At 42.7% G+C, this 57,671-nt stretch carries 49 protein-coding genes (1 of these 49 running past the window's edge); 41 read left to right on the top strand and 8 right to left on the bottom strand.

Annotation, left to right across the window (positions count from 1 at the left end; translation table 11 throughout):
• A protein-coding gene (locus JFC06_RS10260; RefSeq protein ID WP_198334981.1) for a LysE/ArgO family amino acid transporter crosses the window boundary here: on the bottom strand, nt 1–467 show its 5' portion. The gene continues 136 nt to the left of window position 1, outside the view; 467 of the gene's 603 nt are visible here — the first part of the coding sequence; the start codon lies at nt 465–467; its stop codon lies beyond the left edge, outside the window.
• Between the two features lie 153 nt (nt 468–620).
• On the opposite strand from JFC06_RS10260, the gene JFC06_RS10255 reads away from it, so the two are divergent.
• The 3 genes from JFC06_RS10255 (at nt 621) to JFC06_RS10245 (ending at nt 2,745) form a co-directional block, all read left to right on the top strand.
• A complete protein-coding gene (locus JFC06_RS10255; protein WP_227670128.1) occupies nt 621–1,373 on the top strand; it encodes a hypothetical protein in 753 nt (250 codons plus the stop codon).
• Between the two features lie 108 nt (nt 1,374–1,481).
• Nucleotides 1,482–2,126: a hypothetical protein gene (locus JFC06_RS10250; protein WP_227670127.1), complete on the top strand. Its 645-nt coding sequence runs from the start codon at nt 1,482–1,484 to the stop codon at nt 2,124–2,126.
• Between the two features lie 61 nt (nt 2,127–2,187).
• Nucleotides 2,188–2,745, top strand: coding sequence for a hypothetical protein (locus JFC06_RS10245; protein WP_198334980.1), 558 nt, complete (start codon nt 2,188–2,190; stop codon nt 2,743–2,745).
• A 230-nt stretch (nt 2,746–2,975) separates the two neighbouring features.
• Here JFC06_RS10245 and rluB read toward each other — a convergent pair whose 3' ends face one another.
• The gene (gene rluB, locus JFC06_RS10240) at nt 2,976–3,902 is read right to left on the bottom strand and encodes a 23S rRNA pseudouridine(2605) synthase RluB (RefSeq protein ID WP_193006577.1); all 927 of its coding nucleotides are present in this window, start codon (nt 3,900–3,902) and stop codon (nt 2,976–2,978) included.
• 552 nt (nt 3,903–4,454) lie between these two features.
• Between rluB and JFC06_RS10235 the strand changes: the two genes are divergently transcribed.
• The 23 genes from JFC06_RS10235 to JFC06_RS10125 all read left to right on the top strand — a co-directional run bounded on the left by JFC06_RS10235 (nt 4,455) and on the right by JFC06_RS10125 (nt 29,618).
• Nucleotides 4,455–5,540 (top strand): polysaccharide biosynthesis/export family protein, encoded by a 1,086-nt coding sequence (locus tag JFC06_RS10235; protein WP_198334979.1) that lies wholly within the window; start codon nt 4,455–4,457, stop codon nt 5,538–5,540.
• A 12-nt stretch (nt 5,541–5,552) separates the two neighbouring features.
• The gene (locus JFC06_RS10230; RefSeq protein ID WP_198334978.1) at nt 5,553–5,984 is read left to right on the top strand and encodes a low molecular weight protein-tyrosine-phosphatase; all 432 of its coding nucleotides are present in this window, start codon (nt 5,553–5,555) and stop codon (nt 5,982–5,984) included.
• Between the two features lie 45 nt (nt 5,985–6,029).
• Nucleotides 6,030–8,309: a GNVR domain-containing protein gene (locus JFC06_RS10225; protein ID WP_198334977.1), complete on the top strand. Its 2,280-nt coding sequence runs from the start codon at nt 6,030–6,032 to the stop codon at nt 8,307–8,309.
• Between the two features lie 53 nt (nt 8,310–8,362).
• The gene (locus JFC06_RS10220) at nt 8,363–10,315 is read left to right on the top strand and encodes a polysaccharide biosynthesis protein (protein WP_198334976.1); all 1,953 of its coding nucleotides are present in this window, start codon (nt 8,363–8,365) and stop codon (nt 10,313–10,315) included.
• Between the two features lie 122 nt (nt 10,316–10,437).
• Complete coding sequence (rfbB, locus tag JFC06_RS10215) at nt 10,438–11,496, top strand: dTDP-glucose 4,6-dehydratase (protein ID WP_198334975.1); 1,059 nt, start codon at nt 10,438–10,440, stop codon at nt 11,494–11,496.
• Nucleotides 11,497–12,369 carry a glucose-1-phosphate thymidylyltransferase RfbA gene (gene rfbA / locus JFC06_RS10210; protein WP_198334974.1) on the top strand — a complete coding sequence of 291 codons (873 nt, stop codon included), beginning with the start codon at nt 11,497–11,499 and terminating at the stop codon, nt 12,367–12,369. It begins immediately after the preceding gene.
• A 4-nt stretch (nt 12,370–12,373) separates the two neighbouring features.
• A complete protein-coding gene (locus JFC06_RS12405) occupies nt 12,374–12,775 on the top strand; it encodes a sugar 3,4-ketoisomerase (protein WP_198334973.1) in 402 nt (133 codons plus the stop codon).
• Entirely contained in the window at nt 12,772–13,233 is a 462-nt protein-coding gene (locus JFC06_RS12400) for an acyltransferase (protein WP_198334972.1), read from the top strand. Before JFC06_RS12405 ends, JFC06_RS12400 begins: the two co-directional genes overlap by 4 nt.
• On the top strand, nt 13,230–14,330 hold the full coding sequence (locus JFC06_RS10195; protein ID WP_198334971.1) for a DegT/DnrJ/EryC1/StrS family aminotransferase: 1,101 nt from the start codon (nt 13,230–13,232) through the stop codon (nt 14,328–14,330). The genes JFC06_RS12400 and JFC06_RS10195 overlap by 4 nt, the downstream gene beginning before the upstream one ends.
• A 1-nt stretch (nt 14,331) precedes the next feature.
• Nucleotides 14,332–15,588, top strand: coding sequence for an O-antigen translocase (locus JFC06_RS10190; protein WP_198334970.1), 1,257 nt, complete (start codon nt 14,332–14,334; stop codon nt 15,586–15,588).
• Nucleotides 15,589–15,786: 198 nt separating this feature from the next.
• The gene (locus JFC06_RS10185) at nt 15,787–16,878 is read left to right on the top strand and encodes a glycosyltransferase family protein (RefSeq protein ID WP_198334969.1); all 1,092 of its coding nucleotides are present in this window, start codon (nt 15,787–15,789) and stop codon (nt 16,876–16,878) included.
• 212 nt (nt 16,879–17,090) lie between these two features.
• Nucleotides 17,091–17,900, top strand: coding sequence for an ATP-grasp fold amidoligase family protein (locus tag JFC06_RS10180; RefSeq protein ID WP_320158783.1), 810 nt, complete (start codon nt 17,091–17,093; stop codon nt 17,898–17,900).
• Between the two features lie 70 nt (nt 17,901–17,970).
• A complete protein-coding gene (locus JFC06_RS10175; protein ID WP_198334967.1) occupies nt 17,971–19,140 on the top strand; it encodes a nucleotide sugar dehydrogenase in 1,170 nt (389 codons plus the stop codon).
• Nucleotides 19,137–20,159, top strand: coding sequence for an NAD-dependent epimerase (locus tag JFC06_RS10170; protein WP_198334966.1), 1,023 nt, complete (start codon nt 19,137–19,139; stop codon nt 20,157–20,159). Before JFC06_RS10175 ends, JFC06_RS10170 begins: the two co-directional genes overlap by 4 nt.
• A 33-nt stretch (nt 20,160–20,192) precedes the next feature.
• A complete protein-coding gene (locus tag JFC06_RS10165; RefSeq protein WP_198334965.1) occupies nt 20,193–21,332 on the top strand; it encodes a glycosyltransferase family 4 protein in 1,140 nt (379 codons plus the stop codon).
• A gap of 114 nt (nt 21,333–21,446) precedes the next feature.
• Nucleotides 21,447–22,535: an LTA synthase family protein gene (locus JFC06_RS10160; protein WP_198334964.1), complete on the top strand. Its 1,089-nt coding sequence runs from the start codon at nt 21,447–21,449 to the stop codon at nt 22,533–22,535.
• Nucleotides 22,532–23,656: a glycosyltransferase family 4 protein gene (locus JFC06_RS10155; RefSeq protein ID WP_198334963.1), complete on the top strand. Its 1,125-nt coding sequence runs from the start codon at nt 22,532–22,534 to the stop codon at nt 23,654–23,656. The genes JFC06_RS10160 and JFC06_RS10155 overlap by 4 nt, the downstream gene beginning before the upstream one ends.
• Nucleotides 23,657–24,280, top strand: a complete 624-nt coding sequence (locus tag JFC06_RS10150) for a sugar transferase (protein ID WP_198334962.1) — start codon at nt 23,657–23,659, stop codon at nt 24,278–24,280. It begins immediately after the preceding gene.
• Nucleotides 24,273–24,929, top strand: coding sequence for a NeuD/PglB/VioB family sugar acetyltransferase (locus JFC06_RS10145; RefSeq protein WP_198334961.1), 657 nt, complete (start codon nt 24,273–24,275; stop codon nt 24,927–24,929). The genes JFC06_RS10150 and JFC06_RS10145 overlap by 8 nt, the downstream gene beginning before the upstream one ends.
• A gap of 50 nt (nt 24,930–24,979) precedes the next feature.
• On the top strand, nt 24,980–26,191 hold the full coding sequence (locus JFC06_RS10140) for a DegT/DnrJ/EryC1/StrS family aminotransferase (protein WP_198334960.1): 1,212 nt from the start codon (nt 24,980–24,982) through the stop codon (nt 26,189–26,191).
• Nucleotides 26,192–26,294: 103 nt separating this feature from the next.
• Entirely contained in the window at nt 26,295–27,743 is a 1,449-nt protein-coding gene (locus tag JFC06_RS10135) for a capsule assembly Wzi family protein (protein WP_198334959.1), read from the top strand.
• A 373-nt stretch (nt 27,744–28,116) separates the two neighbouring features.
• Complete coding sequence (gene folD, locus JFC06_RS10130; RefSeq protein ID WP_198334958.1) at nt 28,117–28,995, top strand: bifunctional methylenetetrahydrofolate dehydrogenase/methenyltetrahydrofolate cyclohydrolase FolD; 879 nt, start codon at nt 28,117–28,119, stop codon at nt 28,993–28,995.
• Nucleotides 28,996–29,096: 101 nt separating this feature from the next.
• Complete coding sequence (locus JFC06_RS10125; RefSeq protein ID WP_198334957.1) at nt 29,097–29,618, top strand: phosphate-starvation-inducible protein PsiE; 522 nt, start codon at nt 29,097–29,099, stop codon at nt 29,616–29,618.
• Nucleotides 29,619–29,701: 83 nt separating this feature from the next.
• On the opposite strand, the gene JFC06_RS10120 is transcribed toward JFC06_RS10125, so the two are convergent.
• The 4 genes from JFC06_RS10120 to JFC06_RS10105 form a co-directional block, all read right to left on the bottom strand.
• Entirely contained in the window at nt 29,702–31,180 is a 1,479-nt protein-coding gene (locus tag JFC06_RS10120; RefSeq protein WP_198334956.1) for a di-heme oxidoredictase family protein, read from the bottom strand.
• A gap of 162 nt (nt 31,181–31,342) precedes the next feature.
• Entirely contained in the window at nt 31,343–33,040 is a 1,698-nt protein-coding gene (locus JFC06_RS10115; RefSeq protein WP_198334955.1) for an RCC1 domain-containing protein, read from the bottom strand.
• 278 nt (nt 33,041–33,318) lie between these two features.
• A complete protein-coding gene (gene corA, locus JFC06_RS10110; RefSeq protein WP_198334954.1) occupies nt 33,319–34,533 on the bottom strand; it encodes a magnesium/cobalt transporter CorA in 1,215 nt (404 codons plus the stop codon).
• A 70-nt stretch (nt 34,534–34,603) separates the two neighbouring features.
• Nucleotides 34,604–34,993, bottom strand: a complete 390-nt coding sequence (locus tag JFC06_RS10105; RefSeq protein WP_193006604.1) for a DUF2237 family protein — start codon at nt 34,991–34,993, stop codon at nt 34,604–34,606.
• 452 nt (nt 34,994–35,445) lie between these two features.
• Here JFC06_RS10105 and JFC06_RS10100 point away from each other — a divergent pair, with 452 nt between their 5' ends.
• The 12 genes from JFC06_RS10100 to JFC06_RS10045 all read left to right on the top strand — a co-directional run bounded on the left by JFC06_RS10100 (nt 35,446) and on the right by JFC06_RS10045 (nt 51,184).
• Nucleotides 35,446–36,753 (top strand): ATP phosphoribosyltransferase regulatory subunit, encoded by a 1,308-nt coding sequence (locus JFC06_RS10100; protein WP_198334953.1) that lies wholly within the window; start codon nt 35,446–35,448, stop codon nt 36,751–36,753.
• A gap of 116 nt (nt 36,754–36,869) precedes the next feature.
• A complete protein-coding gene (locus JFC06_RS10095; protein ID WP_198334952.1) occupies nt 36,870–38,159 on the top strand; it encodes an adenylosuccinate synthase in 1,290 nt (429 codons plus the stop codon).
• Between the two features lie 345 nt (nt 38,160–38,504).
• Nucleotides 38,505–38,936 carry a nucleoside-diphosphate kinase gene (ndk, locus tag JFC06_RS10090; RefSeq protein ID WP_198334951.1) on the top strand — a complete coding sequence of 144 codons (432 nt, stop codon included), beginning with the start codon at nt 38,505–38,507 and terminating at the stop codon, nt 38,934–38,936.
• Nucleotides 38,937–39,303: 367 nt separating this feature from the next.
• Complete coding sequence (gene rlmN / locus JFC06_RS10085; RefSeq protein ID WP_198334950.1) at nt 39,304–40,533, top strand: 23S rRNA (adenine(2503)-C(2))-methyltransferase RlmN; 1,230 nt, start codon at nt 39,304–39,306, stop codon at nt 40,531–40,533.
• 212 nt (nt 40,534–40,745) lie between these two features.
• Nucleotides 40,746–41,681 carry a type IV pilus biogenesis/stability protein PilW gene (gene pilW / locus JFC06_RS10080; protein ID WP_227670125.1) on the top strand — a complete coding sequence of 312 codons (936 nt, stop codon included), beginning with the start codon at nt 40,746–40,748 and terminating at the stop codon, nt 41,679–41,681.
• A complete protein-coding gene (locus JFC06_RS10075; protein ID WP_227685594.1) occupies nt 41,672–42,493 on the top strand; it encodes a helix-turn-helix domain-containing protein in 822 nt (273 codons plus the stop codon). Before pilW ends, JFC06_RS10075 begins: the two co-directional genes overlap by 10 nt.
• 63 nt (nt 42,494–42,556) lie before the next feature.
• Complete coding sequence (gene ispG / locus JFC06_RS10070) at nt 42,557–43,672, top strand: flavodoxin-dependent (E)-4-hydroxy-3-methylbut-2-enyl-diphosphate synthase (protein WP_198334948.1); 1,116 nt, start codon at nt 42,557–42,559, stop codon at nt 43,670–43,672.
• Nucleotides 43,673–43,812: 140 nt separating this feature from the next.
• Nucleotides 43,813–45,102: a histidine--tRNA ligase gene (hisS, locus tag JFC06_RS10065; protein ID WP_198334947.1), complete on the top strand. Its 1,290-nt coding sequence runs from the start codon at nt 43,813–43,815 to the stop codon at nt 45,100–45,102.
• 96 nt (nt 45,103–45,198) lie between these two features.
• The gene (locus JFC06_RS10060) at nt 45,199–45,996 is read left to right on the top strand and encodes a YfgM family protein (RefSeq protein WP_198334946.1); all 798 of its coding nucleotides are present in this window, start codon (nt 45,199–45,201) and stop codon (nt 45,994–45,996) included.
• Nucleotides 45,997–46,081: 85 nt separating this feature from the next.
• The gene (gene bamB, locus JFC06_RS10055; protein ID WP_198334945.1) at nt 46,082–47,290 is read left to right on the top strand and encodes an outer membrane protein assembly factor BamB; all 1,209 of its coding nucleotides are present in this window, start codon (nt 46,082–46,084) and stop codon (nt 47,288–47,290) included.
• A 339-nt stretch (nt 47,291–47,629) separates the two neighbouring features.
• Nucleotides 47,630–49,063 carry a ribosome biogenesis GTPase Der gene (der, locus tag JFC06_RS10050; protein ID WP_198334944.1) on the top strand — a complete coding sequence of 478 codons (1,434 nt, stop codon included), beginning with the start codon at nt 47,630–47,632 and terminating at the stop codon, nt 49,061–49,063.
• A gap of 183 nt (nt 49,064–49,246) precedes the next feature.
• Complete coding sequence (locus tag JFC06_RS10045; protein ID WP_198334943.1) at nt 49,247–51,184, top strand: sensor histidine kinase; 1,938 nt, start codon at nt 49,247–49,249, stop codon at nt 51,182–51,184.
• A gap of 246 nt (nt 51,185–51,430) precedes the next feature.
• Here JFC06_RS10045 and JFC06_RS10040 read toward each other — a convergent pair whose 3' ends face one another.
• Together JFC06_RS10040 and JFC06_RS10035 are read right to left on the bottom strand one after the other, a co-directional pair.
• Complete coding sequence (locus tag JFC06_RS10040; protein WP_198334942.1) at nt 51,431–52,597, bottom strand: D-alanyl-D-alanine carboxypeptidase family protein; 1,167 nt, start codon at nt 52,595–52,597, stop codon at nt 51,431–51,433.
• Nucleotides 52,598–53,099: 502 nt separating this feature from the next.
• A complete protein-coding gene (locus JFC06_RS10035) occupies nt 53,100–53,462 on the bottom strand; it encodes an MCR_0457 family protein (RefSeq protein WP_226949549.1) in 363 nt (120 codons plus the stop codon).
• Nucleotides 53,463–54,023: 561 nt separating this feature from the next.
• Here JFC06_RS10035 and surE point away from each other — a divergent pair.
• The 3 genes from surE (at nt 54,024) to JFC06_RS10020 (ending at nt 57,236) form a co-directional block, all read left to right on the top strand.
• Nucleotides 54,024–54,902, top strand: a complete 879-nt coding sequence (surE, locus tag JFC06_RS10030) for a 5'/3'-nucleotidase SurE (RefSeq protein ID WP_198334941.1) — start codon at nt 54,024–54,026, stop codon at nt 54,900–54,902.
• 172 nt (nt 54,903–55,074) lie between these two features.
• The gene (locus tag JFC06_RS10025; RefSeq protein WP_198334940.1) at nt 55,075–55,881 is read left to right on the top strand and encodes a M23 family metallopeptidase; all 807 of its coding nucleotides are present in this window, start codon (nt 55,075–55,077) and stop codon (nt 55,879–55,881) included.
• A gap of 50 nt (nt 55,882–55,931) precedes the next feature.
• Nucleotides 55,932–57,236 carry a lytic murein transglycosylase gene (locus JFC06_RS10020; RefSeq protein WP_198334939.1) on the top strand — a complete coding sequence of 435 codons (1,305 nt, stop codon included), beginning with the start codon at nt 55,932–55,934 and terminating at the stop codon, nt 57,234–57,236.
• Nucleotides 57,237–57,671 lie beyond the last annotated feature (435 nt).

Raw genomic sequence — 57,671 nt, 5'->3', positions numbered from 1 at the left:
AACGAGGCGCTAATCGCGCCAACTGCAAAAGTCAGTTTACTACTTGCGCCTGTTGAAACCATGCCGACGAGTACCAATGTATCTAAGTAGACATGAGGGTTTAACCACGTAAAGCCAAAGCAAAGTAATAGGGCTTTTTTTAAGCTGGTGACAACTTGACCCTCGACAGTGAGCGCGTGTGACACGCTTACACTTGCGTACAGACTTTGCAATCCGTAGCCTAGCAAAAACACAACACCAGCGAACTTTGCGATGTCCACAACTTGCGGATAGCGTGCCGTGACTGCGCCAAAACCGCCGACGCCAGCTGTGATCAAAAATGCGTCACTCACGGCGCAAAACAAGCACACAAAAAATATGTGTTCGCGCTTGAGCCCTTGTTTGAGTACAAAAGCGTTTTGTGAGCCAATCGCGATGATAAGCGACAGCCCAAGTAAGAATCCAGACAGATAATCGGACGCGTTCATAATTGGGTGTTTGGCGTTTTGAAGGCTAGAGGAGTTGACATTTTGCTTACTGGCACAGTCGTAAAAAGCTGTTAAGATACGCTATTGAACGAATGTGTGCAATACAAGCGTGATGTGAGAGTGTGAATACATTGGACGAGAGTAAGGTAGGTTATGGTGGTCAGTCTGACAAGAATACTACAGTCATTTGGGCAAGCTCAAGATGACCTGCCAACGTTAGCCGCTAAAAAGGCTCAGGCAGTGAGTGTCAGTCATGACGCAGATGTTGATGACGTTAGTAATAATAGCCATCAAGCAAATAGTGGTCATTCTGCGCTTACGCCGCCTGAGCGTGCAGACCGTATTTGTGATGCTTTAGCGCAAGTAAATGATATTCGCTCACCTACGCCCTTGACGGATCGCTATTTGGTCAATCGTGCCGACAGGCGCCCGAGCAATAGACCTCCTTTTGACCCAGATACCTTATGGTATCTCAAACATGGACGCTGTCCGATTATGACTGAGCTTGTTGATGTGGTTGATGCCGCCACCCTAAACGCCATGCCGATTGAGGCTGTTGCGATACTTGACCGCATTAATGGTAAGTTAAAGCGCTACCGTGAGTGGAGTCATGAGCTGAATGAGCAGCAACAACAGCAGCACAATGAGCGCCAATTTGTGATCGATAAGCTTGTAGGCGAGAGTATACCTGAAGCCCTATATCATTATGAGCAACTGCAACGCTTTAGTCCGCACCGTACCAAAAATAGTATGGTGCAGGGCAAAATGACCGCAGGGGATATGCTGACCGATTTGTTTTTAGAGATTGATTACGAGCTTGATGAACTTTTAGATGAGTTGCATCAAACGGTCATGAACCGTTTGGCTTCGACACATCGTTATGTCAAAAGCCGTACGCAAAGCTAATGTCTCTACACTTAACTAAATACAAGCGATTAAAAATGGTTTATCAAAAACGCTTCCTTTAATACAAAGATGTTGAAGAGATATTGATAATAATAAGAGGACAATCTGATGACCCAAGTCACTGCGATGTTCGTGATGTTTATTTTATACGGGGTGCTACCAGCAGCGGGATTGTACCTCGGGTATCGTGGCATTAAAAAAGTCACTGCGCCTAAGATGCTTGAATATGAAGCAATGCCGCAGTTGGGCTACATTCCTGAAAAAAGCTTACCGGCGGAAGTCAAAGAAGCGCTTGCCCAAATCAACCAAAAGGGCGAAAAACTGCGGGTCATTTATGGGGATACCAATAATGATGGAAAAATTGATGATAAGGACACTGTTAATGAGACTTATATCATGATCCAAAACTTAATGGATACCCACATACCTCAGGCAGTAGCGGATTATCGTCGCTTGCATGACCTAGAGGGTGCTCGTGCTGATACGACCAAAATTAAGCACTCTGATGTTACGGGCAAAGAAGCGCTACTCGAAGTACTGAGGACGATTAATGCTCAGTTCGATGACTTGCTTAGTGCCTCCTACCATCAAGACGGGCAAAAACTGCTGGTGACTAATAGGTACCTACAAAAGCGTTTTGACAATCCAGAAACCGATGTGGCTGTTCCATCCCTAAATCATAGTAGAGAAACAAGTGAGGGTTCAGAAGACGCTCGCGATAAAAATTCTGCAACTGAGAATATTAAACTGTGAACGATAGATGATGTGTATTAAATGATAGGGCACACGTTTGAACAAGTCATAGTGAGCGTATATGAGTATATTGATAGGTATTGGCGTCGCGACGATGGTTACCACTGTTTATTTGGGTAGAAAGGGCTGGCAAGCGTTGCACAAAGCGGTTGGCATCACCCCAGGTGTACTCACGTATCAAGATGATAATGCGCCATTGACGTTATCTACTGTCAGCTGGCAACAGCTACATTTGAATAAAAAACACCTGAAAAATTTGCCCGAGCAGCAACTGCGTCAACTACAATGTATTGATAAAAAAGTACATAGCTATCAAACGTATCAAAAAGAATTAGAAGCGCAGCATAAAAAATCTGTCGTCACTGAGCAACAGTTTATATTGCATAAGATGTTGCACACTCGGTTGCCTGAAATGCTGGCCAGTTATCACCAATTAGCCAATATCCATACAAGCGCTCAACATGTGAGTAATGAAAAAAAAGCGGAAGCCAGTGAGTTATTACAGCCAATCTTAGATAACATTGAGCAGCGTCTGGATTGTCTACTAGAGCAAATAGAGACGCAGCAGTTACAAGCGTTACGAGTCATGAATCATTATATTGATAGCCACGATGACTAAAACATGCCAAGACCAAAAATTTTGATGGGCTCGGCGATGTAAAAATATCTCCCTTTAGATGAGGGTCAATCTCCATTTACTTTATTGGTTACTCAACCTGCTGATGATACTATGGTTACATTGCTCCTAACTCAACAGTTCAGCACAAAAAAGCTGCCAATGACTATTGATCAATGGCAGCTTTTTTATGGCTTACCTTAAATCTATAAGAGACTTAAGGCAAGGGTCAATTAACGCTTGTCGTTGCGGTCACGCGTATTGCGTGTGCCGCGGCTGGCAGGGCTCGCACTACTTTTAGGCTTTGCACTGTTACTACGGCTATCGCTACGATTGTCAGTGCGACGCGCTTTGAGTGGTTTGTTTTTGATACGTTCTTGTTTCTCTTTTGCCGCCCCGTGTAGGCCAGTACCATAACGTGGGCGTAGGCTCACTAAGTCCGTTAACGTATTGATGTCTTTTTTATCCAGCTCTAAGAAGCGGCCAGTACGTAACTCTTTTGGTAGGGCAATCGTCCCATAGCGCGTACGCAGTAGACGGCTGACTTTTAGTCCTTGCGACTCAAACAAACGGCGTACTTCACGATTACGACCTTCTTTTAGTTTGACGTGATACCATTTGTTGACGCCTTCACCGCCGCCTTCTTTGATGTCTTCAAACTGTGCCATGCCGTCTTCTAACATCACACCAGCAGTCAGCGCACGAGCGATATCGGGAGTGACTTCACCCAATACGCGTACGGCATATTCGCGGGTCACTTCGCTTGATGGATGCATCAAACGATGCGCCATTTCACCGTCATTGGTAAACAGTAACAGGCCAGTTGAGTTAATATCTAGACGTCCGACCATGACCCAGCGATCATGCGTCAGTTTTGGTAAGCGTTCAAAGACCGTTGGACGGCCTTCTGGATCCTTGGCAGAGCAAACTTCACCTTCCGGTTTATAGTAAGCGATCACACGGCGACGCTTCTCATTTTCAGCGGTGTATTTAATCTGACGACCATCAACGCGAATTTCATCACCTTGCTCAACGCGATCACCAATGGTTGCTGGACCGTTATTAACTGTTACGCGGCCTGCTTTAATGACTTCTTCCATTTGGCGGCGTGAACCAAGACCCATACGGGCGAGTGCTTTTTGGAGTTTTTCGTCTTTCATTACGATATCCTTGAATCGGGTTGGTTTTTACATTTCTCAATGTAGGAATATGCGCGATGTGTATACATTACCTTATGATATACAAGAGATGTAATTTTTCATCGCACGCTGCATTATACTAGTAAACGACATGCGATATGAGATTTTTTGACTTCTTTATCTGACCAGTACATTCCTATCTTTTACTTGTACCATCTTAAAAGACTAAGAAGCAAAAACTAAAAATTAGGAATTTATACTTAGCAGGACGAATTTTAAGTCATGAATTAATGATGGACTTGCAGAGGTATACGGTTATGCAGCTTTTCGTGTAGTATTAACGTTTTTTTAGCATACCTAACATTGTTAGTAGCAAACAAGAATTATATTAAATTTGGATTGTTATGTATAAGAATGTCTTTTTGTATCAAACAAGACCAACTCCACTGCATAGTAGAAAACTTATGTTATTATGCCGTTTATTTATGTTAAAAAAGTAAAGTTAGAGTGATTTTCTAGTGAAGTTGCTTTCAAAATTTTGCGTGATTGCGATGATTGATGAGGCCCTTTTATATGAGACAGGCAACTAAGCTGTTAAGTACAGCGTGTTTATTACTTAGCAGTATGCTTTATGGGTGTGCTACGACAACTATTAATTCGGGACTTCAAGCTGGTGAGTTGCCACCAAGTGGTTCTTTTACTGCAGAGAACGGTATTAATTTCAATGTGCAGCCGCTTACGCTTGCTACCTTACCTCCTAAGCAAGTGGCTCGTTCGCAACCTGGCAGTAATCTAGCGGCTTTATTACAGTCCTCTAGTCGAGAAAATTATCGCATCGCACCATCAGACATACTAAGTATCACTTTGGTAAGTTATCCTGATATAACGGCCGCTGGTAGTACTGGGTACCCAGTTGATCAGCAGGGATATATTCAATTTCCTCTGATTGGACGTATCAAAGCCAGTGGCCTGAGCGTACCTCAGTTTACTAGTAATTTGCGCGCGCGCCTACAGCGTTATTTAAGATATCCAGATCCACAGGTAAAAATTGCCGAATATCGTGGCAACAAATTTTTTATTGATGGTGAAGTTAATACGCCTGGCGAATTTAAAATTACTGATGCGCCGGTTTCATTATATAGCGCAATATCGATGGCAGGCGGGGCAACCGATCTTGGTGACTCAAATAAAATTGTACTAAGGCGCAATGGCACAGACTATCGTATAGGTCTACAGTCACTGCAACAAATGGGTGTGTCAGCCAATCAAATCTATATCCAAGACGGTGACGCTATTCGCGTTAGTAGTGAAGATATCAATAAAGTGTATGTCTTGGGTGAGTTTGGCAAAGTTGCTCCTGTTCCTATTCTTGATCAAGGATTAAACTTGGCGCAAGTACTGGGAGAATCAGCAGGTTTGAACTCGAATACAGCCAATGCTGCTAAAATCTACGTGGTACGTGACCAACCAGAGTATCAGCGTACGAATATCTACTATGTTGATATGCAGGCACTCACCAGCTTTCCACTTGCTAGTCGTTTTGAGATGCAGCCTAACGATATCGTCTATGTGGATCCAACAGGGCTAACTCGTTGGAACCGTGTTATCAGCTCACTACTACCATCAACCTCAGCGATCAGAAGCTTTTCAAGTTTATAGGGAGTCATCAGCATGGCGTTTGATAATATTTTAGTGGTATGCGTGGGTAATATTTGTCGTAGCCCCATGGCAGAAGCATTATTAAAACAACGTTATCCTTATAAAAACATCGACTCTGCAGGTGTTGGCGCTTTAGTTGGTCATCCTGCAGATCCCGCTGCCCTAGAGATCATGACTAAGCAACAGCTTGATATCACCAAACATGCGGCAAAACAGATTGATGAGCATTTGGCAAAAAAAGCTGATCTGATTTTTACCATGTCAGACAGTCAGACCAAGTGGATTGAGGAGCGTTGGCCGTTTTGCCGTGGCAAAACTTTTAAGCTTGGACATTGGCAAGACAAAGATATTGCTGACCCTTATAAACATGATATGAGTGCTTTTGAAACAGCATACCAAGATATTGTTAATAGTCTCGCGCAATGGGATGATAAAGTTAGCTAAACAGCGGCCATTAAAAGACTAACCTTAAGTGATGAACATACAGTTATGAATACAGATTCAAAGAATTTATCAAACTCTGCCTCTAAAGAAGACAATGACGACATTGATCTTATGGCGCTGCTGTTTGCTATTTTGCGTGGCTGGAAAACCATACTCTTTTTTGCATTAATAGGTTTGCTAATAGGGGTGCTTTATGGTCGTTATGTAAACCCTACATTCAAATCCGATGCGTTGATACAAATAGAAGAAAACTCTCAAGGTATATCAGCGTTGGGTGCCAGTGCTTCAGAGCTCATCGCACCACAGGCTAGCAAAGCGCAAACGGAGGCTGAGCTGATACGATCTCGTATGATACTAGAACCTGTAGTAGATAAGTTGAATTTACGTATAAAACTTATGGACCCTTCTATCGGATATCTTGATAAGATCAAAAGTGATCGTGTTGCTACCCAAATCAACACTCCTGATGGCGTGTCATTAAGAACTGAAGACGGTGACGCCCAGGTTAGTCAATTTAATGTATCGCAGGGCTATTTAAACCAAACATTCACTTTGACCAGGTCGGACACAGGTTTTGTACTTAGTAATGGATTTGATGACTTTAACGGTCAGTTTAACAAGTCGCATTTATTTAAGGGTACAGACGGTCAGGTTCAAATAAATGTCACTGATTTACCTCTTAATTCTCACCCTATTAATATAAATAAACAATCATTACAAATTTCGACTGATATTATAAATAGTAAGTTATCCGTAGTCGAACAGGGTCAGCAGACAGGTATCGTTGAACTGTCTATGACAGGATCGAACCAACAGCAAGCCAGCTTGATTTTGAAAGAAATTATTCTTTCTTACATAGATCAGAATCAGACCCGTGGATCTGAAGAAACGACTAAAACAATTAAATTTATGGAAACACAGATTCCAACCCTAAAGAAAAAGCTAGAGGCCTCTGAAGCAAAATTTAATGAATTTCGTGCAAAGAATGGCACTATTGACGTTAGTCAGGAAGCGGAAATATTATTGGCAGAGAATGCACAGATTGATTCGCAATTGAGTGAGCTTAAGCTGAAAAAAGCGGAGCTAACGACTTATTATACAGAAGATCATCCATTGGTCATCCAAATAAATGACCAGCTTACAGTGTTGAATAGTAGAAAGCAGAGAATAAACGACACTATTGCAGGTTTACCTGAGGTACAAAGAGAGTTTTTACAACTGTCTGAAGATACAGCAATCAATAGAGAGATTTATTTGACGCTACTCAAGAACTATGAGCAGCTGAAGGTAGTTAGAGCTGGACAAATTGGCTACGCTCGTATCATTGATTTACCTATTAATACTTTCAATGCTATTGCACCAAATAAGCCACAAATTTGGGTGTTAGCAACGTTATTGGGTGCTATGTTAGGTGCAGTGCTAGTACTACTGAAGAGCTTACTTAGAAACGTGGTTAAAGACCCTGAGCGTATTGAAGCCAAGACAGGTGTGCCTGTAGTAGCAACAGTCCCACGCTCTCCACTGCTGACAAGACTGCGTAAGAATAAGAAAGCGCCTAATCGTTTATTGGCCTATATCGATCACAATAGCTTAAGCTACGAAGCCATCAAAAGCTTAAGAACGAATCTGATGTTTGGCATGCCAGTGCAAGGGAGAGCAGGACAGCGAGCGAAAGTTATCCTGATCACGGGCGAAAGCCCTGGTGTCGGTAAATCCTTTATCTCTGCTAACTTAACAGAAGTGTTTGCTCAGTTAGATAAAAAAGTTCTAATTATGGATGCTGACATGCGTTTGGGTGAACTGCATAAAATGTTTAGTATGAGTCAAGAGAACGGCTTAGCTGACTATTTATCGCAAGATGTGTTATCACAACACACGACTCATTTTTCGCAAAACAACTCTCAAGTCCCAGAAGCTATTAACACTCAAGCGGTTAGCAATCTAGCAAGCTTTATCCATCCGACTGGTATAGATAATATTGACTTTATGCCACGAGGTCAGCATCCACGTAACCCTGCCTCACTATTGGCGAATGGTAAATTTAACCATTTAATGACGGAACTAAATCTGCACTATGATTATATTGTGATCGACTCGCCGCCAGTATTAGCAGCTTCTGACGCTATGATATTAGCACAGCACGCTGATAAGGTACTGATGGTCACCAGATATGATGATTCGATAGAAGGGCAGTTGGTTTATGCTGTTAATCAGATGAATAAAGCCAATATACAAGTTGACGGTATCATTCTTAACGATGTACAACAAGGACTTACGAGTAAATATAGTTATCACTACAGTTACGCTTATGGTGATAACCAGTGACTAGATTTTTAGTAGCTTTACCTACATTAATATCCTTTGAGTAGTTGAGTGTTATGTCCTTAAAGTCAGAAACTAAAAGTGCGTACCAGTCACTGAATGCTAAAATTGGCTGGCTACAACGTATAGCCGAATACTTGTTGTCATTACCTCGTAGCGTTAAGCGCGCAATTTTGCTTAGTACAGACTTGATATCGTCATTAACTTGTCTATTCTTAGCCTTATCTTTACGCTACGGTTATCTGGGCAATCATATTGGATTAGTGGCATTATTTTTTTACGCCGTTATCCCTATCGTGGGCTTGTACGCGATAGGGTTTTATAGAGGTGTGGCTAGAGGTTTCTTTGATGCCGTCATGGCAAACGTCTCGCAGTTATTTTTTTTGCTGATTGTCTTTTATGAAGTCGTTATTTCGTTTGATGTCTTTCCTTACATGCCGCGTTCAGCTCCTATCATATTTTTATTTCTATTCTTTATTTGGCTATGGAATAGTAGGCTAACTATCCGTGAGTTCTTAACGCGCTTACAAGGAAAAAACCAACAAGGTGCTAGAGTCGAAGGTGGTTACGATAATGTCATTATTTATGGCGGAGGAGAGGCAGGTCGTGACTTATTAGAAGGCTTAAGAAACTCACATAAGTATAATGTTGTGGCTTATATCGATGATGACCCACAGCTTACAGGTGCTTACTTACTTGGCAAAAAGATTTATCCGGCTCATGACTTAATAAGCTTGGTAGAGAAGCTTGATATTGCACAGGTTTTCTTGGCTATTCCGTCTATCAGTCGTGCCCAAAAAAGAGACATTATAGATAAGCTTTCAAGTATTGCTGTAAAAATAAAAGAGTTACCAAGTCTAGAAGAAATCGCCGATGAAAAAGTAACGGTCAGTAGCATGCGCAAGGTGGACATCTTAGATGTACTAGATCGTCAAACTGTTGAGCCGGACGCGCGCCTACTACAAAAAAACATCAGCGGTAAATGCGTACTGGTCACGGGCGCTGGTGGCTCTATCGGTAGTGAGCTGTGCCGTCAAGTGATTAAGAACCAGCCCAAATGTCTTGTGCTCTATGAGCTGTCTGAATTTGCCCTTTATAGTATCCATCAAGAGTTAACTGTAAAACAAGCCAACACCCCTGCTTATCAAAACATTGAAATAGTCGCCGTCATCGGTAACGTCACTAATGAATCGAACCTGCTTAGAATACTGAATCTCCATAATATACAGACGGTTTATCATGCTGCCGCCTATAAACATGTGCCTATGGTAGAGCATAACCCCTTTGAAGGCGTTATTAATAACACCAAAGGCACTTATCACTGTGCGCGAGCAGCTATCGAAGCCAATGTCGAAACCTTCGTGCTTATCTCTACTGATAAAGCAGTAAGACCGACTAATGTGATGGGCGCTTCTAAACGTTTAGCAGAGTTGGTTTGCCAAGCGCTAAGTCAGACAGATAGTCAGACCTGTATTAGTATGGTGCGCTTTGGTAATGTCCTAGGCTCTTCAGGCTCTGTGGTACCGCTATTTACTAAGCAGATCGAACAAGGCAAGCCGATCACAGTTACCCATCCTGATGTAACTCGTTACTTTATGACGATTCCAGAGGCAGCGAACTTAGTCATCCAAGCTGGTGCCATGGCATCAGGTGGTGAGGTGTTTGTCCTCGATATGGGAGAGCCAGTCAAAATCGTTGATTTGGCACACCGAATGATTCATTTAAGTGGTTTTGATGTTAAAGATGCCGCGCATCCTGAGGGTGATGTTGAAGTCATCTTTACGGGTCTTAGAGCCGGAGAAAAACTCTATGAAGAGCTGATTATCGGTGAAGATAATATTGAAACCACTTATCATCCATTGATTATGCAAGCGATAGAGCACAGTTTCCCATTAGATGAGATTGAATCGGTGTTGTTTGAGCTTATCGAAAAACAAAAACAGTTTGATGTCACTTGGCTTAAGCAGCAGTTTCAGCAGTTTGTAGCGGGCTATCAAGAAACGCCATAGCCATAGTAGGTATAGTAAAGTTATTTAGAGAAATTACTTTAAGTGTAAACCACGAATACCAAATAATGAACATATAAAAAGTAATTGCTTTATTTTTAAATGCGAAACTAAATAGGTTGTTTATGAAAATATTAATTACGGGTGGGGCGGGTTTTATCGGCTCTGCTGTTATACGTCACGTTATTAACAATACTGACGATAAAGTTTTGAATGTTGATAAATTAACCTATGCGGGTAATTTAGAATCACTCAAAGAAATTGATCAGAGTCCGAGATATGAATTTCAACAGATTGATATCTGTGATAAAGAGGCATTAGAGAAAGCATTTGACAATTATCAGCCGAATCTTGTCATGCATCTAGCTGCAGAGTCGCATGTAGATCGCTCAATTGATGGACCTGCCGAATTTATCAATACTAATATCGTGGGTACTTATACGTTACTAGAAGTTGCGCGTGCATACTGGCAAAAACTTAATGATGTAGAAAAGTCTGAATTTAGATTTCATCATATTTCTACCGATGAGGTTTATGGTGACCTAGAAGGTACGACTGATTTATTTATTGAAACTACACCTTATGCACCAAGCTCACCTTATTCTGCGTCTAAAGCAAGTTCTGATCACTTAGTACGCGCATGGCATCGTACTTATGGTTTCCCTATTTTAGTCACTAATTGCTCTAATAATTATGGACCATACCATTTTCCTGAAAAGCTTATTCCGTTAGTTATCTTAAATGCTTTAGACGGTAAGGCTTTGCCTATTTATGGCAAAGGTAATCAAATACGTGATTGGTTGTTTGTAGAAGACCATGCCCGTGCTCTATATAAAGTAGTAACTGAAGGTGAAGTAGGTGAAACTTATAATATTGGCGGACACAATGAGAAGCAGAATATTGAAGTAGTGAAAACGATTTGTCAAATTTTAGATGAATTACAGCCTCGTGCCGAGGGGAATCAATATGAGTCGTTAATCACGTTTGTAAAAGACCGTCCAGGACATGATTTGCGCTATGCCATCGATGCTAGCAAAATTGCGAATGAGTTAAATTGGACGCCGACAGAGACGTTTGATAGTGGTATTAGAAAAACAGTGGAATGGTATTTAAATAGTATGGAATGGTGTAGTCGCGTACAAGATGGCAGCTACCAACGTGAAAGATTAGGAGCAGGTGAATAAATGAACACAAAAGGTATTATCTTAGCAGGCGGTTCAGGAACGCGGTTATACCCGATTACTAAGGGTGTGTCTAAACAGTTGCTACCCATCTACGACAAACCAATGATCTACTATCCGTTATCTGTACTTATGCTAGCTGGTATTCGTGAGGTACTTGTTATTAGTACTCCTGACGACATTGATGGATTTAAACGTTTATTGGGTGATGGTAGTGAATTAGGTATTGATATCAGCTATACGGTGCAGCCCAGCCCAGATGGGTTAGCGCAGGCTTTTATCCTCGGTGAAAAATTCATCGGTGATAGTAACGTCTGTTTAGTACTTGGCGATAATATTTTTTATGGTCAGGGATTTACTCCGCTATTGCGTCAAGCCATCAATCGCCAAAAAGGAGCGACTGTCTTTGGCTATCAAGTAAAAGACCCTGAACGTTTTGGGGTTGTTGAGTTTAATGATAATAAACGGGCTATCTCAATTGAGGAGAAGCCTGCTAAGCCTAAGTCCAACTATGCTGTGACCGGCTTATATTTCTATGACAACGATGTGATAGAGATTGCCAAACAGGTTAAACCTTCAGATCGAGGTGAACTTGAGATTACTACAGTCAATCAGATGTATATGGAACGTGGTGACTTAAATGTTGAGCTATTAGGCCGTGGTTTTGCTTGGCTAGATACTGGTACTCATGAAAGCTTACTTGAAGCAGGCATGTTTGTAGAGACGATTGAGAAGCGTCAAGGCTATAAAATAGCTTGCTTAGAAGAAATTGCTTACCATAACGGTTGGTTAACTAAGCAAGATTTACAAAAAACAGGTGAACAACTTAGCAAAAATAGCTATGGACAATATTTGCTAGATTTAATAAAAGGCTAATAGTATGAGCTTATTTAAATGGATCGATTTTCCTGCTTTGGGGGATGAACGTGGCTTCTTAGTTGCTTTGGAAGCAGAGGAGTCTGTTCCTTTTGCGATTAAGCGCGTCTATTATATCTTTGGCACACGTGAAGGCGAGGCTAGAGGTTTTCATGCGCATAAAAAGCTTCAGCAGGTTGCTATATGCATTACAGGTAAATGCCGTATGATATTAGATGATGGTGAGGAACGTAGCGAAGCACGGCTAGACTCACCTACTAAAGGCTTAGTGATTGGAGATTTGGTCTGGCGTGAAATGCATGACTTTAGTGAGGACTGTGTTCTTTTAGTACTTGCTAGTGAGCATTATGATGAAAGCGATTATATTCGCGATTATGATGAATTTAAAAATCAGGTTAAACTATGAGTTTTATTCACTCCCTTGCTGATGTTCAAAGTCAAAATATTGGCGAAGATACAAAAATTTGGCAGTTCTGTGTAGTTTTAGAACATGCCGTAATTGGTAATAACTGTAATATTAACGCGCAAGTTCTAATAGAAAATGATGTCATAATTGGTGACAACGTTACTGTAAAGCCCGGTGTCCAAATATGGGACGGTACCAAAATAGAAAATAATGTGTTCATTGGACCAAATGCTACCTTTACCAATGACCTATTACCACGTTCTAAAGAGTATCCTGAAGCTTTCTCGGGAATAACCTTAAAGCAAGGGTCAAGTATAGGCGCGAACGCCACCATACTTCCAGGAATTACAGTAGGTGAAAGAGCTATGGTAGGCGCTGGGGCTGTAGTAACTAAAAATGTCCCAGATTACGCAGTAGTCGTTGGCAACCCCGCTAAAGTGATTAGGTATATCAAATGATTCCCTTTTTAGATCTAAAAAATATAAATGCACAATACCGAGATCAACTCATTGAAGCCTGTACTCGAGTCATCGATTCAGGTTGGTATATTACTGGCAATGAATTAAGTAGTTTCGAGCAAAACTTTGCCGCTTATTGTGGCACTAAACATGCAATTGGTGTTGCCAATGGTTTAGAGGCCCTTATCCTTACTCTGCGAGCTTGGAAAGAGCTGGGTAAACTTAAAGCTGGTGACGAAATTATTGTTCCTGCTAATACCTATATTGCGAGCATCTTAGCCATTAGTGCAAACGATCTGACTCCTATCTTAGTAGAGCCTGACTTAATAACATACAACTTATCTCCTAAGAACACTCAAGCAGCGATTACCGATAAGACCCGAGCCATTTTGCCTGTGCATCTGTACGGTCAGTTAGCTGACATGCTTACGTTAATGAAGATTGCCAAAGAGCATGATTTATTGGTGTTAGAAGACTCAGCTCAAGCGCATGGTGCCAGTATTGATGGCAAAAAAGCAGGCAATTGGGGTAATGCTAGTGCATTCAGCTTCTATCCAGGTAAGAATTTAGGGGCACTAGGTGATGCAGGGGCGGTAACGACTAATGATGACGAATTAGCTAAGACGTTACGTGCCCTACGCAATTATGGCTCACATGAAAAATATAAAAACCTGTTTCAAGGAGTCAATAGCCGCTTAGATGAAATTCAAGCCGCTGTGCTTAATGTAAAGCTGCCTTATTTAGATAAAGAAATCGCTCACCGCCGTCAAGTAGCACAGACTTATTTAGAGGGCATTGATAGTCCTTATATTACTTTGCCTAATCAAGCAGGCGAAGCGCACGTTTGGCATGTCTTCGTAGTCCGCTGTGAACAGCGCGATGCACTGCAAGAACACTTAGCAGAGCAAGGTGTTCAGACCTTAATTCATTACCCTGTTCCTCCGCACAAACAGCAGGCTTACCAAGAGTGGAATAATTTGAGCTATCCAGTCTCAGAGCAGATTCATAGCCAAGTGTTGAGTCTCCCTATAGGCCCTATATTAGCTATGCAAGATGTAGACAAAATTATTAGTGCTGTAAATAAGTTTAAGCCTTAATATGAATCTTCTTAAAACCAGCGCCTTAAATGGGATCGCCGTCTTAATTAAGACGGCGACTATGTTTATTCTCAATAAAATCCTAGCCATTTATGTCGGCCCTTCAGGCTACGCTGCTATTGGACAGTTTCAGAACTTTATTCAAATAGTTACGACATTTGCTGGAGGCGCAATTAATACTGCTGTCGTCAAATATACTGCAGAATATTATGATAGCGAACAGAAACAAAAACTAGTATGGAAAACAGCTGGTAGTATCGTTCTTATATTTAGCATGATCGTCGCTTTTCTGATTTTGATTTTTCAAAAGCAGCTGGCTATTTATATATTTAAGTCTACTGAATATCAATCCATCTTTATCTGGTTTGCGATATTTCTAATATTTTTTAATTTCAATGCATTGTTTTTAGCGATACTTAATGGCAAAAAAGAAATATTACGACTGGTTATTGCCAATATTGCAGGGAGTGTATTTGCTTTAATAACTACAGGATTATTGGCTTTCAAATTAGGATTGTATGGTGCACTAGTTGCATTATCAATTAACCAATCTATTGTCTTTCTAGTCACCTTATTCCTATGTTACAAAGCAAGCTGGTTTAAGCTATCCTATTTATTTGGAAAGATAGACAAAGCATTGTCAAGGAAGTTTGGCAGCTATGTACTGATGGCATTAACTAGTGCACTATGTATGCCTATTTCGCAAATTCTCATCAGAAGTCATATGGTAGATGAGTTTGGGGTGCAGTATGCAGGATATTGGGAGGCTATGATTCGCCTGAGTGGAGCCTATTTAATGTTGGTTACTACTACATTAAGTGTCTATTACTTACCACGCTTATCAGAGCTTAAAGACCTTGAAAGTATTAAAAAAGAAGTTTATACAGGATATAAGTTTATTTTTCCTGTTGCATTGACGGGTGCTCTAGTAGTATATGTGTTAAGAGACTGGATTATTAGTTTATTGTTCACTCCTTCTTTTCTACCTATGAAGGATTTATTTCTTTGGCAGATGATAGGTGACTCACTTAAAATTGGAAGCTGGATTATTGCTTATTTGATGCTTGGCCAAGCTATGACTAAGTTATTTATCTTATCTGAAATTCTAGCTTCTATCAGTCTGGTAGGCCTTACCTATATATGCACAAATTTTTTCGGATTTGAAGGCGTATCAATAGCCTATTTAATTAATTATGCATTATATTGGGTAATGCTCTCCTTTTCTGTATTTAATCAGCTTAGAGCAAAAGAGAGATAAAAATTAAAGATAGGAATGTCCAATACTATAGAATTAAATAACTTTAAAACTAGAACCAAATTGATGGAAATTTATCGTGAAAAATTTAAAACATTCGTTCTTTTAATGCTATCAGAAACTAATGTGAAATAAATAATAAAAACTTAACAGAATCTATTATAAAGAAACTAGTGTGCTATTATTTTGAAAGGATTTACAATGAAAATATTGTTATTAGGTGAATTTAGCGGGCTTCATAAGAATCTTAAGGAGGGGTTAGAAGAGGTGGGCCATGAAGTCGATATAGCCTCTTCTGGCGATGGGTGGAAAAGTATAGTGTCTAATATTGATTTAGGTAGTAACTATTCTAATAGATATATTAATAGAGCTCATCAATTACTTAAATTACTTAAAAATATCAATAAGTTCAGAGGTTATGATATAGTCCAATTAATAGCACCAGTTGTTTTCCCTCAAAAATTAGGTCTGAATAAATTCATAATTAAATATATTTTAAGAAATAACAGCAAAGTATTTCTAGTCGGTGCAGGTGCAACTGATACAAACTCAATTATTGCAGACTTTCTACAGCAAGAGTTTAAATATTCTGAGCTTTATTTTAAACCTCTAGGCCACCGTAGAAAATTTTGGAGTCAAACTCAGGAAGGTAGGAAATATAACTCTTGGCTCCTAGATAAAATTGATGGGTATATTCCAATTATGTATGAATATGCACAACCCTATAGAAGTGCTGGTCATCCCAAACTTTGTTCTACAATTCCAATACCAATGAATTTGAAGAAGATAATCTATAAAGAAAATGTTATTAAAGATAAGTTAGTATTCTTTCATGGCTTAAATAGGCCTGAGGTAAAGGGAACTGCTCTAATTCGAGAAGCTTTTGAGCGTCTTGAAAGAAACTATCCAAATGAGGTTGAATGTGTAATAGATGGACGAATGCCTTTAGCAGATTATCTAAAAGTACTCGAACGAGCTAATGTCATTGTAGATCAAGTGTATTCAGTTTCTACCGGAGTTAATGGAGTTTACGGGCTAGCTTTAGGGAAAGTGGTAGTCGGCGGAGGTGAGCCAGAATTTTTGAGTGAATTTAATTTAGACACATCACCCCTTATAGCAATCCAGCCAAATGTTGACAGTATTTATGAACAACTAGAAGCATTAGTTCAAAAGCGAAAAGAAATTAGTTTGATAGGCTACAAGTCAAGATTATTAGCAGAGAATCTTCATGACTATAGAAAAGTTGCTGAACAATATATTTCAGTATGGAGCGGTAGTTATGAGGAGAGATAAATTTAAAATGTGTCATTTGTATCTGAAAAATACATCATATATTTATAAATAACACCAAATAATTGTGAGACATCGTTATGTATAGATTAATTAAGAATAAACTACGAACACAAAGTTACAAGTACGCATCTATAAAAAGTTTATATTCACACTTAAACTCAATGAAAATACTAGTCTTAAGTGCAACAAGTGATAGTTTTTTTTCTAGGATTGTGTACAAAGCAGCTACTGGTGAAAAATTAAATCTAGATAACCCAATCACTTTTAATGAAAAGCTATGGTGGCTTAAAATTAACTATAGACACCCCTTGATGACACAATGTAGTGACAAGGTAAAGGTTAGAGATTATATAGAAGACATTGGGCTTGGGCATATCCTAAATGATATAGAAGGGGTATACTCAAAAGTTGATGACATACCTTTTGACAATCTAGAAGGTAAGTTTTTTATTAAATGTAATCATGTATCAGGTACTAATGTTGTTTATGACTCTAATAAAAAACATAATTTTGATCATATTGACTTTAAAAAAAGGTTTAATCTTGCTTTGAGTAAAAACTACTATCAACAATCTAGAGAATGGAACTACAAGAATATTAAACCTAAAATCATAGTTGAGAAATTTATAGAAACTGAGTCTGAATTATTGGACTATCGTTTTTTTTGTTTTCATGGTGAAGCCAAATTAATTTTTGTAGATATCAACACAGCTGCTGATAATGGAAGTCATAATCCGTATGCAAAAAGAAATATTTACGATAAATATTTTAAGTTACAAAATTTTACTGTTGGTAGAGAAAATTTTGATGAAAGTCTAGTTACTAAACCTAAAAATCTTGAAAAGATGATTGAATATGCTGAGTTGATAGCACAGCCCTTTATTTTTTGTAGAGTTGATTTATATAATATTAAAAACGAAATAAAATTTGGTGAAATCACTTTCTATCCAGGGGGGGGGACCCAGCAGTTTAGCTCAGAAGAAGCAGACTTAATGGTGTCAAGTTGGTTGGAAGTACTTTGATGTAAATTCACTAAGCAATTAAAAAATATTACACTCTATGTAAAATATTTATGACTAATTGAGATCAATTATGAAAATAGCAGTAGCGGGCACTGGCTATGTTGGGTTATCAAACGCAATTATTTTTGCCCAGAAAAATGAAGTTATTGCTCTAGATATCGTTCCTGAAAAAGTAAAGCTCTTGAATAATAAAGTATCTCCTATAGTAGATAAGGAAATTTCTGAGTTTCTTACTAAGCCTTCTTTAAATTTTAGAGCGACCACTGAAGCTGTTGAAGCTTTTAGTAGTGCAGACTATGTTATTATTGCAACACCTACAAATTACGATGTTAAAACCAACTACTTTAACACTGATAGCGTTGAGTCAGTTATCAATCAAGTTAAAACAATTAACCCACTAGCTATAATGATCATCAAATCAACAGTTCCAGTTGGCTTTACTGAAAATATCAAGAAGAAGTTCGGAACAAATAATGTAATTTTCTCTCCAGAATTTTTGCGTGAGGGTAAGGCGCTTCATGATAATCTATATCCTTCAAGGATTGTTGTAGGAGAAAGGTCTGATAGGGCTCAGTTGTTTGCGAGGATGTTAGTAGAAGGAGCAATTAAAAAAGATAGCCCTATATTATTTACTGATTCTACAGAGGCAGAAGCGATTAAGCTTTTTTCTAATACTTACTTAGCTATGCGTGTTGCTTATTTCAATGAGCTCGATACTTATGCTCAATCTTTTGGATTGGATACTCGTCAAATAATTGAAGGTGTTTGTTTAGATGATCGTATTGGCAGCCATTATAATAATCCCTCATTAGGTTATGGCGGTTATTGTTTGCCTAAAGATACAAAGCAACTGTTAGCCAATTATGATGAAGTACCTAATAACATTATAAAAGCTATTGTAGACTCGAATCGTACACGAAAAGATTTCATCGCGGATTCAATTTTGGCTATGAGTCCGAAGGTAGTCGGTATATATAGACTAGTAATGAAAGAAGGTTCAGATAATTTCAGAGCTTCCGCTATTCAGGGAATAATGAAACGTATAAAAGCGAAGGGTATAGACGTCATAGTGTATGAGCCTGTATTAGATGAATTAGAGTTTTTTAATTCGAGAGTTTTTAAAGACGTAGAGGAATTTAAAAATCTAAGCGATGTTATTGTCACTAATAGATTATCCAGTGATTTAGATGATGTCATGAATAAAGTTTATACTAGAGATATCTTTGGAGGTGATGAATGAAAATACTGGTTACAGGTGCAGCAGGATTTATTGGTTTTCATCTAATCAAAGCTCTTTTGGAAGCCAGCTCATTAGAAGACAAAAAAACTATTGTTGGTATTGATAATATTAATGACTATTATGATATAGGTTTGAAACACGAACGCTTAACAGTACTTGGCAACCATTCTCGAGCTGAGCTCTTTAAATTTATTAAGCTTGACCTTGCTGATCGTGAAGCGATGTCTACTTTATTTGCTGATTATGAGTTTGATATCGTTATTAATCTTGGGGCACAAGCTGGTGTACGCTATTCAATTGAAAACCCGAATGCTTACATGGATTCTAATATGGTAGGGTTTTTGAATGTTCTTGAAGGTTGTAGAAAAATCAAGGTTAAACATTTATTATATGCCAGCTCAAGCTCTGTATATGGTATGAATATTAAGCAACCTTTTAGCATTAATGATCGGGTCGACTATCCTATCAGTTTGTATGCTGCTACTAAAAAATCCAATGAGCTAATGGCACATACCTACAGTCATTTGTATGATATCCCCACCACTGGTTTACGGTTCTTTACGGTTTATGGACCTTATGGTCGGCCTGATATGGCTTATTTTTCTTTTACCAAAAAGATTTTGGCTGGTGAAACTATTGATGTCTTTAACAATGGTGAAATGAAACGAGACTTTACTTATATTGATGATATCGTTGAAGGTATAATTCGTCTAATAGATAAAGTACCTACTTCTCAGTCATCATTGACATCGGCTGCCACTGCGTCCTACAAAGTCTATAATATCGGTAATAATCAGCCGATTACGCTACGCCGCTTTATAACAGCTATTGAAAGTGCCTGTAAGAAAAAAGCTCAAGAGAATTTACTACCTATGCAAGCTGGCGATGTACCTATTACCTATGCTGATGTAGATGAACTTATAAACGATATTGATTTTAAGCCTAACACAAGTATCGAGAATGGTATCTCAAAGTTTGTTGGATGGTATAGAGACTATTACTTAAATAATGCAGAATAATATATTCTCTAATAAATCTAAGAGACTTAAAATATGAAAATCGTACACATAATAACGGGTTTGAATAACGGTGGTGCAGAAGGTGTTCTCTATCGTCTAGTCACTCATGATCAGGCAAATGAGCATATTGTTATATCAATGATGGATGCTGGTAAGTATGGCCCATTATTATTGGAAAAAGGTTTAGATTTATACTGCCTAAATATGAGTGCAGGAAAAATATCTCCTAAATCTATCTTGAAGTTATACAAGCTCATAAAAATAACTAATCCGGATGTAGTACAAACTTGGATGTATCATGCAGACTTTATTGGTGGACTTGCTGCAAAAGCGGCAGGAGTGAAAAAGATATTCTGGAATCTAAGACATAGTAACTTTGATAGTAACCATACTAAATCTAGCACTATAAAAATTGCAAAATTAAATGCAAAGTTAAGTACAATTATTCCCAAAAAAATAATTTCTTGCGCACAAGGTGCTGTAAAAGCACATGCTGACTTAGGATATGATGAAAAAAAGATTGTCGTTATAGGAAACGGCTATGATCTAAGTACGTTTAAGATTGACGATGACTCTCGCGACTTAATTAGAAATGAGTTAAACCTTGGACAGAAACCCGTTATAGGCATGGTTGGCAGATATGATCCACAGAAAGATCATAAAGGTTTGATACAGGCTTTAAAAGTTGTTAAAGAAAAAGGTTATGCTTTTGACCTAGTTTTGATAGGTCGTGATTTAAATGATAAAAATGAAATTCTTTTAGAACAAATTAAGAAAGCAAGCTTATATAACGAGACTTATTTGTTGGGTCAAAGAAATGACATTCCAAGCATAATGAATGCTTTAGACATACATGTATTGAGCTCGTCTTATGGCGAAGGGTTTCCAAACGTTATTGCTGAAGCTATGGCTTGCGGTACTCCTTGTATCGCAACTGATGTAGGTGATTCTAGAGTAATAGTGAGTGATTATGGCACGATAGTAGAACCAGATAGTACTGAAAAGCTGTCATTAGCTATAATGGAAAACTTAGATTTAATGAATAATAGTCAACGTTGGAGAAAGCTAAGATTAGAAGGTTCTGAGCATATAAAAGGCAATTTTAGTATCGAATCCATGGTAATGAAATATCATGATATATGGCATACTAGCTTAGAAGGTGTGCATGAATAGTCTTGATCTAGCATACTATGACTTCTATTAGTTAATGATCACTTTATTCATATTTCTACTATCGGCTTGTATCTGTATAATTATGGCTACTAGAGAAATGGACTATTTTATATCATGAATAGTAAAATTTTTGAAAGAATTCCTAACTCCTTTTTATTCATATCGCTAATTAGTGTGTTTTTTATTAAAATTATTTTATATATTTTAATAAAGAGTAATTTTTTAAATAGCCCACTTAGTGGGGCTAGTGACGCTAATTACTATCACGCTTATGTTATAGGTTTTTTCAATGTTGCGGTAAACATTTGGCCAGTAATATTGAGGCGTCTTAATGATTTTGGGTTATACTCGCGTGAGATTGTTGCATTTTTTTTATTCTCGCTAAATTTAGTATTTATTCCAGCCATGACTGCTAAGCTTGCAGGAGTTAGTCTTAAACGAAATCAAAAGCTTTATTTTTATATAATTTTGTTATGTCTAGTCTATCCAACCTTATACTTCTTTACATTTGATATCTATCGTGATGTTTTTATGGTATTCAGTTTTTTAATTGGTTGTTTGACAGTTAAAAAGTGTTTACATAGCTCTAATTTTTTATTTTTTATTTTTTATTTAAGTGTTTCTATTGTAATAGGTATATTCTTACTCGGTCTACGTCCTTATCTAGGTTATGCTTTTTTATTGTCTCTTTTCCTATGGGGTATTAAATTTACTAAAAAAAGATTGGTCTTTTTTGGTTTCTTATATTTTTTAGCTTTATTTATTATAAATTATGCAGGTTTTTTAGAGCTTCTTACTGAATATCGTGCTGGATTCGAAGAGGGTGCTAATGGTTCAACTCTAGGTTTGGATTTTTCCAACCCTATTATGTTTATACCTAATTTTATACTTAGTACGTTAGGGCAATTATTTGGCTTATATGTCACCAATCCATTAGCTATTGTTTTGCTAGTAGTTGAGACCATACCGTTTTTCTTTATGTTAATCTATGTCATTAAGAACATTAAATTAGCGGATAGCTTTGTGAGGTTTCTAATTATATTCTTTGTGCTATATGCTAGTGTTTGGCTGATTGGTAATGATAACTTAGGTACAGCTATACGTTTGAGGCTATATAACTACTTTGCAGTCTATATTAGTTTTTTCTATATTCTAAGGCTGAAAATCTTATCTTCAAAAAATATACAGGTTGAGAATAGATGAAAATAGCTATTATTGGTACTGTTGCTTCTAGTTTTTATGGCTTCCGTGCCGAACTAATTAAATCTTTACGACAGCATACTGTCTATGCTTTTACTTCTGAATATAGTGTGGATGATCTCAAGAAAATAGAGTCACTAGGTGCCATACCAGTAACTTATGAGTTAAGTCGTGGAGGGATGAACCCATTAGCTGATGCTAAAGCAACTTATGCACTATCTAAAAAGATTAAAGAGATAGCACCAGATTTGGTTTTTTCCTATTTTTCTAAACCAGTTATTTTTGGAACTTTGGCAGCAAAGCTGGCTAAAGTGCCGCGAGTAATTGGCATGTTAGAAGGGCTTGGTTATGCGTTTACCAATCAACCAGAAGGACTGAGTAAAAAAGCCAAGGTGATTAAAAAAATTCAAGTTTTTCTTTATAAGATAGCGTTGCCACAACTAGATAAAATTATTTTTCTAAATCCAGATGATTTAAACGACTTATTAGCGTTTTACAATATAAAAGTAAAAAAGGTAGAGGTATTGGGTGGTATAGGTCTAGATTTAGATGATTATGGTTTTCAGGAGATAAAATCTATTGAGTCGCCTATTAAGTTCTTGTTTATTGGTAGAATGCTAAAAGAAAAAGGCATACACGACTTTATAGCGGCAGCGAAAATAGTAAAGAAAAGTTACCCTGATGTTCAATTTACCGTACTGGGAGCGATGGACTCCTCCAACCCCGGTGCTCTACAGCAATCAGAACTAGATAGGCTTACCTCTTTAAATATTATCAACTATCCCGGTCAAGTTACCAATGTACAAGATTGGATTGCAAACAGTCATGTATTTGTCTTACCTTCATATCGAGAAGGCGTACCTCGTAGTACTCAAGAAGCGATGGCAATAGGGCGACCAGTTATTACCACTGATGTACCGGGCTGCCGAGAGACTGTCATAGATGGAGTCAATGGATTTCTAGTAGAAAAATGGAACCCTGAAGCGCTAGCGGATAAGATGATTTATTTCATAGAAAATCCTGAACAGATTGCAATAATGGGGCATGAAAGCTATAGAATAGCGCAAGATAAATTTGATGCTCATGTAGTGAATAAACGACTCATAAATATGTTGGGCTTATAAATGATAAAACGACTGTTTGACATCACTGCTGCAACAACTGCTCTAGTAGTGTTATCACCTATATATGCTATTACTGCATATAAGGTAAATAAAAATCTTGGCTCACCAGTACTATTTCGTCAGACGCGTCCTGGCCTTCACGGGAAGCCGTTTGAGATGATTAAGTTTCGTACCATGAAAGATGCCACTGATAAAGAGGGCAACCTCCTACCTGACAGCGAACGCCTAACCCCCTTTGGACAAGCATTACGCAATAGCAGTCTTGATGAATTACCTGAACTGTGGAATGTGGTAAAGGGTGATATGAGCCTTGTGGGCCCCCGTCCGTTATTGATGGAATATCTGTCACTGTATAATGAGGAGCAAGCTCGTCGTCATAATGTGCGACCAGGTATTACCGGTTATGCGCAAGTGAATGGGCGTAATGCCATCGGTTGGGATCAAAAGTTTGAGTTAGATACGTGGTATGTGGATAATCAATCATTGTGGCTAGATGTCAAGATATTGCTTAAAACAGTAAAAAAAGTGGTTATCAAAGATGGTATTAGTGCTGACGGCGAAGCGACAATGAGTAAGTTTACAGGCTCTCAAAACAAGCCAGCTTTAGAAAATAGCTATGAGTGATATTTTTGCCGTCTATGGTGCCTCAGGCTGTGGTCGTAGCTTGATGCCAGTGGCTAGTGAGTATTTGCGGCGATCAAATAATGGTAGCCAAATCGTATTTATTGACGATGCATTAGATTCAGATACTCATATCAATGGTTATGTTGGTATGAATTATGATAGATTTAAAAATCTAGATAATGATAGTAAATGGGTTCTTATAGCCATTGCTAATAGTAGTATTCGTCAAAAAATAGCAGATAAGTTGGTTCAAGATGATGTCTCACTGTGGACAGTACAGGGAGCAAATACCTTAATTATGGACGGAGTCACTGTCGGTGTTGGTGCTGCACTTAGTCCATTTGTTACTATTGCGGCCAATGTCACTATCGGTAAATGCTTTCATGCTAATTTATACAGCTATGTCGAACACGATTGTGTGATTGGCGACTATGTCACCTTTGCCCCGCGCGTTAGTTGTAATGGTAATATTCACATCCATGACCATGCTTATATTGGTGCAGGAGCCATTATCAAGCAAGGCACCCCTGATAAACCTTTGATTATTGGTAAAGGGGCAATTGTGGGTATGGGCGCAGTCGTGACTAAAGATGTACCTGCAGGAGCAGTGGTGGTGGGTAACCCTGCTCGCCCACTACATAAAGCGTAAATATCTAATTATTTATCAGTTAGCAATCATTTATCACTATTGAGGCACGTATGCTAAACACACCATTTTCACCGTGGCCAAGCTTTACTCAAATCGAGGCTGATGCCGTCAGCCAAGTATTATTGTCCAATAAAGTCAACTATTGGACAGGACAAGAAGGCCGTGAGTTTGAAAGAGAGTTTGCTCATTGGGCAGACAGTCGTTACGCGGTTGCTATGGGTAATGGTACGCTTGCTTTAGATGTAGCCTTACAAGCACTAGATATTGGCGCAGGCGATGAAGTGGTTGTGACGCCGCGTACCTTTATCGCTAGTATCTCATCGGTGGTCAATACTGGAGCAACGCCTGTTTTTGCTGATGTTGATGCGGCTACAGGTAACATTACGCCTGAGTCAATCGCTGCGGTCTTGACGGATAAAACCAAGGGTATCGTCTGTGTGCATTTAGCAGGTTGGCCTTGTGATATGGATGGCATCATGGCGTTAGCAGAGCAGCATAGTCTCTATGTCATTGAGGACTGCGCTCAAGCACATGGTGCGCGTTATAAAGGTCGCAGCGTTGGTAGTATTGGGCATATCGGTGCATGGAGCTTTTGCCAAGATAAAATTATGACCACAGGCGGTGAGGGCGGAATGGTTACCACCAATAACGAGCAGTTATGGCGTAAGATGTGGGCGTATAAAGACCACGGCAAGAGTTATGCTGCCGTATATGAGACGGAACATCCACCAGGCTATCGTTGGCTGCACGAAAGCTTTGGTACCAACTGGCGTATGACCGAAATGCAAGCGGTCATCGGTCGTATTCAACTTGAGCGTATGAGCGATTGGACAGCGGCTCGTACCGCCAATGCTCACGCTATATTAGATGCGTGTGCTAAGTGGGAAGCAAAAGGCTACCTTTCTGTGCCAAGATTAGAAGAGTCGCTTCAGTTTGCAGATGCGACCCACGCCTATTATAAGCTCTACGTCTATGTGCGGTCAGAGAGCCTACCTGAAGATTGGTCGCGAGATCGTATTATTCAAGAGATTAATGAGCAAGGCGTGCCTTGTTTTTCTGGATCAGCCTCTGAGGTATACCTGGAAAAAGCGTTTGATGATACGGGTTTGCGTCCAAAAAGCAGATTGCCAGTCGCCAAGCAGCTTGGCGAGACCAGCTTGATGTTTCTCGTGCATCCCACGCTGACACAAGCAGAGATTGCACAAACCGTTAAGGCGTTGAATAGTGTGTTGGCAAATATTGATAAGGCCAGTCAAGCCTAATTTGCTTATAACGTGTGCGTTGATATGTATGCTTTAAAAGTGTATTTATTACTTAATTGCTTATCTGGCATAGATAAGTCCCATTTATAAAAAGGTGGTAACCATGTATAAGCAACCAAAATATAAGCAATTCAGTTTGTTAGTAGGCCTTGGGATGATGTCGATGTGGGCCTCCGCACAAAACCTGTATATGAATGATTTGAAGCTAAAGGCAGATTTGGATTGGCTGGATACTCAAGGGGTGGTGCACATTAGCACCAGCACTTGGCCACTGACGGCTAACGAGATCAAACGCGCTTTAAATACGGCTAATGCCCAGACGCCAGCACAGCAGCAGATACTACAGTCGGTACAGGCCAGGCTCAATCAAGATCGTGATTCATTGGTTAAAGGCTTTGCAGGATTATACGTTCAGACTGATCGAGATTCGCTCCCACAAACGTTTGCAGATGATCAGCTTGCTGGTCAGCAGGCAACAGTAGGCGTATCGCTGAGTGAAGCGAATTGGGAGTTTAATTTACAAGCCAACCTAAAGAACGATGAGCTTATCGATGATGATAGTGATGTCAGTTTTGAAGGATCATATATCGCCGGTACAGCAGCCAATCAATGGTTAATAGCGGGTAAAGTACCAGCATGGTGGGGGCCAGGTCATGATGGTAGTCTCATTCGAGGTGATGCGAGCTTACCGGTGGCAGGTTTTACCATGCAGCGTGATACGCAAACCGCTCCGACTAATCAGTATTTATCGTGGGTAGGGCCTTGGCAGTATCAGCTGTTCGCGGGTCAGCTAGAAGATTATGAAGCCATTCCAGATGCTAAACTATTTGGTGCGCGCCTTACTGCGAGTCCTTGGCCATGGTTAGAGGTTGGGGCATCTCGTAGCTTTATGTGGGGCGGAGAGGGCCGACCAGAAAGTCTTAGCTCTTTTGGTGATGCTCTGTTAGGTACCAAAGATAATGGTGGTAATGATGAAGGAGATCCTGCTAATCAACTTGGTGGGTTCGATGCGCGCTTAAATTTAGCACCATTGGTGAATGTACCTGCTGGCGTTTATGCTCAGTATGTCGGTGAGGATGAAGCAGGGGGACTACCTGCCAAAAATATGTATCTAGCGGGCGCAGACTATGCTTCTAGTGCTTACGGTAAGCCTTATCAGCTTTATGCGGAGTACACAGATACACGCACTAGTGAGGACGTTCGGGGTGTCTCTTATGACCATGGTACTTATACAGATGGGTATTATCAGCAAGGCTATCCATTGGGGTATGCGCTAGGCGGTGATGCGGAGAGCATCGCGCTTGGTGGTCGACTATGGCTTGATAATCGTAATTTTATCAATGCTAAAGTGCAATATGCAAAAGTCAATCAAGCAGATGAAGCTATTAATCAAGCATTTCCTACTACCGATAAACTAACCGGTATCGATGTGGCATGGGAGCATCAGCTACAACCACAAGCGCTGGTTACAACCAGACTGTGGGCGGTAGATTCTGATAGCCAATCCAGTGATATTGGTGCCGCAGTCGGCTTAGAATTACAAACCTACTAGATTGCCGTTCACTTAACTATCTAAAGCTCTTAAAAGTCATAAAACGGTCTATTAAATCTAATAGGCCGTTTTTTATTTAAACCTTCTAAAGCTATACACTTGTTGACATTCCTGCTCATGTACATTTTTAGCTAAAACCTTCTCTTAATAATTAATCAGTGAATTCCTTTTATTTATCTTAAAGTTTAATTCTCGATGCGTGAATTTTTGGTTGACCCTCAATACACGCTAGGATTCTATAGCGCAGACAGGTACAATACCAAAGGCAAAAACACCTTCAGTTCATTCAATACTACCCAAGCAAAAGACAGGCGTGCAAGATCATTGCGGGCATTGTCTTTACTTTTTTAACGCTTCCTCTATTGGAGTTACTATGTCTATTGCCCAACCATCCGCCACCATTTTGGACGGCAAAGCCCTTGCCAAACAAATAGAACAGCAACTGCGCACCCGCGTGGATGCCATCAAGGATAAAACTGGACGTACACCAAGCCTTGCGACGATATTGGTCGGTGATGATCCAGCGTCAGCGACGTATGTGCGGATGAAAGGTAATGCTTGTAAGCGTGTTGGTATGGACTCTATACGCGTCGAGATGCCAGCTGCGACAACTACCGAGCAGTTGATGGCAAAGATAGATGAGCTAAACAATAACCCTGATGTGCATGGTATTTTGCTACAGCATCCTGTACCTGCCCATATTGATGAGCGTGCCTGCTTTGAGCAAATCGATTTGGCAAAAGACGTCGATGGGGTGACGTGTCTTGGTTTTGGCCGTATGGCGATGCAGCAATCCGCTTATGGTTCATGCACACCGCAAGGCATCATGCATCTATTAGCGCATTACGATATAGAGCTGGCAGGCTTGGAGGCCGTGGTGGTAGGGCGTAGTGCTATCTTGGGTAAACCAATGGCGATGATGCTATTGAACGCCAACTGTACCGTCACCATTTGCCATTCCAAAACTCAGGACTTGGCCGCTCATATTCAGCGCGCAGATATCGTGGTTGGGGCAGTAGGGGTGCCTGAGTTGATTAAAGCAGAATGGATTAAGAAAGGCGCTGTTGTGATTGATGCAGGTTTCCACCCAACCGATAATGGCGGCGTTGGTGATATCGAAATGCAGGGCGTGGAAAGCATCGCCAGTGCTTATACACCAGTACCCGGTGGTGTCGGTCCGATGACCATTAACACGCTCATTCGCCAAACGGTCGATGCGGCTGAAAAATCAGCTGGTTTGGCTGTCAGCTAAGCCACGACTCATACGAGTGCTAATCGCCAATGGATAAGAGGGTCTGAGCAGCACAGACTCAGGCTCAGTCAACCACATCCCAGTTGATAGGAGCTAAAAGCATGGCTAAAAAAAACGTCGGTATTCATGAGCGATTACAAGGTGTTGGTAGAGAGTTTGTCGATATCTGTCATTACGTGATCTTGTTTTTAATCAGTGTGGTGGTGGTTTGGACGGCGGGTAAAGAGTTTATATATATCCTCCAAAAAGGCTCAGCGGATTTAAAAGATATTTTGATGCTGTTTATTTATCTTGAGCTACTGGCGATGATAGGTATTTACTTTAAGACCCACCGTCTGCCCGTACAGTTTTTGATATTTATTGCCATTACAGCGTTATCGCGACATTTGGTCGTCGATGTGCAGGCTGTCTCAGACTACTTTCACTTATGGCTACTGGCGACGATTTCGGTGGCTATTATGTTGTTAAGCGCTGCGATCGTTGTACTGACATGGACGGCAAGAACGTTTGGTCGTCCAGAAGACAATCTCGACCAGCATCATGCCAACCTAACGGTCAAATCCCTTTTGCCTGATGATGCTCAGGCACCCGATAGCACTACGAAACATCGCCGAGAACGATAAATTAAGTACAAGTATCATGTACAAAAAAGAGGGCTACCGACGGTAGCTCTCTTTTGTATTTACTGAGCGTTAAGTGTTACCTCTTAAATACCGTTTAAAAATGTCAATAATGTTTGTTTTTGCGTGGCAGACAGTTGCTTAAAGCGTGTCTTTACTGCTTCTGCCTCACCGCCATGCCAGAGTATGGCCTCAGTCAAACTATTGGCACGACCATCATGCAAAAAACGGGCTTCTGGGTCACGCGCCACAATCCCAATACCCCACAATGGCGGTGTGCGCCATTCATAGCTCTCTGCGTTCTTTTCTTTTACTCCATCATCCAAGCCTGCACCCATATCATGAAGTAGCAAGTCGGTATAAGGATAAATGGTCTGCTGTGATAGTAGTGGAAAGCGACTGCTATCGCCTGTCTTCTGCTTGGGCGTGTGACAGCCTGCACAGCCGACTTGCGCAAAAAGGCTCGCCCCTTTATTAAAGGTCGCCAAGTCACCCGTGCGCCGCTCAGGAACGGCCAATGCCGTCATAAAGTCGCTCACCGCATCCAAGCTACTGTCTGAGACTTCTGGAGAGCCGCCGTTTGCCGCAGTCCAACAAATCGGTTGGTTCACCGTACAGTTGGGATCCATAAATACCGAGGTGGTCAAGCCCATATCTTGTGACATGGCATTGGCATTTTGGGTGCGTAGACTTGCGTTAATGGCTTTCCAGCCAAAGCGTCCAACGTGTTGTTGCCTGCCTTCATCCACCCAGTGTACCCGGCCACTGATTCCGTCTTTGTCGCTATCGTCAGGGTCAGCAGCAGCGATGATGTTAGTCTCAGGAATCAGATCAAGCAAGCCCATACCGACCAACTGCGGCGAGATACGACCGCTAATGGCCATATTTCCTAAAGGCTGATTCGGGTCAGTGGGGGTAAAGCTAAACTGTACACCAGCAGGCGTCTCACCATGAGCGGCAGTCACAGCGTAGCGTACACTGCCTTCAGTGGCAATACTGGGATCAATACTTTGATGCTGCATTTGTTCGCCGTAGTAAGGGTGCGTCAACCCTTGTTGGTCGCCGAGTCTGAATAAAATGGCATCGCTCAATGCACCATCAGCCGCATAAATAGGCTTGCGTCCTTCAGCGCTATGGCATTGGGTGCAGGCATTGGCATTAAAAAGCGGACCCACACCATCGAAGAGGGCGCGACCTTCATTGGCAGGCGTCCACTGCGTGATAAATAACTCACGCCCGGGCGATACGCCGCCTAGCGCACTGCTTGGTAGGTTTGGCATGATTTGTAGAAATGGGCGTGATACATCAGCGGAGATCGTGGCGTTGCCACCTGCTGGTTGCCAGTCAGTATCGACTTCTGGATTGTCAGGTGTGGTTGGTGGGTTGGGGTCGCTAGGAAGGCTGGGTGTGCTGGAAGTACTATCATCTGAGCCGTCTGACCCTCCACAGCCGCTAAGTAGCACTGTTATACTCAAACCGAGTAGGGTACTACGCACAATGTTTAATAATGATACGCTTAATGGTGGTACGGATAAAATGGTGGAGGGTTTGGCGCGTAAGGGCATGGTGTTACCTAAGGATAATAGGGTTAAATAGTAAACTAAAAACGAGTAGGGACACATGTTAGGCAACAAGGGCTGCAAAATGATGCAACCCTTGTTAAATTCTCAACTTATTCAGTTTTTATGAGCACGCAGTGTTCATTGGTACAATGAAGCCGCTGTCAGTTATAGCTGGTTTGGTAGCATCACTGGCATAGGGGTGTTGTACATCCAGACGTGAGTGGTGTCCGCGTTACCCAACGAGCCTTCAAAGCTCCAGCCCCAAGTAAATAGCTGACCATATCCGGTGCTGGTAGAGCCGTCTTGGTTAAGCAGTTTTTCATGAGCAATTAAGTGCATGGCGCCCATTGCCATGTTATCGATATTCTTTAAATTGGGCAGCTTATTGGTAGGCTCATCTAGATTGTCATACTCCGTCGTACCCTTACTGTTTGTTTCACCAAACGCGCCCCAAGCATAGAGGATGCCATCGGTAGTGGTGTCAGTGCCGACCGCGACGTTGTCTAACAACGCATAGCTGGCATTACCATTGGCATAGACGCGACGCACGTCCTTATCCATGAACCATGGCAGTTTGGTCGGTGTGGTCACGATACTGGCCCACGCACCTTCGGTATTTTTGAATAATTCACCATAATACCCTAGTTGGCTACTGGCATTGAGGCCCCAACCATAAACAGATTCTTTATTGGTTAACGCCAATACATGATCCCTACCAGCTGCTAATTGCGTGACTTTCTCTACATCTATAGCGAGTGTAGAGTCAGTAGTTTGGGTCGAATTAACTGGATCCTCATTAATGACATTAATAAGAACCGGCGCGGGGTTGATGTTGATGCAGTTATTAGCAGTGGTGCAAGCTTTGCCTTTTCCAAGATTGGCATAAGCATCGCTGCCCCAACCCCAGACCTGGCCTTTATCATCTAAGGCATAGGAGCTATTAGCGCTGGCGACGACTTGCACAATGTGGCCGACACCCTCTGCTGCCGAGAAGTCAACCTTGACTGGTACGCTGCTGTTGGCAGTCGTGCTAGGATTGGCAGTCGTGTCATTACCCAGCTGTCCTTGCTCGTTGGCACCAAATGCCCAAACGCTGCCGTCTTCGGTTAGTACCAAGTTATGCTTGTAGCCAGGCGCTACCATCACTGCGTTTTCAATACCTGCAATGGTACTGATATCAAGGCGGCAGTCAGCCACACTGCTGCAGTTATTACGACCTGTATCGCCGCGGCCTAATTGGCCATATTTGTCTTCACCCCAGCTATAAACTTGACCATTGTTAGCGATAGCAAGTGAGTGGTTTTGATTAAAGCTGATAGAAAGCAAGTTGTCTGGCGCATTGTTCATCAGCATTGGTGTATTAGGATGGCCCATGACGTCTGACAGGTTGGTAGTTAACCCAAGACCCGTTTGCCCGTAGTTGTTACGCCCCCAGCCATAGAGTTCGCCATCGCGCAGCGCACCCGTATGAGAGCCGCTTGCCGCGATGGTATCACCCAAATAGATGGTTTTGGTTGAGCGCATGATGTTACCAGCGTTGTCTGTGGCTTCTAACGTGATGGTATTGCTACCCAAGGCTAATAAAATGCGATCGCTAAAATACCCTTCTGTGTCAACTGACAGCGCTTGTGCTGGTGTTTCATTGAGCGTGTAAGTTAAAGACTTGATACCGCTGCTGTCTTGTACTTGCCCTGAGACAAACACCGCAGCAACAGCGCTATAGCCATCAGTAAAGTTGCTATCGGTCGTTAATAATGGCGGTGTTCCATCAATGATAGTGGTGTCGGACTCATCAACGCAAGCCGTAAGCAGCAAGGTTGCGGTTATGAGTGCTACGGCTTGAGTGAGATGGGATAAGCGCATAAAAACCTCAATAGGAACAAGTAGTACCATGGCAAAAATTAGAGCAGCGTGAAAGAGGGATGCACGTCCTACATTTCGTAATTTCGTAGGCTTAGCAGTGTTAATAGCGCCAATCGTAACTTTTGGAATGGGTTTATTAGGAGTAAGGGCAAGAATTTAGTAATATTAGATGCGAATAATATTACAAATAAGAATTATTATCAATAATGAATTAAAAAAATAGCATCGACGCCGATGCTATTTTGCTGAATAGACAAACCTCTACGAAGAAAAAATCGCTATAACCATTTTAACCTTTTAAAATTATAGTAAAGATAGCCACACAATGACCCAATAACCACCATGATGACAAAATACGAGTACTTCCAATGCAGCTCAGGCATGAAATCAAAGTTCATGCCATAGATACCAGCGATGGCGGTTGGAACAGCTAGGATACCTGCCCAAGCGGCAAGCTTACGCACCACTTCGTTCTGGCCAGTATTTACCATGGCCATATAGGTGTTCATTACCACGCTCAGCATTTCGTTAAGACCGTTGATCGCATCGAGAGAATGCAAAAGGTGGTCATTCACATCGCGAAAGTAGGGCTTCGCTGCTTGCGAAAAACCAGAGACCAGCTCGCTTTTTTTATGATTGATAAAGAAGCTACAGATGTCTTGCACCGGCAAGATAATGGCGCGCATGTGTACCAGTTGTGATTTAAGCTCATAAAGATTTTTTAACGTTTCTTTATTAAACTCATAGGTAAACACATAGCGCTCTTGCTCACGTAAATAACGACCTAAGCGATCGGTGATCGGCATATAGTTATCGACGATAAAATCGAGAATGGCGTGTAGGACAAAGATAGGTCCCATACGTAGCTTTTCAGGACGACGATGGCAGTGCTCACGGACGGGTGCGTAGGAGTTTGAGGGACCATTACGGATAGTAATCAGGTAGTTTTTGCCCATAAATATCGCCGTGGTGCCATAGCGAATAATGTTATCCTCAAGCCTGGCGGTACGCAGCACCACAAACACCATATCGTTGTCGTAGTTTTCTACTTTGGCGCGCTGATGGTCGGCAAAAGCATCCTCAATCGCCAATTCATGCAAATCAAAGGCTTCTTTGACTTTGACCATGGTCTCTAAGCTTGGATCGTACAGACCCAACCAGATAAACTGGCCATTATTACTCAAAGCGCGACTGACGTCATTGAGGGCCACTTGATCGAGCTTTTCACCCGTTTTGCGCGAGTAGGCGTAGCAGTTGACCACCTCGTCCACACTGGACAAATCGATATCTTCATAACGTTCAGAGTCTGGATCGTAGACCGTCATGGTCTCAATGGTGTCCTCAGTGGTCGCATCCGCATCACCATAGATATAGCTGTCATCATTGTCTAGATACAGATGTTTGTCACTCATATTGGCGTAAATATGATTGACGTTAGAGTTGGGTGCAATCCGTGCTGTTTTTTTAATCAACTGATCGTGATTGTCTTCCATACACCCTCCCTTCTGAAAGTAAAAGACCTATAATAATTAAAAATCATAGTATTTTTTTAAAGCACGTACTTTAAAGCGCGTAGCTTTTTAACGTGTCAATATCGACCAAGCTTAATAAACTTTCATGACAGGCTTCGAGTTTTATTGGCGGTGCAATATCAAAGTCGAGTGCTTCGACCCAGCGTAGGGCGCAGATGCACCAGTAGTCACCCGGTTTGAGACCTTCAAAGCCATACTCAGGCAGGGGCGTGATAAGGTCATTGCCGCGACTGGCCGAAAAGTTCAAAAACTCGCTGGTCATCTTGGCACAGACGGTATGCTGGCCGACATCGTGATTGCCCGTATGACAAAAGCCGTTGCGATAGTAGCCGGTAAGCGGATCAAAGCAGCAGCTTGCAAGCGCCGTCCCTAAAACATTGGTTTGGTTGATGGCCGGGTTTGGATGGTAGTCAGTTGACATAAGGCGTCCGAGATAAAAATATATGTTAGTGTACCATGAGTTTGTGTTGCAGGCGTGGTTCTACCGCACTCACCATTTTCTTTACAACTTGTCTCGCTTTAGCGCCGATACAGAATAATTAAGAAGCGTAATTAGATAGTGATTGTGGCCAATTGTCACTAGGCGAACCTAAACGGCTATGCTAAACTAAAGCATAAAGTGCCTTGGTGATTTATTAAGGTCTATTAGCTTATCGCAGTTTGTTAGCGCATAAAGATACTCGTCTTATCATTCTAAATTATACTTATTACTCACGCTTTTGCGGTTACCTAGTTTGTTTATCAATAATTGGGTCAATGATGTTGCGCGTTAAAAATAAAAAATGCCGACGTCAATGCAATTGTAAATATAACCTTTAAGTACCGCATCAGTACCGCGTTTTTGGTAAGCGATACGCCAAACAAGGATTTATTGTGTCTGTCAGTTCTGATTCCGTAAAACCCGCCCAGTCAAATACTCTCAATCAAGCGGCAGCTCAGTCCGCTGAAAACAATGCTATGCCCAATCGCATGCCCCCTCTTAGCAACTTTGCGAGCGACGTTGCCAATAGCTGGTTGCTGCCTGATGGGGTAGTAGACGTGTTGTTCGAAGATGCCCATAAGCAAGAAGTGCTTCGGTATCAGCTGACGCAGCAGCTCATCACGCATGGTTATCAGCTGGTGAATCCGCCAATGATTGAGTTTACTGAATCGTTGTTAAGTGATGCCTCAGAGGATTTAAAGCGTCAAACCTTTAAGATTATCGATCAGCTAACGGGTCGGTTGATGGGACTGCGCGCTGATATCACGCCGCAGATTTTACGTATTGACGCGCATCACGGTGGTACAGGTATTGCGCGTTATTGCTACGCAGGGGATGTGATCCACACATTACCGTCAGGACTGTTTGGCTCACGCACGCCATTGCAGTTGGGTGCTGAGATATTTGGTTGTGCCTCACTTGCCGCAGATATCGAGCTGATAGATGTGTTGTTTGGCATGGTCAATAAGCTAAACATGAGTGCGACGCTGCACATCGATTTGGGTCACGTAGCCATATTTAAGCGTTTGGCCGAATTGGCCGAGCTGGCAGAGGGTGATACTGAACACTTGATGCACTTATATGCCAACAAAAACTTACCAGAGCTAAAACGTGTGTGCCAAGTATTACCGATGGGTGATGACTTTTATGCATTAGCCCGCTTTGGCCACGATATTGCAAATCTATTGGTTAAACTGTCAGCAACCGCTCAGCAAGATGCACAAATTACGGCGGCGGTTGATGAGCTGCAACGATTAAAAACACATTTACAAGACCAATGGCAATGCGACGTCAGTATCGATGTGACGGAGCTATCAGGCTACCACTATCACACGGGTATTGTGTTCAATGGTTATATCAATAGCGAGACCCAACCGCTGGTACGTGGCGGCCGTTTCGATGGGATGCAAAGCGGCAGTCAGTTAACGGGACATGAGCTCCGTGAAGCCACTGGTTTTAGTATGGACGTCAGTCGTTTGCTCGCTCACACTCAGCTTGATGCGCCAACCATCGTATTGGTAGATTTTAATGCATTAAATACCGCAGATCACGAGCAAAAACAGATATTGTTACAACAAGTTGAGAGCTTACGTCAGCAGGGTTATCGTGTCACGATGCCGCTAAATACAGAAGACCGCCCAGCCGCTATCACGCATCATTTAAACTTTGTAGACAATCAGTGGCAGCTACAAACCATTTAATAAGCTAAGACGTTGGTCAGATATAAATTGTTAGATACAAAGAGACAGTCAACACAGTTATTTAATTTTTCAACCGTTATTGCACACACCTCAATACATAAAGGTAAGGATTGATCATGGGTAAGAATGTCGTAGTTTTGGGTAGCCAATGGGGCGATGAAGGTAAGGGTAAAATCGTTGATTTACTTACCGAAAAAGCCTCAGCAGTCGCTCGCTTTCAAGGCGGTCACAACGCTGGTCACACGTTGGTTGTCGATGGCAAAACCACCGTATTGCATTTGATCCCATCAGGTATCTTACGTGAAGGCGTGACTTGCTTCATCGGTAATGGCGTGGTGTTGGCACCTGACGCCCTACTCAAAGAAATGAAAGAGCTTGAAGACAACAACGTACCCGTGCGTGAGCGTCTACGTATCTCTCCTAACTGTCCACTGATCATGCCGTATCACGTCGCTCTTGACCAAGCGCGTGAAGCCAAGCGCGGTACTGGTAAAATCGGTACGACGGGTCGCGGTATCGGGCCTGCCTACGAAGACAAAGTGGCTCGCCGTGCTATCAAGCTTGCTGACTTGTTCCGTGAAGATTTGGAAGAAAAGCTACGTAACTTAATCGAGTATCATAACTTCCAATTGACTGAGTATTACAAAGTTGACGCGATTGATTTTGATGAGACGTACAAGCTGTGCCAAGAGTGGAAAGCTGAGATCACTGGTATGGTCACTGATGTTACCGAAGATTTAAACCAGTTGCGCCTTGCTGGCAAAAACCTCATGTTTGAAGGTGCCCAAGGTACGCTACTGGATATCGACCACGGTACTTATCCGTTTGTGACCAGCTCAAGCGTGACCGCTGGTGGCGTATCAACGGGTACAGGTATTGGTCCACTCTATTTAGACTACGTCCTTGGTATCACTAAGGCTTATACCACACGCGTGGGTAGCGGTCCGTTCCCAACAGAATTGTTCGATGATGTAGGGGCGCATTTGGCCAAAGTCGGTCATGAGTTTGGGGCGACAACTGGCCGTGCACGCCGCTGTGGCTGGTTCGATGCCGAAGCGTTACGCCGTGCAGTCGTGCTTAACTCTATGTCCGGTATTTGCTTGACCAAGCTTGACGTACTAGATGGTCTGGAAGAGTTGCTCATCGGTGTGGGTTATAACTTGCCTGAGACTGAGTGCGCAGGCGCCCATGATGCTGAATTCTATGAGTCAGTGACGCCTAAGTACGAAACCATGCAAGGCTGGAGCGAATCAACCGTTGGTATCACCAACTATGATGACCTGCCAGAAAATGCGAAAAAATACATCAAACGTATCGAAGACTTGATTGGTTGCCCAGTCGATATTATCTCAACGGGCCCTGACCGTGAAGAGACGATCGTACTTCGCGATCCGTATGATGCTTAGTTTATCACCTCTGTTTACTATCATCTGTTAGTAAATAGGTTGAACGAGTAAACATCAAAACCCCAGTGCTGAGCATTGGGGTTTTTACTTTTATCAAAGGGTATAGCGTTATTAACAATTGCTACCTAATAAATTTACTTTTATGCAAGGTGCGGTCATAAATTAACCCTATCATTTATGGCCTTAATCATTATAATAGGCAGCAATCCTGTGTTGGCGCTCATGTTTTCGTGCTAATAAGCAATAAGTCGTTGAAATCAGCCTAGCCAACACTGTGGCCAAAGACAAAACAAAGCATGAACCCTTTCATTTTTTATTGAATTTAGCATTTATTAGGAGCTTTTTATGGCTAACGAACGTACTTTATCTATCATCAAACCTGACGCAGTTGCTGGCAACCACATCGGCGCTATCTATGACCGTTTTGAACAAGCGGGTCTAAAAATCGTTGCCGCTAAAATGCTACAACTTGATGATGAAAAAGCAGGTGGTTTCTACGCTGAACATGCTGAGCGTCCATTTTACAATGATCTAAAATCGTTCATGATGTCAGGTCCAGTATTGGTATCAGTACTAGAAGGCGAAAACGCTATCGCTAAGCATCGTGAAATCATGGGTGCAACCAACCCAAAAGACGCCGCTGAAGGTACTATCCGTGCTGATTTCGCAAGCAGCATCGATGAAAACGCGGTTCATGGTTCAGATTCAGCGGAATCAGCCAAACGTGAAATCAGCTACTTCTTCAGCGATGATGAAGTTTGTGCCCGTACGCGTTAATATCGTAAACCAACTGTGTACCAGTTATTTACAAAATTGATTGGTTATAATTGGTTTTGCAAGACGGCTTATATCTTATGGGTATAGGCCGTTTTAATTATTTGCTGATGGGTAACTTCGATTATAATAGTCACAGTCTTTGTTGAAATTAACCAAGGTTTCCCTCATTATCGTATTTAATCAGCGTTATCAATCCCTTATCAGCATAATTTTATTAGATTTTTCCCCAGGCACTGGATAAATTAATAAAGTCTGCGCTTATAACGGATTGCTCATGCACTCACGTATTACGTATGTGTGACAACACTCATAGCTCATATCAATAATTGCACCGCTTATCCAAGTTTATGCAAAAAGGTTACCTATTATGTCAACTGTACAAACAGCCACTCAGCACGTACCGACCAAATTTACTGACAGCATCAAGCTAGTAGATGAGGCGCACGCAAAGACCAATTTATTGGGAATGACGCAAGCGCAACTGGCTGATTACTTTAAAAGTATTGGCGAAAAGCCATTTCGTGCCACTCAGGTCATTAAGTGGATATATCAGCACGGCGTGACGGATTTTGAAAAAATGACCAACCTGAGTAAGTCCTTGCGTGACAAATTGTCAGCCAATGCTTGTGTGGTGCCGCCAAAAGTGATCCATCGTCAGTACAGTGATGATGGCACGCGTAAATGGGTATTTGAAGTCACGGGCGGTTCACTGGTTGAGACGGTATTGATACCAGCGGATGATAGTAAGCTAAATGGCCGAAAAACCTTGTGTGTGTCTTCACAAGTTGGCTGCGCGCTGGACTGTAGCTTTTGTAGTACGGGTAAGCAAGGGTTTGAGCGTGATTTGAGCGCCGCTGAGATTATCGGACAGCTATGGGTGGCCAACGCCTCGTATATGACGGATGAAAATGAAAGTTTGGAAAACGTTGATCATAGCCTATGGGAAAATAACGTCACCAATGTGGTGATGATGGGCATGGGTGAGCCACTGTTAAACTATAAGCCAGTGGTTGGCTCAATGGAGATCATGCTCAGCGATCATGCTTATGGATTGTCAAAGCGTCGCGTGACCTTATCGACGTCAGGCGTTGTGCCAAAAATGTATCAGCTGGCGCAAGACCTCGACGTGGCATTGGCCATCTCGTTGCACGCGCCAAACGATGAGCTGCGCAATGAACTGGTGCCCATTAATAAAAAGTACCCGTTGGATGAGCTGATTGCCGCCGCAAAAAACTACGTTTATGATGTCAATCCACGCCATAAAAAACACGTAACGATTGAATATGTAATGCTTGATGGCGTCAATGACAGCAATGAGCATGCCCAGCAGCTAGTGGCGTTATTAGAAGGCTTACCAAGCAAAATCAACCTGATCCCATTCAATCCGTTTCCGCATGCCCCCTATGATAAATCAAGCAATAACCGCATCCATGCGTTTAGCAATATCTTAAGCGAGGCAGGTTTTGTGTGTACCATTCGTCAAACGCGCGGTGATGACATTGATGCCGCTTGTGGTCAGCTGGTCGGACAAGTGGCTGACCGCACCAGACGTTCGGCGGCTTGGCAGCAAAGCATCAAAGATCGTGAAAGTGTATAGTTCGATAGGTGTATGAACCGTAAACAAATTGCCCAGCGTTTAGCGTTAGCTGTCTTTTATCTGTCGCAATGGTAATGAAAATGTAGCCATAATGGCCAGTATTGATGAACAGCGCAATTAATGACAACTAAATTGTACTTATGGGGGCTAAATCCATTAAACTGTTGGCTCGAGGATCGAACGCATTGAATCACAGTTTTATGATGGCGGCTATGATGACTTCTAACAATTCTTGTCAGCTCAAATATCAAAAACCATTTTTTAGATTTTATAAGCAGTTCAGGGTAGCGACCAACCAAGTCACCACGCCAAAGCGTGTGCTGCTAATAACGGCGCTGTCCGGTTTGCTGCTGACTGGTTGTCAGAGCACGCCAACCAATGACTTGATAGGTAGTGCGCCTTATCAGACGTCCACGCGGCCAAGTGACAATCGTAACTTGGATCAACAAGAAATCGCCCGCGTGCGTACCTCACTGGCCGCGCAATATATCCGCAAAAATGAGCTCGACACGGCCCAGCGGCAGCTTGAAAAAGCCTTTGCTGCTGATAGCCGTTACGCGCCAGCCTATGATATGATGGGCGTTTTGCTGCAGCAAGAAGGCAGTCGAATCAATCTTGAAAAGGCCGATCAATATTTTAAAAAAGCAATCGCGCTTGATAAAGACTTTGAGCAGGCCCACAATAACTACGGCGTTTATTTGTCACAGATGAAGCGCTATCGTGAGGCAGCAGAGCAGTTTGAGATTGCGGGGGCCGCGTTAGGTTATGAAGGCCGTATCGGTGCGTTAGAGAACTTAGGGCGTACTTATCTGCAGCTAGGTGATCGTAGCGCAGCTGCTAAAGCGTTTTTGCGGGCACTCGATGGCAATCGCAATAGCCTTATCGCTCATATCGAATTGGTGGATTTATTGCTAGAGCAGCAGCGTGTACCGCAGGCGCAGAGACTTTATGATGAAACGTTGATACTGATACAAGGGCAGGGCATTAGCCCGCGCCTGCTTTTACAAGGCATCAAACTTGCGGCCGCGCAAAATAACCTAACGACGCGCCAGCAATTGGCACAGCAGCTTTTATCTACTTACCCCTTAAGTGATGAAGCAAAACAACTTAAGACTTGGCTTAACAATCCAGAGGCACCATGGAAATGACCACCCCATCATCAAACACTCAATCTAACGCTCAGGGATCATTTGGTGCCATGTTGCAGCAAGCCCGTAAAAATAAGCAGGTCAGTTTAGAAGAGGCGGCCGCCGAGTTGTTTATTTTAAAGCGCCATTTACAAGCGCTTGAAAATGAAAATTTTGCTGATTTACCGCAAGCTGCGTTTGCTCGTGGTTTTGCGATCAACTATGCCAAATATTTGGGATTGGACTCTGCAAAAATCGCGAACAGTTTTGATGCCGCTTACCCCAATGAGCTCAAAGCCAAATCGTTGAATAGTACCGATACGCCGCTGCGCCCGATGGGCACACTACAGCGCGATACTCACAATCGCATTCGTTTTAATCCGTTACTGATCATCGCAGTCATTGGCGTCATTATTTTAGCGATATTCTTGTTTCGTATGGTGAGTAACGCCAGCAAAGAAAACAGTGCCGAATCGATAACCACAGTCGAAGACATATCAGCGACAGAGCAAGCTCAGGGTGCCGCTATTGATGACGCGACTGGTATTGGTGCCTCTGGCTCTGCTCTAAATTTGGGCGGTGAGGCTAGTGCCAGCACGGCTTCTTTAAACGTCACGCTCACTGATACCGCCACCGTTAATATTACTGATGCCTCTGGTAGCAGTCTAATCAGTGGGACTCAAACCGCTGGTGACTATGAATTGTCAGGTATGCCGCCGTTTAATGTACAAATTGATAATGTCGATAATGTCAGTTTAATGCTTAACCAAGAAGCGGTCGCTTTAGAGGCTTATGCCACTGATGAGCAAGCCAGTTTTGAGTTGGCACCTTGATGCTAAAGGTCATAAAAGTGTGTTTTGTTTCCGTTTCTCTCGCTCCAATTGAAGGGTTTGTCTATGTCAACGTCAGCGCCTATTAACCGTCGTCTTACCAAAAAAATCTATGTCGGTGATGTCGCGATTGGTGGTGATGCGCCGATTAGTGTCCAAAGTATGACCAATACAGATACCTGTGATGTGGCAGCAACTGTCGCGCAAATAGAGCGCTGCGTAGAAGCAGGCGCTGATTTGATGCGGGTATCGACGCCAACCATGGATACCGTCAAAGCGTTTGGTGAAATTCGTAAGCGGGTCAGCGTGCCCTTAATAGCCGACGTGCATTTTGATCATAAGATTGCCTTAGCGGTTGCCGAGGCAGGGGCAGATTGCTTGCGTATCAATCCCGGTAACATCGGTAGTGATGCCAAAGTACGGGAAGTGGTTGCTTGTGCCAAACATTACAACATCCCTATTCGGATCGGTGTCAACGCCGGCTCCTTAGAAAAAGACATCCAGCGTAAATACAAAGAGCCTACAGGCGAGGCGATGCTTGAGTCGGCAATGCGCCATATTGATATTCTAGAGCGCTTAAATTTTGACCAATATAAGGTTTCCGTCAAAGCCAGTAATGTGTTTTTGACGCTAGATGCGTATCGTCTGATATCAGCACAAATTGATAATCCCTTGCATTTGGGTGTCACTGAAGCAGGTGTTTACCGTACTGGTGCCGTAAAATCTGCCATTGCACTGGGTGGTTTATTATTGGATGGTATTGGTGATACGATTCGCATTTCGCTTGCTGCAGAGCCTGAAGAAGAAATCAAAATTGGCTTTGATATTCTAAAATCGCTAAATATTCGTTCTAACGGTGTTAATTTTATTGCTTGCCCAAGCTGCTCACGTCAAGAATTTGATGTCATTAAAGTAATGACGGCGCTAGAGTCACGTTTAGAAGATATTCGTGAACCAATGAATTTGTCAGTGATTGGCTGTAAGGTAAATGGACCTGGTGAAGCGAAAGAGTCAGACATTGGCATCGTTGGTGCCGCGCCGAAGTCTCTGGTGTACCGAATGGGTGAAAAAAGCCATTTGATTGATACCAATAATTTAGTCGATGAAATAGAAGGCATGGTACGCGCGCATGCAGAAGATCTGGCCAAAAAACGTGAGAATGAGATTATTCGCGTCAAATAAGTCGTTATATACGTGCCGCCTCAGCATAAAAGCGGCCATACTGATTCGCTGTTTGTTTAAAAGTAATGCTCAATCACATGATGAGCAAAAACAACAATAATAGAGAGACCTGTTAAACATTTTAAGGATACGACCGTACCATGATTAAAGCGATTAAAGGGTTTAATGATATTTTGCCAGAACAGTCGGCAAAGTGGTTGCGTTTAGAGGCGATTTTGGCTGATGTGCTCGGCAGATACGGCTATGAACATATTCGCTTGCCGATCGTTGAGCAAACCGATTTGTTTGCGCGTGCTATCGGCGGGGCAACGGACATCGTCGAAAAAGAGATGTACAGCTTCACTGATAAATCTGAGCCACCAACGCCGTTGGCGCTGCGTCCTGAAGGTACAGCAGGGGCTGTGCGCGCGGTGATCGAGCACAATTTGCTGCGCGGTGATACACCAAAATTATGGTACATCGGTCCAATGTTCCGTTATGAGCGTCCGCAAAAAGGGCGTTATCGTCAGTTTCATCAACTGGGTGTCGAGAGCTTCGGTAGTGCGCTACCTGATGCAGATGCCGAGCTGATTGCCATGACCCATCTGATGTGGCAAGCATTGGGTCTACAAGATGAGATGCATCTGCAATTGAACAGCCTAGGTGAGCTCGATGAGCGTCACGCGTATCGTGAAGCCTTAGTGAACTATTTAACCGATAAAAAAGACCAGCTGGACGAAGACAGCAAACGCCGCTTAACGACCAATCCGCTACGTATTTTAGACAGTAAAGAGGCGAGCACACAAGCGATATTGGCAGATGCCCCAAAGCTTGCTGACTTTTTGGGTACAGAAAGCATGGCACACTTTGAGCAAGTGCAAACTTATTTGACCGCGCTTGGTATCGATTTTGAGATCAACCCCCATCTGGTTCGTGGACTTGATTATTATAATAAAACCGTCTTTGAGTGGGTCACCGACAAACTTGGTAGCCAAGCCACGGTTTGTGCAGGTGGCCGTTATGATGGTCTGGTTGGACAATTGAAGTCCATCGGTACAGATGGTAATAAGCCGGTAAAATCTGAGCCTGCCGTTGGTTTTGCCATGGGCCTTGAGCGTTTATTATTGCTGATGGAGGCGGTCGCGCCAATTGCAGAGGTGCCAGCTTGTGATGTCTTCGTGGTTGCTCATCCCGAGGTGTATAGCGCGGGTATTGGTTATGCGCAAAACTTGCGTTATAGTCGCCCAGATGTACGGGTCAAAATGGCGAGTGCCACCAGCCTAAAAGCACAAATGAAAAAAGCGGATAAGTCAGGCGCTGCATTGACCGTCATTATCGCCCAGCAAGAGCTTGATGATAATACCATTAGCGTGAAAGACATGCAGACAGGTGAGCAGCAGACCGTTGCGCAAGATTGGCTCTCGGATCAAGAGAATTTTTCTCGCAACTGATGATCGTCCTTTACCACGTGAACGTCATCTCAGCCAATAGACCATCGGTTTTGATTCTAGCAGCAATTTAATAACAATTTTATCAGGTAAATATATATGGCTCTGACACCTAATTCGCCGAATGCAGACAACTCAATGCAAGCGTTAAAGCAATATGGCAGCTATATTGTCACTGCAATTTTATTGGCGCTGGCAGCTTACTTTGGGTGGACCTATTGGCAGGATAACCATGCGCGGGTAGATACGGTGGCGGCCGACCACTATGCAGATATCCAGCGGTTGAATGAAGAAGTCAGTTTGGCCTCGCAAAATCCAGATTTAGAGACAGAGGCACAAGAGGCACTTGTACAGAGCCGTACACAATTGAATAAAGACATTGATGCGTTAGTAATCCAACATGGGGAATCCATTTACGCTTGGCAAGCACTCATGATCAAAGCGCGGCAGCAAGTGGATAATGATGAGTTTACGGCGGCAAGTGAGACCCTTAAGAAAGCCCTAGAAATCGATTTAGGCGATGCAGGTCTGAAGGCAATTACTCGTCTGCGTTATGCGACCACCCTATTGGCTGCTGGCGATACAGAGGCTGCATTAGCAGCCGCCAATAATGATATCCCAAGCTCGTTTGAAGCCAGCCAACAAGAGTTGCTAGGAGATATTTATTTGGCACAAAGCAATAAAGACGCAGCGATTCAGTCGTATAACAATGCTTGGGAGCTATTACGCAGCCGTCAAGAAACGCGTGCCGTATTGGCGTTAAAGATGGAGAGTTTGGGTAGTATGCCTGAGCCTATTGAGGAGCAAGCCCGCCTTATTCAAGCGTCTCCTACTCCTGTACAGCCACTAGCAGAAGCAGGCGCTGTAGAAGGCACTACCTCTGAGGTTACACAGTAATTGTATAGTAATAAGCGTTATTGCCTAATAATAGTGCTAGCGTTTTATCTAATAATTAATAATTTATTTGTAGTGAGAACCTATAATGACTCAATCTATTCGCTCTAGCAAAATCTTAAACGCTACAACCCTCAAAAAGACAGTTATGCATGTGGCCGTTTTGGCAGTAATGAGCACTGCGGTGATTGGGTGTAATCGCGGTATCAAACCAGTGGTCAATGATCCGGTAAAACTGGTACAGATTGCTGAGCCTATTAGTGTGCTACAGCCCATTTTTAGCGCGGATGTCGGTAATAAAAAAGCCAGCAAAAAAGATCCGTTAGATCTGCAAGTTGGTTATGCCAATGGACAAATCGTGACCGCATCGCGCGGTGGTGATTTGACAGGCTTTAATAGTGCTGGCGAACGTGTGTGGTCAATCGATGTCGGCGATCAAATTACAGGCGGTGTTGCTATAGATGCGCTCAGCCAAACCGCCATTGTCAGTACTCGCGGTGGTCAGATAATGGCATTTGATAGTGCTACTGGCGACAAACGCTGGCAACAACAGCTGTCAGGTTCGGTTTTGACACCCGCGCTTATTACCAATAACCGTGTGATTCTATCGGCTAATGATGGCTTTTTGCATGGTTTGTCGCTACAAACTGGACAGTCTGTATGGCAGTTTGCCACACAAGTTCCAGCGATCAGTGTGCGTGGCAGTGCGGCGCCCGTATTATTAGATAGTAACACGGCGCTATTAGCGACTGCCGATGGCCGTTTGCATGCCGTGACAACCGATAACGGTCTACCGCAGTGGTCAAGACGCGTTGGTATCGGTACGGGCAGTAGTGAAGTTGAGCGCATGAGTGATGTCGATGGCATGCCTATCGTGGATAACAACCAGCTGTTTGCCATCAGTTATAGCGGTCAGTTACTCGGTATCGATTTAGCCTCGCGTCAAGTGATGTTTGTCAACGAGCTTGCCAGTTTAAAAGCGCTTGCGGTCAACAACCAACAAGTGATTGCTACAAGCTTAGAGGGTAAAGTGGTGGCTTATGACCGTACCAGTGGTGAGAGACTGTGGGAAAGTGACGAGTTGGCTTATCGTCATCTAACCAACCCTGTGATGATTGGTAATTACATTGCCGTGGGTGATCTTGATGGTGTGGTGCACTTATTTGATCCTGCTAGTGGCAAAATCGTCAGCCGTGTACAGACCAAAGGTGCCTTAAATAGCTTGCAAGTCCAAGGTAGCCGTTTGATGACCCAAAGCACCTCAGGACAAGTGGCTATTTGGCAGTTGGCACGCTAATTTTACTGATCAGCCATGGGTTTGGTAGCGGGTAGTTCCTCGCTATTATTTAGCCCGCCGATTGGTTATGGCTTTATAAAGTGTAAACGCTGCTTGGTCAGCGTTTACTGCCTTGTGTAAATTGCTTGTTTATATACAGGCTTTCGCGTACTCTATGCGACCGATATGCGGTAGGCATTATCACATAGACTATCTGCTAATCGTAAGATTACCCATTATTATTTTTACAATCGTTTTTTATCATTCATTTAAATTTTCGGCCAAGTTCAGCATATTCACTACCGTGTTTATAGGAGTAACTGTTCTGTCCGTCATTGTGCCTTTCACTGAGAGTAACCCATGAGTATCAAGCCTGTGGTCGCCTTAATTGGTCGTCCAAACGTCGGTAAATCCACCTTATTTAATCAGTTCACAAAAAGTCGGCAGGCATTGGTTGCTGATTTGTCAGGACTGACTCGTGACCGTCAATACGGCGATGCTACCTATGAAGACAAGTCCTTCATCGTGGTAGACACGGGTGGTATTGGTGAGGCAGATGATGGCAGCGGCAACATTGATGATTATATGTCTGAGCAATCACATACGGCGATTCATGAGGCGGATATTATTGTGTTCGTCGTTGATGCTCGTGCCGGTATGATTGGCGCTGATGCCGAAATTGGTAAGTTTTTGCACACCCTTGGTAAGCCAGTCTATGTCGTTGCCAATAAAGTCGATGGTGTCCACGATGCGGCGCCTGCTGAGTTTTATGCGTTAGGACTGGGTGAGCCGTACCCAATGGCGGCCAGTCACGGTCGCGGTGTGGGCAATCTGCTGGAAGTATTGACCGCTGATATGCCTGCGCAAGAGAATGTGGTAGAGCCAAGAGGCTTAAAGCTTGCCATCATTGGTCGTCCAAACGTTGGCAAATCGACACTGGTCAATCGTCTGTTGGGCGAAGATCGAGTGGTGGTTTTTGATATGCCTGGTACCACGCGTGACAGTATTTATATCCCGTATCAGCGCGATGGTAGAGACTACGTATTGATCGATACAGCTGGTGTACGTCGCCGTGGTAAAATCGATGAAAAGGTAGAAAAATTCTCGGTCATCAAAACCTTGCAAGCGATCGAAGATTCTAACGTAACGGTTATTGTGATTGATGCTCACGAAGGCATTGTTGATCAAGATTTGCACATGATTGGCTACGCACTTGATGCCGGTCGCGCTTTGGTAGTGGCGATCAACAAATGGGATGGTTTAACGCCCGATCAAAGAGATTACATCAAGCTTGAAATGGATCGTCGTTTTAGCTTTATCCCTTATGTAAAAGTGCATCTAATATCAGCGTTACACGGTACGGGCGTTGGTAATCTATACCCCTCCATCTTGCGCGCTTATAAGTCATCCATGTTTGAGGTGTCAACCAATCGCTTGACCCAAATACTGCAAGATGCGGTCACAGCCAATCCGCCACCAACCGTTGCTGGACGCCGTATTAAATTGCGCTATGCTCATATTGGTGGCCACAATCCACCGGTGATCGTGATTCATGGTAATCAAACCAGCGCGTTGCCTAAGAGCTATCAGCGCTATCTTGAAAACCAGTTCCGTCAAGTATTCAAGCTTGAAGGCACGCCGCTTAACGTTATCTTTAAACAAAATGACAATCCATACGCCAATAAAAGCGACACGCCAACCAAGGCGAAGACGCAACAATTGCGTCAACGTGAGCGTAATCGAGCACAGAAATTTACCACAAAAGATAAAGATAAAAAACCTCGTAAACGCTAAGCTGTCTAACTCCTTATTTACTTTATCGTGCTGTGAGCGCGATAAAGTAAAGGTAGTGTTATGCCAGTAGCACATCTGTTTGCATGTGATAAAACTGATAGGCAAATACCTGACTATCCCCCTTACCACTTTCCTAAAATACCTGTAGTATAGATAACAAGTGTCTTAACTCGGTTGAGTGCTATGAACAACCGTTCGCCTAAAACCATCTCTATGCTTATCTGGCGCTCTGTCGCGCAGGCCATCATCTTGGCTGTCTTGGCAGGTTTCTTATTGTCTTTTATTTATGGTTTATTACAGCACTATAAAGAGAAGCGTACCCACGTCCAACAGCTAGCCGCATTGTTGGCTGCCAGCGCATCGACAGCAGAAGATGCGGATTTGGTGGCTGAGCAAGTGACCTTCTTGTTAGAGAACGAACCCAGTATTCAAAGCATTGTATTTTATTCTACCCCGCAGCCCATTGATGACATGAATCAGACAAGAGCTGATTGGAAGAATGCCTTGTTTACGGACACAGTCAGTTTTAACTATCCAGTCATCAGCAATTACATCGATGGTGATCGTGACCTTAATACACTAACCGCCAACCAGCAGTCCGCTATCCCTTTATCAAACCCTATGCAAGGATCAGCAGATACTGCTGGAAAAATTAAAAATAGCACGTTAGTGGGTTATATTAATATTACTTTGGATGTGAATACACTGCGTTTACAGTGGCTCCGAAACAACCTGTTATTGTGGCTTATTGCGACGATACTAACGATTCTTGTGGGTTTGTACATTTTGCGCAAACTTAGTTGGCCTGTAAGAGACATAGAGGCTTTGACTGATGTGTGTGACATGGTCATCAAAACCCCAGATCTTGAGCAATTGCCAGTTATCCCGCAGCAATTCGGCTTTCAAGAGTTGATGCAGATTAAGCAGACCTTTATTGCGTTATTTAGTCGTTTACAAAAAGCCAAACAAGACTATGCGGCGCTTGCGGTTTTTGAGCAGGAGCTACACAAAAAAGACATCGCGCTGGATGTACAGCTGCACAATTTTCAAAGTATGATAACCCACGAGCTGAAAACCTCGCTAAATGCCATTGTGGGCGGTTTGCAGCTACTAGATCATGACACCCTAAGTAGGGAGCAAAGAGACGCGGTTCAAATCATCAGTAACGGTAGTGATAAGTTGGTGTCATCGCTTGACCACATTATTCAGTTGAATCAAATACAAAAAGGTCAGATGAGTATCAATGTCAGTGAATTTAACCCCTTACAATTGATCGCAGATCTTTTGACAGAGTTTGAGCCTCTTGCTCAGAAAAAAGGACTGGCGTTAATCAGTCGCATCCATCACATAGACTACAACCTCGAAGGTGATGCGGAAAAAATCCACCAGATACTATCGATCCTACTTGGTAACGCGATTAAATTTACCTCAGCAGGTCAGGTGACCGTGACCTCGCAACTGACGCATTTTGATAAAAGCAATCGTTGGCAAATCAGTGTGGAGGACACAGGGATTGGTATCGACAGTCATCACATCGATGATATTTTTAATCCATTTTTTCAAGTGGATTCATCAAAAACTCGTCAATATGAAGGGTCCGGGGTCGGCCTACCTGTAGTCAAACAAATGACTCAGCTTATAGGGGCTACGATAGACGTTGATAGTGCGCCAGGCGTGGGGACCCAGTTTATCCTGACCATCGCAATGCCCAATCAACATCAGTCGCGGCAGCAGCCGCTACTAGCCGGCCTGACGACTGTTTATTATTACTATCAAGAAACGGGGGTTTTGGCGACAGAGCTAGAGCGGTTGGGGGCCACTGTTATCTACCGGCAGCATGAGCAGCTGGTTATCGATGATATAAGATTAGAAAAGATTGATATGGTCATGTTTGCTGAGGACGTGTCTCCAAGTAAAGCGGAGTCCCTAGCCAGACGTATTCGCCACTTTGAAAGTGAGCGCCGTGCTTTATTAGTGTACTGGTATCCACCGCATCAAGCGCGATATGTAGACAGTTTTGAGCATGGTTTAAAAGCAGCTGGTATTGATTGCTGTTACAGTGCTACCTATAAGGATAAGGCGCTAAGCGACTTGCTAAAACGCTGGTTGGTATGGACGTAGCGTCATTCCTAAAAACGTCGTACCTAACAATATCACTCCTAAAAAGACGGTCCACTTGCTATTGTTACTTTCTTTTATGAATATTACTTTTACCAATATTATTTTTAGCACTGTTACTTAACTTAGCCTATTAGTGAACAGGCTGGAGCGAGTAGCAAATAAACATCAGGAGAGGGTTACCCAGTCAAAAAAAGACGCCTAAAAATTAGGCGTCTTTTCAAGACAAACTATGTCACAAGGACTTTTCTAAAACAAGTTTTGTGCCCAGCGTACAATACGTTGCCATGTACGGCTCATAAAGCCTGATTGCTCGATGTCACTAGTCGCGACAATAGGGACAGAGGCAACAGCTTTACCGTCAATAACTGCCATCATTTTGCCAACTTCTTGACCTTTTTTGATGGGGGCTTCTAAGCTCTCAGGGATATCCACTACCGTAGTGATCTTGTTTTTTTGCGTCTTGCTGGTCAGGATTTGTAAATTATCACCAGTTACTAGCTCTACTTCATCGGCTTCCCCAAACCACACTGGAATTTTACTGACAAATTGTCCAGCAGGTGCTTTGGTCACGGTCGTAAAATGACCAAAGCCCCAGTTGAGAAGTTCACGTGATTGATCAGCACGCGCTTGCTGGCTTTCTGTTCCCATGATTACAGAAATCAAGCGCATATCATCACGATTACTCGATGCCACCAAGCAATAGCCAGCCGCATCAGTGTGGCCTGTTTTTAGACCATCAACGGTAGGATCGGTTGCGAGTAGGGCGTTACGGTTTCCTTGGGTGATACCGTTATAAGTAAACTCTTTTTCTGCATAGATGCCATAGTAGTCACCGCTGTTTTTAATGATAGCGCGGGCAAGCTTCGCCAAATCTAAGGCGGAAGCTTCGTGTCCTTCATCAGGCATGCCGGTAGAATTGACAAAATGCGTGTTATCCATACCCAGCTTTTCGGCTTGCTCATTCATCAATATGGCAAATGACGCTTCGCTACCAGCGATGTGCTCAGCCATCGCTTTTGAAGCATCATTACCAGACTGAATGATGATACCGCGTAGCATATCGATGACGCTGGCAGTTTTATTCACTGGAACATACATACAAGATTGGCTGCTACTGCCACGGCACCAAGCATTTGGACTCATGAGTACTTGATCGTCTTCTTTGAGGTCACCCGATGCTAAGCGCTGCTCAATGATGTAACTGGTCATCATTTTCGTTAGGGACGCTGGCGGTAGCGATTCATTGGCGTTCTTTTGCGCCAAAATTTCACCCGTATTGTAGTCCATCAATACATAGGCGGTATTGTCCATTTCAGGCGGCTGTATGGCTGCGTTTGCCATCACTGCGCTCACTGAGATACTCACACCAACGACCAGCTGCATCAGCTGGTTTTTTACACGCTTTACTGTCATATATCGTTACACCGCATCATGAAACCAAATGTATCTATCGCTTGTGCCTAGTACTACACCTTGTTCTCATTTAAACAGAGTGTCTTAAACACCGGGTTTAATAATAACGCACTAATGAGGGTAGGGAGGACGAAGCAACAGACATAAAATTAACGCCTTATCTTAGCAAAATGCCAACCGATGGGGAATCGATAAATGCAAAAAAAGGGCCGAATTAAAAAGAAACAGTCGTGATGAGCAAACGGTTGCTTATATTAGGATTTGCCCACTATTGCGACTGAGCTATCTGTATGCCATAAAAAAAGCTTGCTGCCTCATCTGTTTTTGGACAGGCTGACAGCAAGCTTTTATAGGGTAAAAATTTAACAAGCGCGCTTAAATTTTCTACAGAGACAACTTATAAAGAAAGAACTTATTTTTCCAAAACAGCTTATTTTTTCAGAACAGATCGCGTCGTGGTTTTAAGTCTTATTTTTGAGACATCTTCATAAAACCTTACTAACTAGTACTCAGCATTTGCTAAATCTTCGCATAACGCTTTGTTCTCTTGTTTTGAGAATCCCATCGTCCAGCTACGAATACCTTGTAATATTTGGCGATAATCTTGCTGGGTTGATAGGTATTGAATCGCCGCTTTTGGGTCTTCTAAAGACGGCATCAATTCATGAAGCTGCACGGTATAAGACTTATAAAAGCGCTGTTTTTGTTTGCCATTCAGCATCGGTGGACATATTTCTGACAGCACCTGCATCACTGCAATTTCATGCTTGGTTATATTGATACCAGACATGTCTAGAGGAATGGTGGTCGCGGGCTTATTCGCTGCAAAGGATGCTTGAGACAACATGGCAACAGATGTTATCAATCCTGCAACACCCACCTTTGATGCAGTCTTTGCTATCACAGAAGCTATAGATAATATCGATTGATTTTTCATTCAGCATTACACTCGCTTATCTTTATTTAATGGTGATATGTTAATAGGTCAGAAAACAAAAGTCACATAAAATATTGATTTATGTGTAGATATCTTGTGAGCCAAAGCCGTTTTTTAGCAACATATCAGTAGCATAGACTCATAAGTTACGACAGCATAAAAATATAAGTTTATATTGTTGTAGGTTGTTGCCTATTGTAACGTGTTGCCACGCTTTTTTGCGTTACTGCGGTAATAATGATGCGGGCAAAGGGCGCAGTATAACAAAAGGTGAAACGAGGTCTGAGTAACGGTCTGGCTTCGTGTCAGCGTACGATTAGGTTATAATTGTCCACCATTGTGGTGGTCCCCTAAGGTTTTATAACCTTGCTATACCAATCAAGGTAACATTCACCAGGGTAGCCACCATTTGCGGGTCTGATTATAGCAACTTTATAATGATAAAGTGCATAAGTGGACAGACGGTCATTGATGAGATATTGAGCAAAAATGAGATTTTTGATTAGTAATGATGATGGGGTCTATGCGCCAGGTTTGTTGGCACTGTATCAGGCGTTGTCTACTGTTGGAGAGGTGACGGTGGTGGCGCCAACTAATGAGCAGAGTGGCTGTGCCAGCGCTTTGAGTATCTCAATGCCACTATACACTCACAAACTGGCCTCGGGATTTGTAGCAGTGAACGGCTCACCTGCTGACTGTGTTTACTTAGCGTTACATGAGCTGTATCGTCACACCCGTTTTGATTGTGTGATTACTGGTATTAATTCAGGGGCCAATCTTGGGCAAGACGTTTTATTTTCTGGCACTTTTGGTGCAGCATTGACAGCGCAACTTTTTGGCATACCGGCTATGGCAACCTCACTGGTGGGCGGCGGAGCCAAAGGCTGTGGGCAAGAGCAGGCCAGTCACTATAAAATAGCGGCCGATGAAATTGTTAAATTATTGGTCGAAACACCGATATTAGATACCTGTAAAAATTTGCCCTATCACGTTTTAAACGTTAATATTCCTGATGTTGATAGTGCCTGTGAGATTAAAGGTCGAAAGATAACCGCTTTAGGGCACAGTCAGATTGCACGTCCTGTACACCATGTGGTCGACCCACGCGGGCGCGATGCGTATTGGTTGTCTTTGCGCAAGCGTCAATATGAGTTATCTGAAATTGGTGATAATGAGTCATCATTAGGACAAAGCGTGGTTTCTCAAACAGTGTTGTCTCAACAAACAGCCTCAAAAGAAGCTCGCTCATTAACCATGGACATGACGGATAACCAAGCAGTAGCAGCAGGTTATATTAGTCTGTCGCCAGTAAGATTGCATCATACGCCAGCAGCCACGCTGGAGAAGCTCTCCAAGTTAGCTTTGTAAGGAAACGACGTTGGAGGTAAGGCGAATTATTGGTAGCAAAAAATGAGAGAAAATCGTTTCCATCAGGGTGTTTTGATGGTACTTATCCAATACTAAACGGTATAACAGTTAGCAAAGTGCTTGTGAGTAACACAAGGAGTTTGTGAGTAACATAAAGAATAGGAAATCTTGTATGAAGAAGCTTATTGCTGGATCGCGCTTTGCAACAGTGGCATTGATTGGCACCATGACAGCAGCAACGTTAACGATGGTAGGCTGTGCAACGAAGCCGACTTATCAATCAACCAACCAAGCTGGTCCAAAAATTATCACCAATGCTCAAGGGGTTCCTAACTATCATCGTGTACAGCGCGGTGATACGGTCAGTCAAATTGCTGAGCGTTATCGTCTCAATTATCGTCAAATTGGGGCACTCAATCGTTTAGACAGTAAGTATACGATTTATAGTGGTCAATGGCTTAAGCTGTGGCAAGGACAAGCCGCGCCAGCCAATAATAATCGCTATAGTACCTCTACACCGACTGTCTCACAGCCGACTTACACACCCCCTGTGACGAACACAACCAATAATAGCTCACCAAGTCCCGTGTATGAAGTCACAGCCAACGCAACCTCAGGTTATGACTATCCAAGTCGCAATCAAGTAACCCGCAATTTTGATGCCGCCGCTGGCACCATGGGCATGTGGTTTGCTGGTAATGTTGGCGATCCAGTGGTTGCCAGCCAATCTGGAACAGTGCTTTACTCGGGTAATGGCCTGCCAGAGTACGGCAATCTCATTATGATTCGCCATAGTGATAACTATATCACAGCCTATGCACATAACAGTCAGCTCCTCGTCAAAGAAGGGGATGCCGTACAACGAGGTCAGCGTATTGCCAATATGGGTAGCAGTGGTCAAACCAATCAAGTAGGTTTGGAATTTCAAGTGCGCTTAAATGGTAATCCTATTGACCCACGTGCGGTACTGGGACGTTAAGTTTGCTGTAATATCTAAGCCACGTTACTTATTCATACCTGAGACTTCTTATGATGTTAAAAAAACAATACATTGCCCTTTTCCCAGCCTTAGTGATGGTTGGGTGTACGAGCCAACAGGCAATGCAAAAAACGAGCAAGCCTGTGCGTCAAGGCAACGTTCAGATCACCCAGACTCAAACCATTCAAGTGAAGCCAACCCCGCAGCCAGTCATCAAGCCGCAGCCTGTTGCAAAGCCAAGCTACAGCAGTTTCTCTGATTGGAAGTCAGACTTTTCTATGCGAGCCATGTCTTCAGGTCATGATGCGGCGACGGTTCGGCGTTTGCTTGATTTGGCTTACTTGAATCAACAGGTCATCTCACTTGACTCAGGACAGCCAGAGTTTTCTAAAATGCCGTGGGAGTATGTCGACTCTGCCGTATCAGACGGTCGAGTCAGCACGGGTAAGCGTAAGTTTGCCGAGCAACGAGCGTTTTTATCGCAGTTAGAATCACAGTATGGTGTCAATGCAGAAATTATCGCTGCGATATGGGGCATGGAGTCTTCATACGGGGCGGTGACTGGCAACAGTAGTATACCAAGCTCACTTGCGAGCCTTGCTTATGACGGTCGTCGTCAAGAGTTTGCTGAAACTCAGTTATTATCATTAGCGACGTTATTGCAACGTGGCGATGTATCTTGGTCACAGCTTGACGGCTCTTGGGCAGGTGGAATGGGGCAGACGCAGTTTATCCCTGACACTTGGCTCAAGCAAGGCGTGGATGGCGATGGCAATGGTCATCGCAATCCGTGGGCAACGGCTGATGCTTTGGCTTCTACTGCCAATTATCTGAGTAACTCAGGTTGGGTTCGTGGTCTAGCACCGTTTTATGAGGTGACGGTGCCTACCTCGTTCGATTATTCGGTGGTGGGCAGTAAGCAACCTGCAGCTAGATGGGCGGCGATGGGTGTGGATACGATAGCCGATGTCTACTTGGATGCTAACACAGAGATGGAGCTATGGCTGCCAGCTGGTAAAGATGGTCCATTACTCCTATTGAGTCCAAATTTTGATGTCATCAAGGTTTATAACAACTCTTCAAGTTATGCGCTAGGGGTGAGCTTACTGGGCAAGGCCCTTGCTGGACAAGGTGGCTTGCAAAAATCGTGGCCGCGCTATGAGCGTCCGTTATCAACGACGCAAGTACGCAATTTGCAGCAGCGTTTGACGGGTATGGGTTACGACACGAAAGGGGCTGATGGTATTGTTGGCACTAACACTCGCAAGGCGTTCCAGCGCTGGCAAGCAGATAACGGACAGACGCCAGATGGCTTTATTACGCAGCGTAGCGCCGCCTCTTTAGCATCATGGTAAAGTGAATTGCTAGCGCTACTTTTTAGTAATAACAGTTTTAAAAACGGCTTTTTTCAGCGAGTTTTTAAAGCGCTAGCATTAAAACTATGACCTTATAAGTACAACAAAAAAGCACCTTATTCGGGTGCTTTTTTGCTTTACTCTAGGACAGATTTCTTATAAAGCCTACCGTTTGCGCATAAACGCCGGTATTGATATGACCTAGACTGGTTATGGTTGCTACAACAATTGTTAAGACATACCAGTCTTAGCAACACGCTTGGCTGTGTCAAACCTGCAAAAACTGATATTGGGACAAGAAAAGTGTTACGGTGAATGATAAACTCTTGATAACGTGTTTTTAACATATGAATAATAAGAACGACTAACAGGGTGACCCTTTATGATTACCATGGAAGCATTGCAGTCTGCCATCAAGCAGCGCATAGACACTTA

The sequence above is a fragment of the Psychrobacter namhaensis genome (genome assembly GCF_016107545.1).
In the GTDB taxonomy this organism is placed as follows: Bacteria; Pseudomonadota; Gammaproteobacteria; order Pseudomonadales; family Moraxellaceae; genus Psychrobacter; species Psychrobacter namhaensis.
The sequence above is the reverse complement of the archived record's forward strand: the minus strand, read 5'-3'. Positions and strand labels throughout refer to the sequence as shown.

Coding starts and splice junctions, on each gene's coding strand:
- JFC06_RS10250 (WP_227670127.1), top strand. CDS start 1,482: ATGACCCAAGTCACTGCGATGTTCGTGATGTTTATTTTATACGGGGTG.
- surE (WP_198334941.1), top strand. CDS start 54,024: ATGAGATTTTTGATTAGTAATGATGATGGGGTCTATGCGCCAGGTTTG.
- JFC06_RS10060 (WP_198334946.1), top strand. CDS start 45,199: ATGGCTCTGACACCTAATTCGCCGAATGCAGACAACTCAATGCAAGCG.
- corA (WP_198334954.1), bottom strand. CDS start 34,533: ATGGAAGACAATCACGATCAGTTGATTAAAAAAACAGCACGGATTGCA.
- JFC06_RS10135 (WP_198334959.1), top strand. CDS start 26,295: ATGTATAAGCAACCAAAATATAAGCAATTCAGTTTGTTAGTAGGCCTT.
- JFC06_RS10155 (WP_198334963.1), top strand. CDS start 22,532: ATGAAAATAGCTATTATTGGTACTGTTGCTTCTAGTTTTTATGGCTTC.
- JFC06_RS12405 (WP_198334973.1), top strand. CDS start 12,374: ATGAGCTTATTTAAATGGATCGATTTTCCTGCTTTGGGGGATGAACGT.
- JFC06_RS10185 (WP_198334969.1), top strand. CDS start 15,787: ATGAAAATATTGTTATTAGGTGAATTTAGCGGGCTTCATAAGAATCTT.
- JFC06_RS10165 (WP_198334965.1), top strand. CDS start 20,193: ATGAAAATCGTACACATAATAACGGGTTTGAATAACGGTGGTGCAGAA.
- JFC06_RS10145 (WP_198334961.1), top strand. CDS start 24,273: ATGAGTGATATTTTTGCCGTCTATGGTGCCTCAGGCTGTGGTCGTAGC.
- JFC06_RS10115 (WP_198334955.1), bottom strand. CDS start 33,040: ATGCGCTTATCCCATCTCACTCAAGCCGTAGCACTCATAACCGCAACC.
- JFC06_RS10220 (WP_198334976.1), top strand. CDS start 8,363: ATGTCCTTAAAGTCAGAAACTAAAAGTGCGTACCAGTCACTGAATGCT.
- JFC06_RS10040 (WP_198334942.1), bottom strand. CDS start 52,597: ATGACAGTAAAGCGTGTAAAAAACCAGCTGATGCAGCTGGTCGTTGGT.
- JFC06_RS10120 (WP_198334956.1), bottom strand. CDS start 31,180: ATGCCCTTACGCGCCAAACCCTCCACCATTTTATCCGTACCACCATTA.
- JFC06_RS10255 (WP_227670128.1), top strand. CDS start 621: ATGGTGGTCAGTCTGACAAGAATACTACAGTCATTTGGGCAAGCTCAA.
- JFC06_RS10105 (WP_193006604.1), bottom strand. CDS start 34,993: ATGTCAACTGACTACCATCCAAACCCGGCCATCAACCAAACCAATGTT.
- bamB (WP_198334945.1), top strand. CDS start 46,082: ATGACTCAATCTATTCGCTCTAGCAAAATCTTAAACGCTACAACCCTC.
- hisS (WP_198334947.1), top strand. CDS start 43,813: ATGATTAAAGCGATTAAAGGGTTTAATGATATTTTGCCAGAACAGTCG.
- folD (WP_198334958.1), top strand. CDS start 28,117: ATGTCTATTGCCCAACCATCCGCCACCATTTTGGACGGCAAAGCCCTT.
- rfbB (WP_198334975.1), top strand. CDS start 10,438: ATGAAAATATTAATTACGGGTGGGGCGGGTTTTATCGGCTCTGCTGTT.
- JFC06_RS10095 (WP_198334952.1), top strand. CDS start 36,870: ATGGGTAAGAATGTCGTAGTTTTGGGTAGCCAATGGGGCGATGAAGGT.
- ispG (WP_198334948.1), top strand. CDS start 42,557: ATGTCAACGTCAGCGCCTATTAACCGTCGTCTTACCAAAAAAATCTAT.
- JFC06_RS12400 (WP_198334972.1), top strand. CDS start 12,772: ATGAGTTTTATTCACTCCCTTGCTGATGTTCAAAGTCAAAATATTGGC.
- rlmN (WP_198334950.1), top strand. CDS start 39,304: ATGTCAACTGTACAAACAGCCACTCAGCACGTACCGACCAAATTTACT.
- JFC06_RS10245 (WP_198334980.1), top strand. CDS start 2,188: ATGAGTATATTGATAGGTATTGGCGTCGCGACGATGGTTACCACTGTT.
- JFC06_RS10235 (WP_198334979.1), top strand. CDS start 4,455: ATGAGACAGGCAACTAAGCTGTTAAGTACAGCGTGTTTATTACTTAGC.
- rfbA (WP_198334974.1), top strand. CDS start 11,497: ATGAACACAAAAGGTATTATCTTAGCAGGCGGTTCAGGAACGCGGTTA.
- JFC06_RS10195 (WP_198334971.1), top strand. CDS start 13,230: ATGATTCCCTTTTTAGATCTAAAAAATATAAATGCACAATACCGAGAT.
- JFC06_RS10150 (WP_198334962.1), top strand. CDS start 23,657: ATGATAAAACGACTGTTTGACATCACTGCTGCAACAACTGCTCTAGTA.
- pilW (WP_227670125.1), top strand. CDS start 40,746: ATGATGACTTCTAACAATTCTTGTCAGCTCAAATATCAAAAACCATTT.
- JFC06_RS10025 (WP_198334940.1), top strand. CDS start 55,075: ATGAAGAAGCTTATTGCTGGATCGCGCTTTGCAACAGTGGCATTGATT.
- JFC06_RS10140 (WP_198334960.1), top strand. CDS start 24,980: ATGCTAAACACACCATTTTCACCGTGGCCAAGCTTTACTCAAATCGAG.
- JFC06_RS10045 (WP_198334943.1), top strand. CDS start 49,247: ATGAACAACCGTTCGCCTAAAACCATCTCTATGCTTATCTGGCGCTCT.
- JFC06_RS10075 (WP_227685594.1), top strand. CDS start 41,672: ATGGAAATGACCACCCCATCATCAAACACTCAATCTAACGCTCAGGGA.
- JFC06_RS10225 (WP_198334977.1), top strand. CDS start 6,030: ATGAATACAGATTCAAAGAATTTATCAAACTCTGCCTCTAAAGAAGAC.
- ndk (WP_198334951.1), top strand. CDS start 38,505: ATGGCTAACGAACGTACTTTATCTATCATCAAACCTGACGCAGTTGCT.
- rluB (WP_193006577.1), bottom strand. CDS start 3,902: ATGAAAGACGAAAAACTCCAAAAAGCACTCGCCCGTATGGGTCTTGGT.
- JFC06_RS10170 (WP_198334966.1), top strand. CDS start 19,137: ATGAAAATACTGGTTACAGGTGCAGCAGGATTTATTGGTTTTCATCTA.
- JFC06_RS10020 (WP_198334939.1), top strand. CDS start 55,932: ATGATGTTAAAAAAACAATACATTGCCCTTTTCCCAGCCTTAGTGATG.
- JFC06_RS10190 (WP_198334970.1), top strand. CDS start 14,332: ATGAATCTTCTTAAAACCAGCGCCTTAAATGGGATCGCCGTCTTAATT.
- JFC06_RS10160 (WP_198334964.1), top strand. CDS start 21,447: ATGAATAGTAAAATTTTTGAAAGAATTCCTAACTCCTTTTTATTCATA.
- der (WP_198334944.1), top strand. CDS start 47,630: ATGAGTATCAAGCCTGTGGTCGCCTTAATTGGTCGTCCAAACGTCGGT.
- JFC06_RS10175 (WP_198334967.1), top strand. CDS start 17,971: ATGAAAATAGCAGTAGCGGGCACTGGCTATGTTGGGTTATCAAACGCA.
- JFC06_RS10230 (WP_198334978.1), top strand. CDS start 5,553: ATGGCGTTTGATAATATTTTAGTGGTATGCGTGGGTAATATTTGTCGT.
- JFC06_RS10125 (WP_198334957.1), top strand. CDS start 29,097: ATGGCTAAAAAAAACGTCGGTATTCATGAGCGATTACAAGGTGTTGGT.